At 35.9% G+C, this 57,671-nt stretch carries 44 protein-coding genes and 1 tRNA gene (2 of these 45 cut by a window edge); 3 read left to right on the top strand and 42 right to left on the bottom strand.

Features of this window, described 5'->3' with window-relative positions:
* Window positions 1–617: the 3' portion of a glycoside hydrolase family 5 protein gene (locus tag G622_RS24305; RefSeq protein ID WP_049945686.1), read on the top strand. 871 nt of this gene lie to the left of the window's left edge; 617 of the gene's 1,488 nt are visible here — the last part of the coding sequence; the start codon falls outside the window, past its left edge; the stop codon is at window positions 615–617.
* 73 nt (window positions 618–690) lie between these two features.
* Here G622_RS24305 and G622_RS0104700 read toward each other — a convergent pair whose 3' ends face one another.
* The 28 genes from G622_RS0104700 to G622_RS0104565 all read right to left on the bottom strand — a co-directional run bounded on the left by G622_RS0104700 (window position 691) and on the right by G622_RS0104565 (window position 32,149).
* On the bottom strand, window positions 691–2,184 hold the full coding sequence (locus G622_RS0104700) for a hypothetical protein (RefSeq protein ID WP_026509730.1): 1,494 nt from the start codon (window positions 2,182–2,184) through the stop codon (window positions 691–693).
* Between the two features lie 41 nt (window positions 2,185–2,225).
* Entirely contained in the window at window positions 2,226–3,773 is a 1,548-nt protein-coding gene (locus G622_RS0104695; RefSeq protein ID WP_026509729.1) for a glycosyltransferase family 39 protein, read from the bottom strand.
* Window positions 3,774–3,816: 43 nt separating this feature from the next.
* Window positions 3,817–5,331, bottom strand: a complete 1,515-nt coding sequence (locus tag G622_RS0104690; RefSeq protein WP_155831416.1) for a glycosyltransferase family 39 protein — start codon at window positions 5,329–5,331, stop codon at window positions 3,817–3,819.
* Complete coding sequence (locus tag G622_RS0104685; protein ID WP_081675178.1) at window positions 5,328–6,413, bottom strand: acyltransferase family protein; 1,086 nt, start codon at window positions 6,411–6,413, stop codon at window positions 5,328–5,330. The genes G622_RS0104690 and G622_RS0104685 overlap by 4 nt, the downstream gene beginning before the upstream one ends.
* Window positions 6,414–6,445: 32 nt before the next feature.
* The gene (locus tag G622_RS24300) at window positions 6,446–7,444 is read right to left on the bottom strand and encodes a glycosyltransferase family 2 protein (protein ID WP_196814176.1); all 999 of its coding nucleotides are present in this window, start codon (window positions 7,442–7,444) and stop codon (window positions 6,446–6,448) included.
* Between the two features lie 14 nt (window positions 7,445–7,458).
* The gene (locus G622_RS24295) at window positions 7,459–8,268 is read right to left on the bottom strand and encodes a sensor histidine kinase (RefSeq protein WP_026509726.1); all 810 of its coding nucleotides are present in this window, start codon (window positions 8,266–8,268) and stop codon (window positions 7,459–7,461) included.
* A gap of 29 nt (window positions 8,269–8,297) precedes the next feature.
* Entirely contained in the window at window positions 8,298–8,990 is a 693-nt protein-coding gene (locus tag G622_RS0104670) for a response regulator transcription factor (RefSeq protein WP_026509725.1), read from the bottom strand.
* Window positions 8,987–10,672: an ABC transporter ATP-binding protein gene (locus G622_RS0104665; protein ID WP_196814175.1), complete on the bottom strand. Its 1,686-nt coding sequence runs from the start codon at window positions 10,670–10,672 to the stop codon at window positions 8,987–8,989. Before G622_RS0104665 ends, G622_RS0104670 begins: the two co-directional genes overlap by 4 nt.
* Window positions 10,673–10,683: 11 nt before the next feature.
* On the bottom strand, window positions 10,684–11,136 hold the full coding sequence (locus tag G622_RS21630) for a lasso peptide biosynthesis B2 protein (RefSeq protein ID WP_044957115.1): 453 nt from the start codon (window positions 11,134–11,136) through the stop codon (window positions 10,684–10,686).
* A gap of 9 nt (window positions 11,137–11,145) precedes the next feature.
* Window positions 11,146–12,111 (bottom strand): glycosyltransferase family 2 protein, encoded by a 966-nt coding sequence (locus G622_RS0104655; protein WP_026509723.1) that lies wholly within the window; start codon window positions 12,109–12,111, stop codon window positions 11,146–11,148.
* Window positions 12,112–12,123: 12 nt separating this feature from the next.
* Complete coding sequence (locus tag G622_RS24290) at window positions 12,124–14,136, bottom strand: glycosyltransferase (protein ID WP_049945684.1); 2,013 nt, start codon at window positions 14,134–14,136, stop codon at window positions 12,124–12,126.
* Window positions 14,137–14,156: 20 nt separating this feature from the next.
* Window positions 14,157–15,683, bottom strand: a complete 1,527-nt coding sequence (locus G622_RS0104645) for a lipopolysaccharide biosynthesis protein (protein WP_026509722.1) — start codon at window positions 15,681–15,683, stop codon at window positions 14,157–14,159.
* A gap of 19 nt (window positions 15,684–15,702) precedes the next feature.
* Window positions 15,703–16,866, bottom strand: coding sequence for a CapA family protein (locus tag G622_RS0104640; protein ID WP_026509721.1), 1,164 nt, complete (start codon window positions 16,864–16,866; stop codon window positions 15,703–15,705).
* Entirely contained in the window at window positions 16,863–18,128 is a 1,266-nt protein-coding gene (locus G622_RS0104635) for a hypothetical protein (protein WP_026509720.1), read from the bottom strand. The genes G622_RS0104640 and G622_RS0104635 overlap by 4 nt, the downstream gene beginning before the upstream one ends.
* Before the next feature lie 54 nt (window positions 18,129–18,182).
* Entirely contained in the window at window positions 18,183–19,343 is a 1,161-nt protein-coding gene (locus G622_RS0104630; RefSeq protein WP_026509719.1) for a nucleotidyltransferase domain-containing protein, read from the bottom strand.
* Window positions 19,336–21,723, bottom strand: coding sequence for a CotH kinase family protein (locus G622_RS0104625; protein WP_026509718.1), 2,388 nt, complete (start codon window positions 21,721–21,723; stop codon window positions 19,336–19,338). Before G622_RS0104625 ends, G622_RS0104630 begins: the two co-directional genes overlap by 8 nt.
* Entirely contained in the window at window positions 21,710–22,297 is a 588-nt protein-coding gene (locus G622_RS24285; RefSeq protein ID WP_049945683.1) for a VanZ family protein, read from the bottom strand. Before G622_RS24285 ends, G622_RS0104625 begins: the two co-directional genes overlap by 14 nt.
* Window position 22,298: 1 nt before the next feature.
* Window positions 22,299–23,201, bottom strand: a complete 903-nt coding sequence (locus G622_RS24280; RefSeq protein WP_049945682.1) for a glycosyltransferase family 32 protein — start codon at window positions 23,199–23,201, stop codon at window positions 22,299–22,301.
* The gene (locus G622_RS21610; protein ID WP_049945681.1) at window positions 23,173–24,120 is read right to left on the bottom strand and encodes a capsular polysaccharide synthesis protein; all 948 of its coding nucleotides are present in this window, start codon (window positions 24,118–24,120) and stop codon (window positions 23,173–23,175) included. Before G622_RS21610 ends, G622_RS24280 begins: the two co-directional genes overlap by 29 nt.
* Entirely contained in the window at window positions 24,114–25,484 is a 1,371-nt protein-coding gene (locus G622_RS0104605; RefSeq protein ID WP_026509717.1) for a hypothetical protein, read from the bottom strand. The genes G622_RS21610 and G622_RS0104605 overlap by 7 nt, the downstream gene beginning before the upstream one ends.
* 2 nt (window positions 25,485–25,486) lie before the next feature.
* On the bottom strand, window positions 25,487–26,425 hold the full coding sequence (locus tag G622_RS21605; protein ID WP_049945680.1) for a glycosyltransferase family 2 protein: 939 nt from the start codon (window positions 26,423–26,425) through the stop codon (window positions 25,487–25,489).
* Complete coding sequence (locus G622_RS0104595; RefSeq protein WP_242832956.1) at window positions 26,422–27,405, bottom strand: glycosyltransferase family 2 protein; 984 nt, start codon at window positions 27,403–27,405, stop codon at window positions 26,422–26,424. Before G622_RS0104595 ends, G622_RS21605 begins: the two co-directional genes overlap by 4 nt.
* Entirely contained in the window at window positions 27,305–28,804 is a 1,500-nt protein-coding gene (locus tag G622_RS25175; RefSeq protein ID WP_026509715.1) for a polysaccharide biosynthesis tyrosine autokinase, read from the bottom strand. The genes G622_RS0104595 and G622_RS25175 overlap by 101 nt, the downstream gene beginning before the upstream one ends.
* 29 nt (window positions 28,805–28,833) lie before the next feature.
* Complete coding sequence (locus G622_RS0104585) at window positions 28,834–29,103, bottom strand: PqqD family protein (protein WP_044957111.1); 270 nt, start codon at window positions 29,101–29,103, stop codon at window positions 28,834–28,836.
* A 4-nt stretch (window positions 29,104–29,107) separates the two neighbouring features.
* Window positions 29,108–30,511, bottom strand: coding sequence for a sugar transferase (locus tag G622_RS0104580; RefSeq protein WP_026509713.1), 1,404 nt, complete (start codon window positions 30,509–30,511; stop codon window positions 29,108–29,110).
* Between the two features lie 5 nt (window positions 30,512–30,516).
* On the bottom strand, window positions 30,517–31,005 hold the full coding sequence (gene pssE, locus G622_RS0104575; RefSeq protein ID WP_026509712.1) for a PssE/Cps14G family polysaccharide biosynthesis glycosyltransferase: 489 nt from the start codon (window positions 31,003–31,005) through the stop codon (window positions 30,517–30,519).
* Between the two features lie 26 nt (window positions 31,006–31,031).
* Window positions 31,032–31,499, bottom strand: a complete 468-nt coding sequence (gene pssD, locus G622_RS0104570; protein WP_026509711.1) for a PssD/Cps14F family polysaccharide biosynthesis glycosyltransferase — start codon at window positions 31,497–31,499, stop codon at window positions 31,032–31,034.
* A 576-nt stretch (window positions 31,500–32,075) separates the two neighbouring features.
* Window positions 32,076–32,149: transfer RNA gene (locus tag G622_RS0104565), tRNA-Met, on the bottom strand.
* Between the two features lie 277 nt (window positions 32,150–32,426).
* On the opposite strand from G622_RS0104565, the gene G622_RS0104560 reads away from it, so the two are divergent.
* Both G622_RS0104560 and G622_RS0104555 read left to right on the top strand, forming a co-directional pair.
* A complete protein-coding gene (locus tag G622_RS0104560) occupies window positions 32,427–33,563 on the top strand; it encodes a GGDEF domain-containing protein (RefSeq protein ID WP_026509710.1) in 1,137 nt (378 codons plus the stop codon).
* Window positions 33,564–33,711: 148 nt separating this feature from the next.
* Window positions 33,712–34,749, top strand: coding sequence for a M42 family metallopeptidase (locus G622_RS0104555; RefSeq protein ID WP_026509709.1), 1,038 nt, complete (start codon window positions 33,712–33,714; stop codon window positions 34,747–34,749).
* An 87-nt stretch (window positions 34,750–34,836) separates the two neighbouring features.
* Here G622_RS0104555 and G622_RS0104550 read toward each other — a convergent pair whose 3' ends face one another.
* The 14 genes from G622_RS0104550 to G622_RS0104485 form a co-directional block, all read right to left on the bottom strand.
* Entirely contained in the window at window positions 34,837–37,911 is a 3,075-nt protein-coding gene (locus G622_RS0104550; RefSeq protein WP_026509708.1) for an AMP-binding protein, read from the bottom strand.
* Between the two features lie 19 nt (window positions 37,912–37,930).
* The gene (locus tag G622_RS0104545) at window positions 37,931–38,482 is read right to left on the bottom strand and encodes a hypothetical protein (protein WP_026509707.1); all 552 of its coding nucleotides are present in this window, start codon (window positions 38,480–38,482) and stop codon (window positions 37,931–37,933) included.
* A gap of 76 nt (window positions 38,483–38,558) precedes the next feature.
* Window positions 38,559–40,469, bottom strand: a complete 1,911-nt coding sequence (locus G622_RS0104540) for a class I adenylate-forming enzyme family protein (protein WP_026509706.1) — start codon at window positions 40,467–40,469, stop codon at window positions 38,559–38,561.
* A gap of 14 nt (window positions 40,470–40,483) precedes the next feature.
* Window positions 40,484–43,198 carry a class I adenylate-forming enzyme family protein gene (locus G622_RS0104535; protein WP_155831415.1) on the bottom strand — a complete coding sequence of 905 codons (2,715 nt, stop codon included), beginning with the start codon at window positions 43,196–43,198 and terminating at the stop codon, window positions 40,484–40,486.
* Window positions 43,199–43,433: 235 nt separating this feature from the next.
* Window positions 43,434–45,203 (bottom strand): arginine--tRNA ligase, encoded by a 1,770-nt coding sequence (argS, locus tag G622_RS0104530; RefSeq protein ID WP_026509704.1) that lies wholly within the window; start codon window positions 45,201–45,203, stop codon window positions 43,434–43,436.
* Between the two features lie 97 nt (window positions 45,204–45,300).
* Complete coding sequence (locus G622_RS0104525; protein ID WP_044957150.1) at window positions 45,301–45,987, bottom strand: epoxyqueuosine reductase QueH; 687 nt, start codon at window positions 45,985–45,987, stop codon at window positions 45,301–45,303.
* 149 nt (window positions 45,988–46,136) lie between these two features.
* Complete coding sequence (locus G622_RS0104520) at window positions 46,137–46,613, bottom strand: GNAT family N-acetyltransferase (protein ID WP_026509702.1); 477 nt, start codon at window positions 46,611–46,613, stop codon at window positions 46,137–46,139.
* Window positions 46,614–46,680: 67 nt separating this feature from the next.
* Window positions 46,681–47,211 carry an NUDIX hydrolase gene (locus tag G622_RS0104515; protein WP_026509701.1) on the bottom strand — a complete coding sequence of 177 codons (531 nt, stop codon included), beginning with the start codon at window positions 47,209–47,211 and terminating at the stop codon, window positions 46,681–46,683.
* Window positions 47,212–47,363: 152 nt separating this feature from the next.
* A complete protein-coding gene (locus tag G622_RS0104510) occupies window positions 47,364–48,557 on the bottom strand; it encodes a hypothetical protein (protein WP_155831414.1) in 1,194 nt (397 codons plus the stop codon).
* The gene (locus G622_RS0104505) at window positions 48,550–49,326 is read right to left on the bottom strand and encodes an RNA polymerase sigma factor (protein WP_242832953.1); all 777 of its coding nucleotides are present in this window, start codon (window positions 49,324–49,326) and stop codon (window positions 48,550–48,552) included. The genes G622_RS0104510 and G622_RS0104505 overlap by 8 nt, the downstream gene beginning before the upstream one ends.
* Before the next feature lie 109 nt (window positions 49,327–49,435).
* Window positions 49,436–51,256, bottom strand: a complete 1,821-nt coding sequence (locus G622_RS21600) for a vWA domain-containing protein (RefSeq protein ID WP_242832952.1) — start codon at window positions 51,254–51,256, stop codon at window positions 49,436–49,438.
* Window positions 51,257–51,356: 100 nt separating this feature from the next.
* The gene (carB, locus tag G622_RS0104495; RefSeq protein WP_026509698.1) at window positions 51,357–54,653 is read right to left on the bottom strand and encodes a carbamoyl-phosphate synthase large subunit; all 3,297 of its coding nucleotides are present in this window, start codon (window positions 54,651–54,653) and stop codon (window positions 51,357–51,359) included.
* A gap of 67 nt (window positions 54,654–54,720) precedes the next feature.
* Complete coding sequence (locus tag G622_RS0104490; RefSeq protein WP_026509697.1) at window positions 54,721–55,926, bottom strand: carbamoyl phosphate synthase small subunit; 1,206 nt, start codon at window positions 55,924–55,926, stop codon at window positions 54,721–54,723.
* 102 nt (window positions 55,927–56,028) lie between these two features.
* Window positions 56,029–57,671, bottom strand: partial view of a phosphoribosylformylglycinamidine synthase gene (locus G622_RS0104485; RefSeq protein ID WP_026509696.1) — the final stretch only. 2,233 nt of this gene lie beyond the right edge of the window; only the last 1,643 of its 3,876 coding nucleotides appear in the window; the start codon falls outside the window, past its right edge — the gene reads right to left on this strand; it ends in the stop codon at window positions 56,029–56,031.

Genomic DNA, 57,671 nt, shown 5'->3' with positions numbered 1-57,671 from the left:
TCGATGAATGGGGCTCAACAGATAGCTTCACTCCTTCTGAATATCGAGCTATACATGCTTCAAATTATGTATCACGCGCTGCTGATCATGGTATAAAATGCATATATTGGGATAATGGCAGTGATTTCGCAATTATTGACAGAAAGACATTAACTTGTAATGAGTCTATGATATCTGCCATAATGACACCTAGAGCTTATACCTCAAACGATTCTACTGTTTTATCTTCCTGGGATGATTATTCATATATGACAATCAATCAGGATACAGGTGAACTTATTTCAGATAGCAATTGGGGCACTATTGTAGTAAACAAAAACAAAAATGGTGGATACGATATACCCAAAACTAAAAAAACGATATATATTGGATTATATGCAAGATCTAATATGTCCGATCAGCGTATTCATTATATATACTTTTTTGATTCTAAAGGGAATCTACTAGAAAAAATAAATGATTGGGATGGTTTTACTGAAAAAAACTTATCAATTCCTATCGGTAGCTCATATGTTCGAATAGGTATAAATAATGCTCATGAGTCTACTTCTTTACATAAATACAAAGCAGCTATTGAATCAGGTAATTTGGCTATTATAGTTAATCTATATGAATAAATCAACAGAGCAATATGAGCTCTGTTGATTTATTCATTAATAGTCATTTTATAAAATTGCAATTATTTTTGAATCACTTTTTTACCATATAGTAGTAATTTAATCCATCATCATATAATAATTCAGCATCAATTTTTTCTATTGGATTTTCTTTGTCCTCTTCGAGGTTAAGAATCAAAATGTAATCTTCCTTTTGTGCATCTATTGTCTGCCAAAAAGTCTTCTCATCTGTAAATACATAGCTATTCGCTTTCTGAAGTATTACAAAATCATACAGAATTTTCCAGTTAAGATCAACATAAACCACTACATTTTTCTCTTCCGCCATCTTAATGGCAGCCATTTTGTTCGTATCATTATAATCCATTGGAATATAAAAATCTCTAGTTGCCAGATTAAAAAATGAAATAATACAGAATAAAGCTATTATCATATATTCAGATATCTTCGATTTAACAAAAATCTGAAGCACTTCCCTACATGCCAAAAAAGCACACATTATAAATATCCAAGAAATGGGCATTATATATCTAGTTGTAATAGCCGGGCTAATTTTACCTACTATAAGAGTATAAAATATACCGCAAAGAATAAGATATCCACAAAAGTCTATGGATAGCGTCTTATCTTTTAATTTCATGATAATGAAGATTACCCCAACAACTATAAATAATATAATAAAACCAGCAAAAGCCTCCTTATTTAGTAATCCAAGCATACCCATAAATCCTGAAATCAAGCCTCCAAAACTGGTTGCTTTCTTTATAGCTTCTTCTCCTCTATATCCGTTAAAAATATGAGCTAAAATGTGATACCAGACAATACCATATACAAATCCAGCTATAGCTATTGAAATAATATAATTCCTTATACTTATCTTATCCTTTGTTATTATGAGTCTTACTCCATATACAAGACACATAAAAAATGCAATAAACAGAAAATAATAGTGAGTTAACATACCAAAAAACAATACAACTCCAAGTTTTATCAGAAATTGTTTTTCCGGCTTTTTATCCCAGTTCTTTTTAAAAATATACATTAACAGGATTACAAAAAATGTAAACTGTGCATACATTCTGATCAACAACATAGTGTCAAGAAATACTACTGATGTGGCATAGGCTATAACAACTCCAAAGGAAGCCGGTATACTTTTTGTTATTTCTTTAGCAAGTATATAAAGAACCGATAAAATCAGAGTCATCCAAAAAATATTTAACGAAATTCCATACCATTTACTGAATGTACCTTTAAATATAGAGCATATAGTATGCATTAAAATATAATAAAATGGCGGATGAACATCCTTTGCCTGGTTCTCCCAAACGTTGGCATAATTAAATGACTCTCCCTCTAAAACCTCCGTAAAACTCTCAAATGGTCCTTTTCCTGTATAGCTCTTTCCAATTTCAAATTCAGGATTAATTCCACCAATATGATTCGAAAGTCCATAAGTCCAAATTTCATCACAATGATAATTAACCTTCCTTATTCCTAAAAATACTATCATTGCTGCTGTTATTATGATAATAAATATCAGCAAACTTTTTTCAATTCTCTTCATTTACCATTTCCTCACAAGTAACATAATTTTAACTTTTCAAATCATATGTCATTTCTTTTGTATAGCCGTATTGCTTGATAATATTCTTCATAAAAGTAATATTTTTCATCTATTAATTCATAACTGAAATTATCAAAAACTCTAACTTCTTTCTTTTCATTCTTCTCAAGCTTTTCAACAACCTCATTATACTCTGTGGTATCACATAATATATATCTGGAAATAATAAACTCAGGCTCTTTTTTATCAACATATCCGTTTTGAAGATTAATTAATTCGTCTCCACCCTGATTCAGCTGTACAAAGGCTTTCCATTTTGGCATTCCCCCATCTCCAAAATAGTATCCCTCATCTAGAACTCCATAAACAAGCATATCATAGTCATCTAATCCGTAGCTTTTCATTTCATCCGCAAATGCATATTGAGGCATATCTGACTTATTTTTAAACAAATCATGAGTATGTAGACAAAAAACATATGAAACAATGACGGCAACTACAACTATGCATAAGTTTATAACAAAATTTCCATTAAAACGTCTCTTAATTAAAAACTCAACTATAGGACAAAAACCAAACACAGTAAAAACAAAAAGCGGTAGATTTCCGTATTTTTGTACTACTCCAATATTTATCAGAACAAATGATAAAATAAACGAACCTGTTATTCCTATAAATAATTCATATTTCTTTTTTATCAGAATCCATGTATTTCCTAGTATTATCAGCATTATTGCACATATGTTTCTAGCTTTAAAAAGCAATGTAGCTGCCATCTTCATATTATCGCCAAAACCTTTATACATCGCTTCATTTTTTCTGTACAAAAAAATATTGTTATAAAAATAATTTATAAATAGATCCATTAGCGAACCATTTACAGCAAAAAACAACAAAATCGGAATAGAAATAATTATGCATCCCAAAACAAAGTATGCAATTTGTAGCCAAAAGGCTTTTGCCTCTTTTTCTTTAATAGAATGAATCAGCATAAAAATAAGTAATGCTATATATATTCCACATAAAGTATATTTCGTCCAAAAAAGTAGACCTGCACATATTCCCAGCATAATCATTTCATTAGCAGCTGGAAGTTTGTTTTTTACAACATACCTAACAGCTAAATATAGCATGTAAGAAAATAAAGCAAGTGACATTTCTTCAGGTCCACCACCATGTCTGTTAACATATGAAGAATATACAGATGCCGCAAGTAAAGCTGCTATACCAAATTCATATGTATTTACATCAAAAAAAATCTCAACAATCTTAATTGAGAAAAATAAAAAAAATGCTGCACAAATTATTTCAATCAAAAAAATACCTATAAAACTTGACTTTGACAAAAGAAGTCCTAGTGAATATACAAAAAATATTGCCGGGCCTTTTTGCTCTGCCAAGTCCCTATAAGGAACCATTCCTTCAAGAATTCCTCTGCCCTGAATGTAATAACAGCCTGCATCTCCCCAATTATTTATTGGGTATAAAAATGAACTTTTGGTACATATAGATAGAACACAAAAAGCTGCTAGGCAGCATTTAAAAAACAAAATACATTTATCATTTTTAAAGCAATTAGAAATTTTCATTGTCGTTCCCTCTCCTCATCATTTTCTTAATTATTCTTTAGCCTTAATGATTAACTAAATGATATAGAATTAGTTCACTGCCATCCTCAGTATTAATTACCGGCTCAGAATCAACAACCTCATAATAGTTATCAAGAATGTTTTTTATAACAGGTGTTTTAGAATCACTATATACTATCCAGGATGGTTTATTTTCATTATATTCCTTTAATAAGTATTCTCTAAAAGATTCACTAAATTCAGCCTGCCAATCCTGCATAACAAAAAATCTGTTAGCTGGAGTAATATCCATATCCAAATAAAACCACGGATTAGTCCCATATCCCACAACCTGATCACGCTCATTTTCAGGTATCTTTTCCACAAAATCTAAAAGTTGTTTATAAGATGCAATTGCGTCTTCTGAAGAAGATACAGAAAACCTATCATAATATTTTTTTAGTTTAATCGCTTCCTTACCTGTACGAATTAAAGCTATACTACATGTTCCAATCAAAATAATTAGCACAATATATCTAAATACTTTCCCACCACTGTAGTCATCACTTTTATCATAAGTCTTCTTTAATTCATAAATCGCTAAAGGAAGGAGCGGAAATGTTATCATTGCATAATGACCAAAATTCATAATATTCATTAATAAAAACTCTGTACCAAGTCCTAAAGCAATGTACATCAGCCCCTCGTAATATTCTTTTTTTATAATGAGAATAAAACCGGCTGCAATAATAGCATAACTGCCAATCTGTCCCATAGCTCCCTTTATAATAGTGCTTATTCCACCATTAGAATTAGAAGCATAAGATATATTGTAGAGGAGTGTTCCATACCAAAATTCATAGCTGCAGCCTTTTATTGCAAAATATAGTACAAATGGTATAGTCACTAATGCTGTTCCACATATAAAGGCTATAGCATTTTTTATCAAACTAACCCATGCACCATTTTTTACAAGATAAATGATAATAAAAAAAACAGCCATACAGACAGCTATAGAATTAGTAAGTCTGGACATAAAACAAAACCCAAACGTAATCCCATAAAAAAGAGCCCACATAGGATTGTGATCCGGTTTCTTCTTAGTCTTCTTATCTAACCATTCAGAAACAAAATAAAGACAAATTATCAGAAAAGGATTTGCATATTCCTCGCAAAGATTACCAAATTCATAATTACATGCAAAAACAATAATAACGCAAATAGACAATATTGCAGCAAACACTTCCTTAAAAGACCTTGAAAGTATTTTAAATATTGCTAAAATAGAGACAAACATGAATAGTACCTGGATTAAAAATACTCCATATCTATTCCCTGTAATTAGATATCCCAGCATTTCTATGAAGAATAATGCAGGTCCTTTTTGATCGTATAGCTGCTTATAGGGTATATACCCCTGGCTCCAACCTTTACCTATCACTTGAAACAGACCAGAATCCCAGCCTTTATAATGAGGATATAATGGACTTGTAGTTGCTGACGCACACAATATAAAGCAAAATGCAACAAATATAAAAATTATATATGTAACAACGATTCTCCATCTTTTTGTTTTCATACGAACATCTTCTTTCTTTTTGAAATCATAATCCAAGCTTTGCTCATAATAATCGCCACCAATAATTCGATTATAATTGTCACTACATTTTTAATATATTGTTCACCGAACACTATTTGAACCAATAATTGAATGTACCCAATCGCTTTCTGATGAATCAAAAACATTTCTGCACTTATACCAGCAAAAAAGTAAAAAAATCCATTACATAATAACTTAGTAAATATCCCCTTGTTAATTGCGGTTACAAAAATGATCATACATGCTGGAATAATCCATATAACCCCCGGAGTAATTCCCATTATCTTAGCAGGTTCTTTTACATATAACCACATTCCAAAAAACGAAACTAAAATTGCAATCAGCTCTAGTATTGAAAAAAATAATATATTATTTGCAGATATACTCATTCTCATGAATATATATCCCAAATTACAACCTATAATGAAATCTAGTAATCGAATAACCGGGAATATATATGAAAACCAAACAAGCGTACTGGGCTCAACAAAGTGAACATTTACAAAATATGCTGATATAAATCGCACAACAATCAGTATTATGCAAAACATCAGAGGTTCTCTATTCGTTTTATATTTTTTTATAATCTTAAATATCCATGGAAAAATGAAATAAAAGAGTAAACAATCGCTTAAATACCAGGCAACTCCATTGATTGAATAAACCACATCCAAATCAGGTACATAAGACTGAAGCAATAGCAGACACAATATTATTCTTATAATTGTGTGTGGTACAAATAGTTCATCAGGTTCAATCCTATTATTCATAATTAAGAGTGGTATAGACACTATAATCATAAAAATATGTAGTATATATAATTTTTTTATTTTTTTTAATGCAAATAAAAAATTCTGGGCAATTCCTATCTCATATATTCTATTATTATCTAAATAGGAATAAACCATTAAAAATCCCGAGAGGATAATAAATACACTAACTCCCAAACTTCCAAAACGATCAAATGCAACAATTCCAATATGGGCCAAAAAAACCCACAAGCATGCCATACCTCTTAATCCATTGAGCGAATTAATTCTATTCTTTACTGAAATATCCATTATTCTTACCAAAAATCCTATCAAACTAATTATTATCGACCTAGATAGCTGTACATAAGTAATATTCCTAATTTATTATGAGATAGAACAAGAAATTTAATTAATTTCTTTCTTCTTTCTATATCTCTGATACCAAGTGCATCTCTAAATGTTTTACTATCACAGATATCTGAAATTCTTGAGATTTTATCGCTAAATGTAAACTGCTTTCTACAGCTTATCTGTTTTAAGTTCGTCGTTACCAATTTTATATATAAATTAGTAAATTTATTTTTTTGAAATTCATTATCTGAATACTGACTACAATACGCCATAGCATCATTATAAAACCTTGTTACAGAGTCAAAATAATGCTCAGAATATGTAGACAAACCGCTTCCGGATTTTCTTATATAATATACATAATATCTATTGGGATTTATTACTATTCGCTTAGCAAACTGTAGCATATTCGCTGAAAATGTAATATCCTCATAGATTGTATATTCCGGAACAAACCTAAGATTATTTTTTCTAACAAATTCCAAATTAAATAATTTGTTCCATGGCGCATTAAAAAGCTCATGATCAATTGTTTCTGTTAGTTTTGTTATAAAAAACTCTTCATTATTCCCGGAAAAGAAACCTTCATAAGTATTTTCTGTACGTATATCTGAATCCAAATCATGATACCAGAAGCTATAAAATACAACATCTGCATCATTCTCAATAGCTAATTTAACATTATCTTCAACAAGGTTAGGAACAATGTCATCATCTACATCAATATATAGCAAATAATCTCCGGTTGCTGCATCTGTCCCAAAGTTTCTTGCCGCGCAAACACCGCTGTTTTTCTGATGAATAGACTTTATTCTGGTGTCATATTTAGAATAATAATCGCAGCGCTCAGCTGTGTTATCAACACTTCCATCATCCACTAAAATGATTTCGAAATTTGAATAGCTTTGTTTCAGCAGGTTTTTAACACAATTATCTATGTACTTTTCGCCATTATAGATTGGAACTACAATACTTACTTTTTTCATCATGCTTTTCTTCCAGTTCATTGTAATATTGGTAAATAAATCGAAAATGTACTTCCCTCGCCTAATTTACTCTTACACTCTATTCTTCCGTTATGTCTTTCAACAATGCTTTTGGCTATTGAAAGACCAAGGCCGCTGCTTATCTCCTTCTCAGGAGTTCTCGAATTTGATTCTCTGTATGTTCTGTCAAAAATGTATTGTATGGCTTTTTCTGATATGCCGCGCCCATTATCCCTGACGTAAAAACAAACTTCATTTTCGCATGGATAGGCTCCCAGTGTAATTGTGCTGCCTTTATCAGAATACTTCCTTGAATTGTTAAATAGATTATCAAGCACTCTGCTAAGTTTTGCGATATCTATTGATACCACCTGCATCATTTCATCAGGAACAGAAAGTTCAAGATTATATCCATCATATTTATCATCAATCTCTGCAGCAAAAAAATATTCTTCCAAAAACTGGGCTATAGGAATTTCTCTGAATTTAAATTCCTCACTCCCACTATCAATGCAAGTCAGATAATACAGATCCTTTACAAGCACTTCCAATGTTTTTGTTCTCATATCGAGAAGGTTTAGAAATGAGTCAAGTTCATTTTGGGAAATACTCTCAGATTCATCATTATTCTTTAATAAAAGATAATCTATTGTACTTCTGATAGCCGTAAGCGGTGCTCTTAAATCATGTGAAATATTTTCCAACATGATCTTTCGTTCATTTTCTGCACACTTGAGCTCTAGATTTGCCTCTATAAGTTTTTTGGAAAGTTCAGCGACAGTATCAGAATCGACCAAAGGCTGTTCAAACTTTTTCCTAATATCCATAGTCCCCTTATTCAAAATGCGTAATCATTTTATTTTAGCTTTACCAGCTTGTAGCCCTTCGCCCAAACTGTTTCTATTAAATTATCAATTCCGGTCTGCGACTCAATTTTCTTTCTTAATCGTGACATATTGACCATAACATTTCGCCTGTCAGATTCAATGTAGCTTCCCCAAAGTTTAAGTCCGATTTCTTCAAAGGTAATCTCTTTTCCTATATTCTGTGACAAAAAAAGAATGAGGTCATATTCTTTATTAGATAGTGCTATTTCTTCTTCTCCGTATAGAAGCTTATGATTTTCAATATCTATATAAAACGGATTAATATCAATTATCATATTTTCCTTTTTATACTGATTAGTCTTAGTATGTCTTCGAATGCTTACCTGAATTCTTGCGTATAATTCTCTGAGACTATAGGGTTTTTCTATATAGTCATCCCCACCTGCTTCAAAGCCTTCTATTTTGTCATCCTCAGACACTTTTCCTGAAAGAAATAAGACCGGCGCATCCGTAATTTTTCTAATCTCCTTACAGAGTGAAAAGCCATCCAGATCAGGCATCATAACATCTAGCAGTATACAATCAGGATTGAATGTCTTTGCAAGCTGAAGACCTTTTATTGCGAGCTCTGCTACCTCAACATGACAATTTTTTTCTTCAAAAAACTTTTTATTTATATCTAAAACTTCGATATCATCATCGATCATCAGAATCTTGATCATATTGCTTCCCTCATTTTTCTATCAACAATCTGAATCTCTCTGTCGCAGTACTGCAAAACAGATCTTCTATGCGTAATAAGAAGGCAGGTAGGAGCAGGACTCCATTTACGGATTCCTTCAAGAACACGTAACTCCGTGCTTTCATCTAGTGAAGATGTAGCTTCATCAAGAATAAGGAATGGTGCTCTTCGAACAAGTGCTCTGGCTATTGCGATTCTTTGAGCCTGTCCTTCAGAGATACCTACGCCCTTCTCACCGATCACAGTATCTATTCCATCAGGGAAATCCTTAATAAAGTCATAGGCTGCAGAACTCTTTAGTGCCTCCATTATTTCCTTTTCAGAAGCATCTTTTCTGCCCATCAGGATATTTTCCCTAATTGTTCCACTAAATAAGGTGTTACCCTGTGGAACATAAGCTATAAAGTTTCTGGCATCAGGACTGGCATCAAGCATTTCACCACTTGTATTATAAAAAGATATATTTCCCTGCATCTTCTTGGTAAATGCCATGATAAGTCTTACAAGAGTAGTCTTGCCGATTCCGGATTTACCAACAATTGCAGTAAATTCACCGGGTTTAAATTCAATACTTGCATCCTCAAAAACAAGCTCATCCGTATATCCAAAGGTTATATCTGTAACCTTAACTCCAATGCCCTCAGGCTTTATTGTTCTTCCTAAGTATTCTTCACGAGGAAGCTCCTGTAGTTCAATGATTCGGCCGGCAGAAGCCAGCATTGATATAAGCCTGGGTACTAGCTGAGCCAAGCTTACTATCGGTGCTTGAATTCTGTTTACTAGCTGTAAAAATACAGTCATGGTACCATAGGTGATTGTCTTACTTGCTATACAGATAGCCCCCCATGAAAATGCAACTATATATCCAAGCTGAAAGGATAATCCCATTGCTGCAGAAGCATACATATTTGTTCTGTTCTTTTTAAAAACCCAGTAAATTCGCTCATCTCTTAGCTGTGTAAGCCGCTCTTCCGAATAATCCTCAAGACAAAAGGATTTCTCAATCAGAATATTGGCAAGACTCTCTTGCATAAATGAACGATACTTTGATTCTGTCTGTTGTACCTTAACCGTGAGATATTTGAGTTTTCTTCCAAGCCAGAAGCTCGCAACCATAGCTATCGGCGCAACCATCAGAGCAAATAGAGCCAACCGAATATCATAATAAGCAAGTGCAAAGAAGGTTACAACTAGCTCTACAAGCAGCCTTATGATAGTTGGAATGGTAGTTGAAATACCGTCTGCGACAGCTCCAACATCACTGGTAAGTCTGGTCATTAAGTCGCCTGTATGGTACTTTGAAATGTCAAGCCAACTTGTATCAAGAATTCGTCTATATACCTTTTTTCTAATGCCAAAACCAAATTTCTCATAAACCACAACTGAAACCAGATTACTTATAATTCCCAGTGCCTGACTCCCGAAAATAACAAAGACATACATAGCAATAATAGTCCATAAATCCGATAGATTTCCACTTGTAGCTTTATCTATCATTTCTTTTCCGATTATTGCCATGCCAACAGACATTAAAGTTCCGATTAGATCAAAAAACATTAACAGACTCAATTGTGGGATATATGGCTTAGTATATCCCAATATCCACTTAAAATATTCCTTGGCATCATCTCTTTTATTCCAATAATGCTTTATTTTTGCCACTTTGCTCATCACTAAATCCTTGCCTTAAATTTCTCAACTATAGCATACCCCTCTGAAGCACCATTTCCTCCAGTTACATATGCATTTCCGCATCTTATCCAGGCATGAGCGACCATCTTACCTTTCTCATTTTCCTTGCATCCAAGATAGAGCGTTGAGTCTATTCCCTTCTCAGTAAGTAATCTTTGAGCTGTTAAAGCTCTTACTAGGCATTTACTCTCCCATCTTGTTTTATTGCACACCTGATTTACAGCATATGCTACTCTTTTTGCAAATCTATATTCATCCAACGTTGCGTCTCCTAGCGATTCCTGCCCCGCAATCCCCCATTTGTTATATAGCTTTGCAGGTTTCTCATATAGCATCTGGTATCTGAATCTGGCGGATAATATCCATGCTTTTAGGGTAAGTCTTTTATGCTCATTGTATCTAATAAATCTATAAAATCTTCTTAATATACTCATTCTTATTTCCTATTTATTTGCCAATAGATAATATACTCCAAAACAATATCTAGCTAAAAATACTTTAACTAAATTCACATTACATTCCTTCTTTATCTGTTTAATTAATCTATCAAAAGTTTCATTGTATGTTTTCCGAATTTTACATACAGATTCATTACCATATTGTTTTTTACTTTGTGCACATAAATTTGCGATCTTAACCAACGTATATAAACGTAATCTGTCATTATAGTCTTTATCTGAATTTTCCAGTACTTTTAGCGTATAAATATATGACTCGGCAGCTTCATTACTTATATCCTTTTTCCCTCTTGATGTAATACTACCATCTCTCAATCTATACGCATAAGATCTATCATCCAGCCAAACGGCTTTGTTGATATCGTGTGAAACTTCAGCATTAAAAACTATATCTTCATATATGAATTGTTTATATCTGTGTTTTTTTATGATAGATGCCTTAAATAATTTATTACAACTCCAACCTATTGGTCCTGTAAATTCATCCATAAAATGTTCAATATAGTCATTATGATTCTCAACATGTGTCTTACCATTCGGATCTATATTGAGGTTAATTTCATCTTCATTACATCCATCCTGAAATGCTCTTTCATGGCATAACGAAATGTCTGCACCTTGGTCAACTAATGCATTAAGTAATCTCTCAATAAAGAGCTCATGGATAAAATCATCTGAATCCACAAAAGCTATAAATTCACCACTGCATATTTCAATAGCTTTATTTCTGGTTCTTTGAACACCTAGATTATTATCGTTACAAATATAAATAATTCGGTCATCTTTTCCAGCTAATTCTTCACATATTTTTCCAGAATTATCCGTAGAACAGTCATTTATCAAAACTATTTCTAAATTTCTATAGCTTTGTGTTTCTATAGACTCTATACACTTATTTAGATATTTTTCAGCATTATAAACAGGGACAATCACACTAACTAATCCATTCATAAGTCATAATTCCTAATAAAATAATTTTCTAACAAGAATGTCTATGTCTTTGTCAAAAACTTTATTCTGATTATCTATTTTTAGGTTCAACATATCCTGTATTTTTTTCTCTAGCCCATCTAAAGAAGGAACAAACCTTATATATTTGCAATCGCTAAAAGTTTTATATGTTTCATAAACTTTATGATGATTATTCCCAATCACAATACATGGTGTTCCGGTAATTACCGAAAAAATCATCCCATGCAGTCTATCTGTTATAACCAATCTAGCACTTCCAAATAGTTTAATTTTCTTCTCAAGAATTTCACGTCTCATTTTTGAAGTTACTTCGTATTTAACACATGTATCAGTCACTAAAGCTTTATCTGTAATACGTTCACAAATATCAATAATATTTTTCTTGTCTTTTGCATTAAGAGCACTTTCTTTGTCTGAGCGCAAACAAACTATTATTCCATTTTTCTCCTTTTCGCAAAGATATTTTGCATCAAAGAATGAAACTACATCGTGAAGTTGTTCTACTGTACACTCAAAATACTGTTTCATTAGTTCATACGATTTCGCATCTCTTACAAAAATAGTTATATCATTACACCCTTTAATTATTTTTTTATCTGCATTCAGTTCTCGCCTTCCTTTATCATCATCAGAATAAAATACAGTCTGTGGCATAATGATAATTTTGTTGTTTCTAAATGCTTTAAGGACCTTACGTCTAAACACTTCAGCAAATTCATATAAACTACCAAAATTACCCCCTCCCTGACATACTATAACATCATTAGGAAGTATATGTTTTCTTAACGATTTTATCGCTCTATCAGTATCCCAACCATCAACAATAAATAATTGATACTCCTTAAACTCCTTACATTTTGTTTCAAGTATTTGTTCAGATACAAAAGCAATAGCATGATCACCTAGATTGTCGAAACAAGGAAGTTCAAAATATACTATTCTTTTTGTTTTCCCTGCTTGTAAAGAAAAATCGCAAAAATCACTAGTTGTAATCCTTTTTTTTATTTTTCTAATGTTCTGAATACACTTTTTATATAGCTTTTTACTTTTTATATAAAGGCTAAAGATTCTTTTGTTCATCAGATATACAGACAGTAATTTTTTGTCTTTTTCGTCAACTATTTTATTATTTAAAAAGTCATACTCATGATTTTTAATATATAATTTTGCCTCTGCTATATCAGTATTTGCCGATACGATATATCCGCTTCTTATATCTGAGTAAAGATATGGCAAGAGTTTTGCCATAGAACGTTCATATAAGTCTGTATAACCATTATCCTTAAAGTATGATGCTCTTTCCTCCTGCCCTAAGCATGTCGCATGACATCCCTTATGCCATGCAGCAGTTGAAGAATTAAACGAAATACCATCTTCTCTTATCAGATAATAATATAAATAATCAGGTATCTTAACTACTCGTTCTGCTTTGTCAAAAAGTAAATAGGTTGTAGCAATATCCTCATAATTCCTTCCATCCGGATACCTTACCCCATCAAATAGTTCTTTTTTATACAGTTTTCCCCATGCATAACTCTTTATTTCCTTATCTTCAACTAATTTCAGCAAAGCATCATGTCTATTAAATATCTGAGTTTCATCATCTATTCTTTCAGTAATTTGTAACTTGTCACCCTCTTGTTCAAAATGAGAACATATTGAAATATCCGCATTATATTGCTTAGCTGCTTCGTATAGTCTTTTAATCAAATCCTTGTGAACATAGTCATCACTATCTATACAGACTACCCATTTTCCTTTAAGATCATTAAGTGCGGCATTTCTAGCACTAGATAATCCACCATTTTTCTTATGAATTACTCGAATTCTTTTGTCTCGCTTAGCATAGTCATCACAAATCACTCCACAATTATCAGGGGACCCATCATCCACCAAAATAATATCCAACTCCGAATATGACTGCTCTAGAATTGAGTCTATACATTTATTTATATATTTTTCAACCTTATAAACCGGAACGATTACACTGATAATATCGCTCATATACTATTACTCGCTCTCTTCTATTTTCGAATTCCTCGAAAAATGTATTCCTTCAAATATCTAAATTCATCTGTATTAAATGAAACTATATAAAGACCTGTCAAAACAATCGTTGCACTAATAAATATATCTATTATCAATGTTGCTAGATCATTAAAATTTGGTACCAAAGAGCATGCAAAAAATGCGACACTGCCTATTATTATTCCTATACCCATCCTAATAATATAAGTCATATAATATTTAATAGGATTCTTAGAAAAATACTCTCTGTATAGAACCATAGGTTCTTTCCACCAGGCATATACCATTCTAGAAAACACAGTAGCAATTATGATACCAAACAATCCCCAAAGATAACCACCAATAATTGATGTAACTATGTTACAAATTGCAGTTACCATAGTAGTATATTGTGTCTGTTTAAATATTCCCGTTGTTTCTCTGTAAGCCCATAATGTCTGTCGAATATTGCTTGTATAAAAATTAAGAATTATAGCAAATACAACAATATGTGGCAATACATATTCCTCTCCAAAGCATAATTTGATAAAAGGCCCCGACAAAACAAAGATCGCTATGCTGCAACCTAAAACTAGCCAATAATTAAGCAGCTCTAAAATCTGATATAACCTATACGCATTTTCTATAGAATTCTCACTTGCAAGTTTATTGCCAATACTGGCTTTTAAATTCCCAAAGATTATTCCCAAGAAAGTAATTACCTGACTGATAATCATCACATAATTCGAATAATATCCTACTACAATGGTACCGACAAAAACAGAAATAAGAATACTGTCTGTGTTACTTTGAACTACTCCGCAAACTTTATATAAAAAAAGTGCTTTAATATCATCAAAAATAGATTTTAATTCATCTTTATCCAGCTTTAGAGGCTTAATTGTTCTAAGGAACGGATACATTTTCAAAGCTATATGATTTTGATAAAGATTATTAACCATATTTATACATACGGCTATAACCAAATAAACAAAATAGCTCTTAAATACTATTAGAGCAAACATCTGTAATATAAAAGATACTATTTTAAAAATGATATTGGATCTTACAAGTAGATAATTCTTTTGATCTGCAGATACAAGAACAGTTCTGTAAACAAACAAATACGTCATAACTGTTCCAAGCAAATTAAGTATGTAAAACGCATACAAGTGTGGAATATTATCAGGAAGGTTGATTATATACTTTAAGAATGGAATAAGTGCCATCCCACCCCCGAAAACCACTGCAGCAATCAACAGAAAGATTCTTTTAAAAAAAGCAACAAGAGCTACTATTTTAGCTTCATCATGTTCAGAAATAGGCTTGTACAATCGATACATCATTGCAGTAGACATTCCTAAATCAGCAATTGACAATACACTTATAACATTAGAGAATAATCCACTAATACCAAAATAACTGGCAGTCAAAACTCTGGCAAATACTATTCTACCTATCATTGAAATCAGCAGATTTATTATATTTTGTATTACAGCAGTTCCTATATTCCTCTTAGCTTTTTTTGTCCTTGATTCAGCCAAAACACCACTCCCCTAAAAACTAACTAATAGAATATTCAGATTTTATCTGATATTTTTTATCTTGTGTATGATATAGTCTGTTTAAAATTACACTAACATCTTTTTCAAGTTTATCTTTTTTGTTTGCTTCTATGCTGTTCCATTCATCAAATACCGGAATGCATACAATCTTACCGTTGTCTTTAAGAACTGAGTGAAACAATGAAAAAGAATAACTAATAATTTCTCTTTCTATATCAGCATTTAATGCCATGGAATATTGTGCCATCTTATCAAAAGGTTCAACTGTAACCCCATTAACAGATACTAAATTGCCCAAGCTATGCTCGCAAAAATGACCATTATAATAATCCCAACCATGAATAACATGTTCATGATTTGCTACTACAAAACTTGCACCATTTTCTATAGATAAACTGCACATCTCTTTTGTATATTCAGAAGGCTGTTCATTATATTGTCCACCTATGTGGAGCATAGAAATTACTATATCAGCTCCTTGATTTCTACATTTTTTTATCTGTTCAAAATAATATGTTAATCTTTTCTTGTTTTTCTCTCTTCGTTCATACGGTGCAACATCAAACTGTCCTTTACCGAAAGCTCTATATAATACTCTTAGTAACTTATAAGGAATTTTCCTATTATAAAGAAGATTTCTGTCAAAGCTATTAGATAGTTCCTGATTCTGCAACATATCCACATACTTATACTCTTCTTCAGTCAGATAATTATTATTTGCAAATGCATTCGTTCCGTATGTAAATGCTAAAAATCCCACATTTACATTTCCAATCTTCTTTATTACAAATGAATCACCCTGACAATTTCTGGTTCCTATATGATCAATTCCAATCATATCCAAATTGTCATTGGTTAAGAATAATCCTTCAAGTCCTCTGTCCAGACAATGGTTATTGGCTGTCGTTACCATATTAACACCGGCATCTTTAAGGGCCCTTGCAAATTCCACTGGGGTATTAAACTCATATAGTTTATTAGTGTAACCTCCTTCTGTATTATCCGCTATTGGAGTTTCCAAATTTGCAATTGTATAATCTGATTCTTGCAGATATTTACTGAGAAATTCAAAGCATTCAGCAAAATCATACCTATTCCCATCTGAGTACAGCGGTAACTGTTCAGGCTGCATCATTACATCCCCTAAAAAGGTAATTCTCATTTTTTCCCCCGTAAAGAATGTGATATTCCCCTACACCAAATCCACATTTTACTACAGCGAAGTTTTTTCATTGGATACTCATTAAACTTATCCATATCCATATTTAAAAACCATCTATATGAACTTATATTATTTATCCTATTCTCATTACTCTTCATGACGCTCTGAGAACTACGATAATATGTTTCAACGTAAAACTTTGGAAGTCTGATTTTATTCATCAAAAGATTTTTCATTCCGCTAATATTTTCATTTGACCATTTGAAGTTAAATTCATTTGGGTCTGCTCCTTCCGATACCAATTCCAGAATTGTTCGATAGCATTTCTCACATTTACAGCAATTTTCCCCAGTTTCTGTTTCCCAACATACATGCAATCGCACAGGATAATTATGCTTTTCTTTTTCGCTCACAATATAATGAATCTTTTGCTGACGATCCAATTCATAGCCATCATGAATAGTATTGCATCCGCAAAAGCACATATGATTGTCAATTATAGGATCACTCGCACATGTATATGTTCCTTTCGCATATTCAGGGTTTGATGACGATATATATGAATGCTTAAGTCCCCGCAAATATGCTATTGGTGCCATATGAGAAATAATAGCCATTCCATGCTGAAATCCATGCCACCAACCTTCATTTGTAGGTCTGACAATATCTGAAAGAGTTAATTTGGGTTCATCAATTACTTTCTTAATAGAACTTTTTATTGTAATAAATTCAAAATTATAATCATCTGCAGAAGCCTTTATTCCTCTTTCAAGAATTCTCCATCCTTCTTCGTTATCAATATCTACATCAGCTCCCCATATTGTAACCAGAAGCGGTTTCTCCTCAATATGACGATACAAAGTTGTATAAGCATCTACTCCTGCGCTGAAAAAAACTGCTGAGCCTTCGCTTGATTGTGGTCTATTTTGTTCTACATTATTTACTTTAATTGTTCCCTTAAATTCAAGAATGGGATACATTTCCATATATCCTTTTTTAAGATTTTCCAATTTATTATAAAAATCTTCATCCAAATCCGGCAAAACAGCCTCAGCATCAAACAACCAAATCATGGGTAAAAAATTAGAAAGAAATGGTACAGCCAAAACTGAATCAGGTACACCTGTTATACCAAAAGGATAAGAAATGAAAAACTGTTCATTCAAATTGAAATAATCTTTCCAATCTCCCTCAACAGCATATTCATATACAATAGTATTTCCTATCTTCTTAATGTTTTCTAATAAAATCTTATTTCTCATGTTTTTACTCTCAAATCTCATAAATAGCATCTACAAAATAAATAAAACAAACTATTATCTTCTAAATTCAAGGTTAAGTTTATGATAAATATCAAGCATTTTCTCAATATGCTTTTTATCAGCTGTCTCTAATCTTTCTTTATGCTCTATTGCTTGTTTATTAAAAACACCGGAAACTCCTCTGATTATCCATGTTGCAGGAAGCAGATATGGCATTTTATCCAGGCAAGGATATTTTTCTTTCATAAAATTTAATGAAGGAAAATAAAAGTGCAGTTTTACATTATTATTATCCATCGTTTCTTTAGCCAATTGACTCCATATACCATTTTCTGACTTTCCATATATACCGCTCTCAACCATGTACTCAAAAAGATTCTCAAAGAACTCGTCACAATTCTTTCCGTCAAGCCAGATAAAAGCAAGTTGTCTCATATTTTTCTCAAAGTCCAGAATTCCGCATAAAGCCAACTCCTTCTCAAGGTATCCCTGATTCATAACCATCCCATATTTATTTATATAGATATAAATATCAACAAGGTTTCTGATACCACATCCTGTTTCAAAGAAATGCTTTGCCATATGAGCTATCATATATACATAGAAATCTTCTATACTAAACTCATATGTGTATTCTTTTCCTTCCTTTAAAATTGCTCTGAAATTATCTTTAAAATATATATGCTGCTTTTTTCCTGCATTAGAGTCAAACAAGGTCCAATGGACTTCAACTACCAAGTCTGTTCCTTTAGTAAAAATCATATGGTGCTTTATAAGTCCATGGTTTGTAAATCCCATTCCTTCCATAACCCGAGCAGCTCTATCAAGATTATCATCATAAACAACAAGATCAATATCACTCATATCTCTCATTTCAGGAGATGGGTAGATTGTTTTAGTAATAGCACCTTTTAAAATCTGATGCCTGATTCCTTCCTTTTCAAAAGCATTTGAAATATCTTTTACTGCAACTGTTTGAAAAAAAGTTTTCATTGTACTTTTATATAAAGACTTTTTAATATAATCAAATTCCGTGCTATCTTCAGCTATCTTTAACAGCGAATTAAACATCAGATATTGCATCTGTCCTTTGCATGCAACATCAACAATATCAGAAATACTAAGCAAGTCCGGAAGTAATTGAGGTTTTCTATTCTCAAAAGTAGACATTATTAATTCTCTAGTGTATTCTCTGATAACTCTCATATCAGTCATTTGTTACATCCTCTTCCTGTGTAGTTTCTTCATTTTGCTCAGATATTATTGATGAGTCTATCGCTTCCATATATTGTTGCATGTCTACACCATTACTATTATCTTCTTCAATTGTCATTGATTCACCCTCTGTAGCTTCAGCATCTTCATTTATCGTCTCCTCCCCTTCAATATTCTGATCTAAATTAGATTCGCCATCGATATCCCCGTCTTCACCCTCCTGATTTTCTTCTGAATCACTCGTTTTCTTCTTTGCCTCAAGTTCTTCAAGAAGTTCTTTTGCATACTGAATATCACCACCATTACTCACAAACTCTTCTGTATACTTTGCCATATATACAGGACGTTCCTCTAAAAAGGCGATAATATTATCAACCAAAGCCGTATATTGTTTCTCAGATGGTCCACCATAGAATCTATTAAATGAAGCCAATGCAGGTTTTTTAATCAATTTAACAATTTTCTCGATACTTTCCTCATATTTCTCTTCTATAAAAGTATCAGAAATTAGCTTGTTCATTCTGCTTTTAAACTGGTCACAAAATTCTTCATTCATAAGTAGTGACTGAAGTAAAAGATCTGCTTTTATTCCTAATTGTAAAAAAGTATTTATTGTTGGTGTTTGCTTAGATGAAAGATACATTGTATGGGACATATCCCCACACATAAAACGCCATTTTCCAAAAGTATTTTCACTACCAGTATTATCAACTACTCGCCAAGCTGTGCCTTGATGAGAGAAAAACTCAGAATTACCAAGATAAACATTCAAACAAACATAGTCAATATAACTGTCAATGTCCAGCATAGATTTTACTGTTTCATAATTTTCAGATATTGATAAATCATTGTTTGTGACAAATGAATAAAACTCTCCAAAGTGGTCTTCATATCCTTCTACATTATGAAAATCAATTTCTTTACCTGAAATTCCATAATGGCGCTTTATATATTTTTCATCATAATATGCATTAAGACTATAAAGTCCCCAATATTCTCCATCTATAAATAAAATACAAGGCTGACAATCCATTGTACTAACATTTAGGTCTTCTGCAAAAGAACTAACAATATGATTTCTTACCTTAAGCAAATTATCATCATAATTTTGCTGAAGTTTTATCTTTCCAAAAGACGATATAAAATCAATTATTCCAGAACCATTAAAATCTGAATAATCTGCATCATTGAGATCAAATTCCAACCCTTTTTGCTTATCTATACATGAATCATCACCCAAAACACTCATTTCTACGTTAAATTCAAAGCTCTTACTTTTATTTGGTTCAAAATACTCTATTTTTGAATTCTTTTTTAATCCGGATAAATAATTAGCATTACTACTTATTTTATTTAATCCCTGTATAAGAGCATCTTCTCTTGCTTTTCCAGCTACATAAATCCCATCCTCATAGCTAAAAAGATTTTCAGGATCAGTAGTAATTGATAATACAGGCATATTTTGATAATCAGTATCTCTTATTAATCCAATAAAATATGACTGACTTGCTTCTTTCGTAACCTTACCTGAAGAATCTACAGCAATTGCTCTTACTATCATTCCCGCATCTATTGTTCTTGGCGCATACCATCCGCTTAATCTGTTATATACCGCTTCTTTAGCATATACATAATTTGTCCCTGATTTATTACTTATCTTTATTTCAGTATCATAAATTTCAGATTCTAAAGTAGGTCTGGTTCCATCAGTTGTATAATAAATAGTTTCACCATCATCTGCAGCAAGCTGTAAAGCAAAACTATCGTTATAGAATCCCCCCGGTGCAGAAAATGATATTCCATCATATTGAACCAATTGAAGATTTTTGGAGCTATTTTTTTTCCCTTTCGAAGGTGAAAAATATCCCCACTTATTAGTTTCCTCATCAACAATTCCATAACTTTGTTCATCAGAAAGTTTAGGAATTAACAGTGATTTTATCTGTTTGCCATTTTTATTTTTTAAAGATAATAAATTTGAATTGCGATTACCTGGATTAATATTAGTATCAATTACTGCATAGGCATCTTTTTTAAGCTTTACATCATCTTCTACCTTTCCGACGCTATTACCTGATACTAATATCTCCAATCCTGATAAATCGATTGTTTCTGTACCTATATTATGTATTTCAACCCACTTTTCTCCACTAACTTCTGTAATTTCCAAAAATTCATCTGCTTCACTGTTTTTATCAGCAATCAAGTCGTCAGCGGTAACATCTCTGTTTTTTTGAAGTGTCTCCGATAGAGCTCTATCATGGTTTCTTGAAATAACAATAATAAGTAATAATAATATCAGAGAAAATGAACTGATTATAATTATTATCAAATCTTTCTTATCTAGTTTTCTATTATTGTTTTCTTTATTTTGACCCATTTCTGTTTTCTCTCTTTTTTAAAATAACTACAAATATATATCCTATTATTGCACCTATAAAAGTTCCAAATGAATTCATTAACAAATCAGTTACTTCAAATACACCTGTCCGGCTCAGATGTTGTATTATCTCTATTAAAAAGCTAAACAAAAATCCGGTAATTGTAGTCATAATCACTACTCTTAGAAATTGTTCATTTTTTCTATATAAACTAAGGAGCACCCCCCATGGAATAAAAAGCAACACATTAAAAAAACAATAAACTACTTGATTGGGGGAATAAATTGCCCTTCTAGAAACCCCCAAATATAAATGTGTAAGAATTCTTCCCGATCTTGATCCTGGTTCTCTTCTAAAAATCGTGAATACAAGCATTATGCAAGCAAAAACCACAGTAAAATAAATAAGAATTATTTTTCGATATGTTATCATTTTCTTAATATATAAAACATAGCCTGGAACCAATATAATTAACGCACAGGCAAAAAAAATGATTAAAAAATCACTAATATAAATTCCCGATATCTGCTCCACAAAAAGCCAACTCATCCTACGAATCATTTCTTCAAACATTTCATAGCTCCGGTAATGGTGTGCCATTTTTTTGAGCTATTGAATACTCATAAAATGGTATATTTTTCTTCAATTTGTTATATCTATTTCTTCTAATCAAAATCTGAATGAAGTCAAATAGTTTTGGTTTTTGTTTTAGTGCTTTCTTAATTTTGTTTTTTATGCTATTCGAATCATCATCCTTGATTCTCCACTCACCAGCACACAGATGAACTGCGTAATGTTTTCCAAGCAAAGAGCCGATTTCAAAATATTCTTTTGGGTAAATAACAAAATCTCTCAATTCCTGATACTGATTATTAAGAATAAACTCAGGATAATGTTTCAAAATATAATATGTATAATAATAATTACTAGTAGCATAACCATGAACAAAAAGCTTATCATCTCTCCACTCAAATACTTTTTTGTTATCTACAGGTTTGTCCTTAACTATAACTGTCTTGTCATACATATCTAACAGCCCTTTAATAAGTGGATTTCCCTTTGCTCCTCCAATAATAGCCGAGCCAACCGAACAATCGAAAATAAAGTTCAAAAACATCTTATGTTTTAGGAGCTCGTCAAAACTCTTATTAACCTTTACATCTGTATCAAGATATATACCACCATATTCAAAAACTGCTTTAAGTCTGTAATAATCCCCAATAAATCCAAGCTGCTTGTCACTAAACGTATTTCTGACAAAGTCATTTTCATCAAAGCTACAATTGGATTCATCCCATCGCATTATAGTATAACCCTCTAGTTTTTCCCAGGAAGCAATGCAATTCTTCAAATCCTCAGGAAGTGGTTTACCGCCAAACCAACAATAATGAATTATTTTAGGAATACTATTCCCATTTTCCGGCTTTATTCTTTTTATGATATTGATATCAGTAGTTTCCCTGATTGATAACGACATCGTAAAAGGTTCCTTTCTTACTCAATTTATCCTGTTCAAATTTTATACTCAGTTTATGTATTCCTGTCTTTCTTATTAACATTTTATATTTATACGGATCATATTTATCATAAATATATGTCGCCAAAATATGTGAATCCACTTGGCTTACTATAGGCATAGCTTCACATTCTTTCCTATAATAATCGTTAGCTATGCTTCCTAATATATGTAAAAGATAGTAATTTGATATATAATTATGATCCTTCCAATACTCATACATTAGTTGTTGTAACAGACATAGCAGATTATTATTTGATGTACTATGCATAAACCAACTATTATATTCCATAATCTCCGGATTAAAACCAAAATAATAAAAGCTAAACATGAATAATGGAAGATTATCTATTTCCTTTACTAATTCCCCATCGGTCATAAATACCGTTGCATCTATCCAATATCCTCCATACTTGTTAAGTAGCTCTAACCGAACCAAATCAGAAAACATAGCATTCGTAATAACGCCTGCTTTTCTTTTTTGAATTATGTAATTCGGTAATGATATATAGTTATCTATATTATTTTCATCTATAATAATAAATTGTTTTTGTGGCATTGCTCTTTTTTGGCTCTCAATACACTTCTTTACTATATCAGGAGCATCACTAATTCCCTGTAACCACATAACCCAAACAGTATTATTATTCTGTTTTTTTTCCTTTTCTTCCCATGTTTTCCTCTTAATACATTTATTTAGATATTTGTTTTTATACCGCTTATATAAAAGCATGCGATGCTTTTGGCCAACCATAACACTATATAAAAAATGTGTTTTCTCATCATTGTACTTAATTTTCAACATTAGTTGATCATATATCGTTCCTAGGAGCATACCATCTTTTATTCTGTTTATAAACTTACTAGAATTCATTACCATAATATAAATTTCCTATTTTTATGATATTTACCTTTTTCAGGTGGTATATAAGTTGTTTTTTCACAACAAACATAAATAGCAAATAATATATATAAGTATTTAAGCGTTTGTAATGAATCTGCTATAGTCAGATGGTAACAATAAGCTACTGCGCCAATAAATGCAGCCCTTACTATTGCTGAACGAGTCATAAATATATCCTTTAACATCCTTATTCCCATATAGGCCAAATATAATAAATATGAATACATACCGGGATATGCATATCTAACATATTCAGCCACATAGAAATCATCAATAGACTCAACAACTCTTCCATCAACCAGACTTGTAAAGGCCCTTTTTCTGCCTATTCCAAGAATTGGATTTAACCAATCAACTTTATAAATACTTTTCAAAAGCTCTCTATAAGCTTTACTCTGAATAAGCTGTTGGTAATCTGCCCCATATTTAACTGAATATTGTGTATCAAAGACGGAATCTACTAAACTTGTCAGCTGAAGCAAAATATATTTTCCCAAAGGCGTTGATTGAGCAACAAATGTAACAGCAAAAAAAACTATCACCGAAATTGTTGTTATTAGTAAGTTGTTTTTTAAGTACTTAAAATCTGATAAAAAAAGCATAAGTGCCAGCTCAACAAACATAACTCCAAGGCTTGATCTTGACCCAGTATTAAAAATGTTAACTATTATTCCAACAAGCAATAATGGACGCCTAAATATATTAAATTCTTTTTTCTCTACATCATATCCAGCAAATGGCATTGCAGTCATAAGCAAAAGCCCATAACCAAGTGAATGCACACAATTACTCATAACCCGATAATGTCCACCTCTGATATATCGTCCTGTATAAATTCCTTTTATTGTTTCTAAATATGCAAAAGGTGTTACCTTCATAAAAGTTTCGACAAAACCAAGAATTATAAGCAGATAAATGAAAGCGATAATAAGCTTTACTGTTCTATCTACCCCCAGTGAATCCTTAATTACATAAATCAATAAATACATTTCGAGTATCTCAATGAACGGATTAAATAATGCATTTAAATCTGCCCTAAGAACCATCGTATAAAATATAACAATTATATATGGTATCAATATTACCGACATTTTTTCAGTCCGTATTAAATTTACAAATCCATGTAATCTATCAAAATCAAATATTATAAAGACAAGTAATGAAATGATACTGATTCTTACAATCGTCAAGTCAAACATCGGAATCGAAATTCCAAAGTACTGTGGCATCACATAAAGATTAAAAAGATAAAGAATAGCACATCTATAAAAAATAACTCTCTCTCTTGGAGCCTTCACATATTTACTTGAATATTCTAATTCCATGTTCCTTGAAGTCATTACTAGTCCTTATTTAACGCCATTATCAGTTCTACCGGGATTGATCTTTTTTTGTGATAGCAATCCGCATATCCTAATAAAGTAAAAGTATTGAATACTCTTCTTCCCTGAATCAAATCTATCCTTAAATCTGTAGCTTTTATATGCTTTCTTAAAAGTCGAACTTTATTATTTTCAATTCCATATTTATCTATAATAAATCGTGTTGTCTGTTCGTGACTCTTTTTAAGTTCTGTAAGATATTTTAATCTCTGCTGTCTTTTATGTTCCTTATGTAGAGTTACATTAGTTGAGTGCAATCTTCTTTTTAAGGTAACTTTATGCAAAAAATAAAGGCCATCAAGTGATAGCGCCATCTTCCAGACAAATTCATCATGAGCCCATCCTTCATACCAGTACTTATCAATTTTCTCTAAAAAGCTTCTCCGTAGAGCCATTGTGCAGCCCTGACAGCCTATAAAAATATTTTCAGAATTGAAATTAAGTTTTTCCAAGCTTCCATCATTTTTAAATTTCGCCAGCTCCCACTTTGGTACATCAGGAGCATCCTCTGAACATTTAAAAGGTTCGAATTCCGATCCTATCATTAGTGCTTCAGGTGTTTTTTCCAAAACCTCTACCATTTTTTCCACCCGATCATTTATCCAGATGTCATCCTGATCACAGAAAAAAATGTATTCTCCCTTTGTTTCCCTAAGTGCTCCTACAAAATTGGAAGCATAACCGAGGTTCTTATCATTAATCTTAAAATCTATTATTTTTTCAAGATTATAATCTTTAATGAATTGTTTAATAACCTCATCTGTTTTATCTGATGAAATGTCATCCCTGATAATAATTTCATCTACCTGCAGACTTTGGTTAATGATGGATTTTAACTGTTCCTCTATGTATTTTTCGCCATTATAAGTAGCCATAGCTACTGAAATTCTTGGATTCAACCTACCATTACCCTGGATAAAATCTTTGCATATAAATCACAATCAAATCTATTGACTGACTTTATATAAAATCCTATCTTTCCTTTAAAATACTTATTCTTCTTATAATCCGGAAAGAACTTTTCAACAAACCGAAATGTCTTATCATGCATTTCACGTCTCAGAAATGCATTATCTACACGACCAATTCTGCTCAAATTGCTGCAAAAAGCTATCTTTACGCAAAAGTATTCAAGTTCATCCCTATACTTATTAAAAAATCCATTTTGCTTGTAAAATGAAATTATGTCATCAAAGACTTTAAATATATCTCCGACTTTAATATTTAGATTTGAAGTCATTGTTGAATTTTGTCTTACGCTGTAATAAACCAATCTTTCATCTAAGTAAGCATGCTTTTTTATAAATGGAAGCGTTTTTATATAAAAAGAAGTATCTTCATATATCATTCCTTCAGGAAATAACACTTTACCTTTTATAAGGACTTCTCTTTTATAAAGCTTATTCCATGGAGAAACCTGCGGATCAAGAAATAGTTCTCTTACATCCTCATGCGATGTAATCTTCCCTCTGGTTCCGATTTCCTTGTATACAGAATTCCCATTTTTATCCTTATCTTTCAGTTCCAGCATGCTGTGATAATGGCATTCTACCAGATCTGCATCTTCTCTTTGCGCAAGTCTGAGCATTTTCTCAAACATAGTCCTGTCAACATAATCATCTGAATCAGCAAACCCAATATATTCACCGGAAGCTTTCATTATGCCAAGATTTCTTGCCGTAGCCTGACCACCGTTTTCTTTGCTAAATATCTTTATTAGATCTGGATATTTTTCCTTATATTCCTCGAGAATTCTTAAGGAGTTATCTGTAGAGCCGTCATTTACTGCTATTATTTCCATCTCCGTCTTTGACAGTGTTTGATTTGTCAGCGCTTCCAGACTTCTTCTTAAATAATTTTCTGTGTTGTACACGGGCATCACTACGCTTAGCATAATCTCCACCATTCACATAATCTTTGTGATTATAATCCTCTGATTCGACTGATATTCCGTTATAAACAAAACCACAAATATCAGCATCTACTGCTTCAAGTCTCCTGATTATGAGTTCTTCTCTCTCAAATCTGGTTGACCTTTCTCTTATTACAACAACAAATGCAGTAGCTACATTCACAAGTTCAAGACCATCTGACACAATTCCTATTGATGGAGTATCAATAATAATTACTTCATATTTTTTCTTGAATTCTGCAATTAAATTCTTCCATTTTTCCCCAATAAGAAGGTCAGTTGGATTAGGCGGATAAGCACCGGTTGTAATTACATCGAGCTTATCTACTGTATCATTTTTAATTGAAATATCTTTTATTCCGGCTAAATATTCACTAAGACCGCTTTCAGCTGAAATCTTTAATTCATTTGCAATATTTCCATTTCGCAAATCAGCATCAATAAGAAGCGTCTTTTTGCCCATCATTGCAAATTCCTTAGCAATGTTTATGCTGGTTGTTGTTTTTCCCTCATCATAATCAGCCCCTGTAATTGCATAAACAGGACATTTTTCACCTTTTCCGAGGAACAACAAATTTGCCCGCAAATCATTGTAAGCCTCTTTTAGTACAAAAGGACTATCTTGTTTTAATAGTACATCAGGTTCACCAGCATCATTTTTATCTTCTATTTCAGGAACCACACCAATAATAGGAATAGTAAACATATCCTGAACTTCATATAATCGTCGATAACGTGTATCCAAAAAACCTCTTATTAGGAAAAACATCAATGAAAGAAATCCACCTGCAAACACCCCTATAGCAACAAACACAATTATCTTCGTAGATTCATAGGGATATGTTGGTAAAGTAGCTTCGTCAAGAATTTCAATTCCTCCCGACTTAACTATGCTAATTATTTTTTGTGGAGCAAGTTTTCCTATAGTATTAGCAATAAGCATTGCATTATATGGATCACTATCAACAACATATACTTTAAATACCGCTGTTCCTCCTACCGCAGCAGAAGATATCTCATCTCTAAGTACTGCTTCATCATAAAGCCTTGGATCAAGTTCCGCTTCCTCCACAACACTTTTCAAAAAACTATCACTCTTCAATATCTGCATGTAACTATTAAGAAGTCCACTTGCCGAAGATATATCTGCTGTAGAAAGATTTATACCATTATCTGTAATATAATCAGGACTTGAATATACATACATAGAAATCTGAGCCATATAAGTTTCTTTCTTAACCATAAGCCCTACTACACCTGCTATAACCCCACAGATAAGTCCTACAAGTATCATAAACTTCAGTTTTGTTTTCACTATCCAGAAAACTTTTTCCAAATGAAAGTTCTGAATTATAATCTTGAACACTATTTTTCCTCCATAATCAGCTTCATCATTTAAATAAATTCAAATTCCTTCAGCTTCCCCAAAAACTCGTCAACAGACTTCTCACATTCCTCTTCAGATACCTCATATTCAGAAAGAAGCTTTTTAATAATCTCATCAACGGTAATCTCGTCCTGAATCATATCCCAGATATCATTTCCGGAGCCCTTGATCATGAAGTACTTTCCTGATTCAAAATCTATCATTACTTTTTCCCCGGAAAGATCGGTGACGTTCAGTTTCTTCTTTAATACAACGCGCTCATTTCTATCGATTTTCATAACCTCAATATGCTCCCTTTCTTGTAACTAAAACCCTTATAGTCTTCAAAATTATTTTTAAATCCAATAACAAACTCCAGTTGTCGATGTAGTTAAGGTCAAACTCCACTACTTTATCAAAGCTTGTTATGTCATTTCTCCCATTAACCTGCCACATACCGGTTATTCCCGGCTTTATGCTGATACGTCTCCATTGCGATCTTCTGTATTGTGATACTTCATCGACAGTCGGAGGTCTTGTGCCGACTATACTCATTTCTCCTTTAAGGACATTGAAGAACTGTGGAAGTTCATCGATGCTTGTCTTGCGGATAAATTTACCGACTCTGGTAACTCTTGGATCGTCCCTTAAAACGAACATTACTCCATCCATTTCATTCTTATCCAAAAGATCTTTTTTCATGCTTTCAGCATTTTCACACATACTTCTGAATTTGTAGATATCAAAGCTTCTGCCGTTCTGTCCAACCCTTTGCTGCTTAAAAAGAACAGGTCCTGGTGAATCAAGTTTTATTGCTATTGCAGTAACGATCATAATCGGCGATGTAATTATGATTCCTACAAGACTTATGAATATATCAACCGCCCGCTTTACAAACTGCTCATAAACATTGAGCGTAACCGTATGATATGTAATGAGCGGATAGGTTCCAACAGAACTCACATAACTGTTTGGTCGACTCATGAGGCGTCCGCCCCTGACATCCATAATCACCTTGACGGTAACTCCCATCTCAAGACATATATCTATATATTGCTGAATACTTTCAAGATTATCGTTTTCATGTAGCATGAAGTATATGTTATCAAGCTCATACTTGCGGATTATGTTTTCCAGATCCGAAAGATTTCCAAGTACATTGAATACCTTCTGTTCAAGAGTTCCTCTCTTAAGAATGTATCCTACATTATCAAGCTTCATACTGGTTTTGTTCAAATAGTAATTGAACCTCTCATACTCCTCAAAAACGCCTACAAAGGCAGATCTTGGAGCCTGCTTGTCTGATGTCGACATCTGCGCAAATCTGCTGACAAGCATATTCAGACAGATAGCCACATACATCATCAGAAGAAAATGCAAATGAAATCTCCTTGCACCGAGGCCCGGATTATATAAATACATAAAAACGATAGTTGTAATTGACGCTATAAGCCAAGATTTACTAAGAAGTTTCCAAAAACGATCCAAGTAAAAGAAAAGTGTTACATTGTATATTCTGGCTTCTTTATTTGCCAGAATATATACCACTCCAAAAACAATAACAAGTGCAAAGCACTTAAGGTAAGTTGTTTCCCTTAGATAATTCCCATATAAAGCCTTTTCAATAGCATAGACAACATACACGAGTAGGATGTCTACTATCATTTGGGCAACATTCGTATTAGCCCCTCTGTTACTACGATTCATTACCTTTAACCTTTATCAAACATCTCCATGAAGTGAAGAATCTTCTCCTCCACATTTCCACCCTTAACTTCGTAAGGTTGGAAATTATAAGACCTTGCTTTTTCTATATAATTTGCCAGTTCATCTATATCAGTACAGCTAAGTACCGATCCCTTATTAGAGAAAGCCTCAGCTATCTGAGTCTGATGATCATCAACATGTTCCCCGAACTTTGCAAGTCTCGGAACAACTATTACCGGTTTATCTGCTTTAATACCTGTTATTATTGTCCCAACTCCTGCATGAGTTATCAGCATGCTGCAATTCTTAATGTTATCATCATACTCATTGGTATCCATGAATTCTGAATACCTGCAGTTCTTAGGCTTATAAGTTGATGAGCCAATCTGAAGATAAAATTCCTCCTTCACTGCTCTACTGCCTGCAAGCTCATCAACGGCCTTCACTAATCTGTTCATCTGAAATTTTTGCGTTCCAAGTGTTACAAAAATCAAGATCTTTGCCTCCTAGATGCAATCTATCAGAACATTTCGCCTCCAAGCATTGATTTAGGATAGCTCTCAAGCATATCTTCCCACTGAACCATAAAAAGATCCGCCATATTGTAAACAAGCCTTCCTGTCAATGATGGATTATTCACTCTTGCAAAGGATTCTATGTAGATAACCTTGATCCCCATCAGCTTACCTATAACACAGAACGGATATGCAATCAGTGCCCCGGTTGTTATAACAAAATCAGGTTTCTCCTTAAGCAGTATCTGTGTTGCTCTTATAAACAACCAGATAAACTTTGGAAAGAAAAGTACTTGCTTCCTGTCCATTTTGGGCAGCAGGTATTTCTTTTCACAGAAATTCTTAAGCTCAAAATCACTTTTCTCAGTGATCAGAAAGCTGTCATACTTTTTTTCAATACCCTTAAGCTTGGATATCTCTTCGAGATGTCCGCCTGAAGATGCAACAAACGCTACTTTGTTCTTGCCATTCATTTAGTTTTTCCCCCTCATATTGCATGAATTATTTATAGTTTCTTTATGGTAAATTTATAATTCTAACAATATTGTTACAAATATACACCTTCCACAATAAAAAAATCTATCAAATTAGTAAGAAATAATTTTTTTCGACTTTTTAGACAAATCTCAGACCGTAGATTTTAGATGAATTAGTGCAATTTGTATAGTAATTTGTAAATAACAAAAAGCCGGAAAACGCAATATTTCAAAATGTTTTCCGACTTCAAAGTGAATTAAAATTCTTATGTTGATATCGATATGTAGGTGGTGCCGAACATTACATTTCTTAAATAAATCTTAATAAATAGATTCTATCATCAAGTTTATTTAATTAAAATTGGCAATTCTATCAAATTTGAAATATTTTTTTCTATGATTTTGTCAGTTATGTAATTAAATTTCACGCAAAGGGTCACTTATCCCCCGGAAACTACTTACCAGCTGTTTAGTATTATATTTTGCTTTGTCCAACAAATGTCCAACACAAACTCTAAAGAAATATATAAAAAAATAAAGCATAGGTCATTAACCTATGCTTTATTTTTTTAGTAGCGAGAGGGGGATTCGAACCCTCGACACCGCGGGTATGAACCGCGTGCTCTAGCCAACTGAGCTATCTCGCCATATTATGATGTTTATTTGTTTCGGTCTCTCGCCGGCCGACTTGATTAGTATATATCGACATGCATTTTATGTCAACAACTTTTTTAAATTTTTTTTCAAAATTTTTTTAGAAAATTTTTAATGTTTTTTTCCTATAGTTTTTTATCTTTTTGTATGCAATTTATTGACATGTAATGATTGTAATTTTACCATTAAATAGAACACAAATCATTGATTAATCGTTGGGAAATGCTTTAATACACAGATTTCTAAGCAAACTGTAAGGATATACTAACTATGGTAAATGTCGCTTCAGTTCTATCCTCAAATATAGTCGGTTTCCTACTTATGACGGTACTTCTTTTTAGCAGGGGCTGGCGTATACAGACCAAGAATTCCGAGAGTTTGATTATATTGATAATGATTCTCTCTGTTATCGTGGGTTGTTTCGTAGATCCGATAGCATTCTATTCTGATGGTAAGCCTGGGAAACTCTCATATTTCCTGGTTCATGGTTCAAATACTATTCTTTTTAGCTTAAATGTGATAATCGGTCCTGCATACATCATACTGATAGTGCGTCACATTCATGAAAAATTAAGCCAAAAGCAGGTGCTATTGGTTGCCACTCTCTGCATCTCAGAGTCAATTATTCTGATAACTAATATATTCACACCTATTATTTATTATGTCGATGAGAATAATGTATATCACAGATTGTTCTTATATTGGTTCTATGTGGTGGTTGAGTTGTTCTTCTTATTATATGGTCTTTTTGTATATGTTTCTGCGAGAAGAAAAGGCCATTATTTAAGATTTTTTCCTGCATGGCAGTTTATTTTCCCGATTCTGGCCGGAATGTTTATCCAATCATTTTGTTACGGTACATCTCTAATATGGCCCTGTGTAGGTGTTGCAATTTGCTGCATTACAGTTTCACTGCAAAATGAAAGCATATATTGTGATAAGCTGACCGGAGCCTTTAACCGTTTTTATATACCCGAATTGGAAAAATCCATGTCGAAAGGCGATGGCAGATTTGGCGCTTTGATGCTTGATATGAATGGTTTCAAACAGATAAACGACCAATACTCTCACTCAGACGGTGACAGAGCCCTTATAGCCATGGCAGAAATACTGGCCGGTGTAGTCGGTGACGACGGCGTTATAATTCGTTTTGCCGGTGATGAATTTATAATTATCCTGGATGCCTATTCACTGGAATATGTTCAAACAATAAAAGAATCTATTCTTAAGGCAATCGATGATTTCAATGCTTCAAAAAAGCTCCCCTTTGAAATCTCAGCCTCCATTGGTGGCTCCATTTTCAATGCAAAAAATGACACTGAGGAATCATTTATTCGCAAGATTGATGAGCTGATGTATGAGGATAAAGCAAAATACTACGCCAATCATAATCGCAGAACCCATTAAGCCATTTCAATATTTCACTCTACCACCTGATAAATCTTGCTTTTAACACACAATATCATTATGATAAAAATTGAGCCAAAAGGTCATATGTGATCATTTATCACAGGGCTTTTCGGCTTTACTATTTTATAAGGCGAGGAATATTACTATGAGCTATGAATTAAATGAAAAAAGATTTCTTGATGAACTTGAAAAGGAGCTGGCAATTGATTCCGTAACAGGTCAGTATCATGAACTTCAGGATTATCTTGTTAAAGAGATTGAGGATCTTGGATTCAAAACTACCACCCTGCATAAAGGTGGCATAATTGCTGACATCGGAGGCGAAGGCAATCCGCTTCTCATCACTGCACACGGTGATACCATAGGCATGATGGTCCGCCATATAAATGGCGATGGAACTATCAAAGTATGCAAGGTTGGTGGTCTTTATGCATACCATACTGAGCGTGAAAATGTCCGCGTCCACACCCGCAGCGGCAAGGTTTTCACAGGTTGCGTGCAAAGAAAAAACGCTTCAGTACATGTAACCGAAAATGAACTCAATGAAGAAGTAGCAAATTTTGATACAAATTCTTTTGTGGTACTCGATGAAGACGTTTCATCTGCTGATGATGTAAGAAAGCTCGGAATTGATATTGGCGACTATGTAGCAATTGAACCCAGATTTACATATTCAAACGGTTACATTAAATCTCATTATATTGATGACAAAGCTCTGGTAGCACTTCTTATGGAATTACTTGCAGACGTTAAAGAAGGGAAAATAAAGCTCAATCGTAAAGTATATCTCTATATCTCATTCTATGAAGAAATCGGTCACGGCGGATCCTTCATTCCTGATGATGTAAAAGATTTCCTTGCAATAGACATTGCCTGCATCGGTCCTGAGCAGACAAGCTCAGAGCACAAGGTTTCTGTATTCTGCAAGGACAGCCGTTTTCCTTATAATCTTGATATGACCAGAGAACTTGAGGAGGCAGGAAAAAAAGCAGGTGCTGACTATGTGCCCGACATCTTCACTCCTCACTATGGAACCGATGCTGATCCCGCACTTGTAGCAGGTTATGATATCAGACATGCTGCCATAGGCCCCGGCACAAGAGCAAGCCATGGTTACGAGAGAACTCACATTGATGGAATCAAAAACACATATAAACTTCTGGCTCAATATGTAAGTGAGTAATTCATTGATTCAAAATACTAATTTTAAACAGACTCGACCAGGTTCGAAAGAGCCTCGTCGAGTCTGTTCAAACATATTATTATTTCTTCACTCTTCAAAATCATGATCTATCCATTTTCTTCCATTGGAAAGACCCGAAATTCGGTTGCCATATTTTAGTACATCCTTCTTGACACTTTCCGGAATTTCAACCGACTTAAAGATATCTTTCATATTGATATCAGGCATGAACATTTTCCAGGGTTTGAACGGATCAAAGCCATTAAAGAAGTTGTTACCTGATGCTGTATCCTTTTTATCCGATGTCGAATCCGCATTAAATATATCAAAAATATTATAGGCCGAATTATTCTCCATCCCGGCAGGAATTGTGCCTGCTGTAAAGCTGTTTGTCTTTTCAACATGCTCGCACTTTATGTCGATAAGCTTTTTCCCATCTAAGACAGGAACCAGATTGTATGCATCACCTGCAAGTCTCTCGCGGGTAATGCGGTAGATATCAAGTTTTCCATTGGCATTTATCGGAATATCATCAACTATCATAAATTGTGTTGGCAGATTTTTAGGCTCAATCTTCTTATCTTTCACATAGACATCCTTGAAAGCTTTAAGTATGTTACTAACAGCATCTTCTCCCTTCTTTGCAGGAACTACATATAATACCGGCACGGTGTCATGAATTCTCTTATCCATAACCGGAACTACTGCGCATCTGTCAATTGCTTTGTGCTCAGCCATATTCATATCCACTAAGCCCGAATCGAACTCTTTTCCGCTATTATTGACAAAGTACTTATCTACTCTTCCGGCAAAGGAAATGCTACCGTCCTCATTTACCCGAACAAGATCATGCGTACATAAAAAGTCCTTGCCATCAATCTTTGTATACTCAAATAGCTTAACATTATCGAGTTCATTTTCACAATGCCCCTGTGAAAGCATATACAGCACTCCAGTACGTGGACCATCCTCGACTTTATAAAACTCTCCGTCTTTTTCATCTTTTATACGTACTTCTTCACTGTTTTCAACATATCCCAGAATATCTTCTTTATTCTCTTTCGGAGCAAAGATCTGCTTTCCTCCGGTCTCAGAAGTACCATATGCTGATGTAATACTGTATTTAAATCCATGTTTCCTGAAAAATTCAGTATACTTTTCCATCTTTTCAGGAGAGATATATCCTCCTGACATTCCAACTACCTTCAGTGACGAGAAATCCACATCATCGATATCCGTTCGGTCAAGCCACTTATCAACCATGAATCCCGTTGTCATAAGGACGCTTACATTGTAATAGTCTATAGCTCGTATAAACTTAGGATGCATGAATCCGAAGTATGTAACAATAATCCTTTCACCTGCTGCAAAGCCTGAACATAGCTGCGCGGAAAGAGCCATTACAGAACTAAAATCAAACAGTTGAAGAATAGTAATGGGCTTTCCATCATCTTTTCCCTCGATAAACGAACGAAAGCCCTTAGGTATCACAGACACGCCTTCATTAAAGGCCTTATCAGTAAATGGTAATGGTTTTCTTGTTCCCATGGTTGTACCGGAGGTATGCGCAATAAATGCCACTCTGTCCCCTTCAGACTCATCAAGCTTTATATTCTCATCCTGATACTTCTCCAAAAGGTCATTCATGAAAACTGCACCATTTGTGCGCCTTAGCATATGATAATTAAGCTCATTGTAGGTCAGTTCTGCAGGCCCTACTGTAGGTCCGCCCATTAGAGAATGCATATAGATCACATTACGGATTCCTAATTTTTCTTTTATCTTTTCAATTTCCTCTCTGATTTCCGGAGTCACCATGATATCAGCTATTATAATATCTGTGATTTTTTCTTTCTCGATCATGGTTTTCCACATTCCCCCGGGCAGGAAATCAGGATATGAAAAAAGCGAAACCTCAGCACCTGTCATATTAAGGCCAAACAATGCAAAAACAGTTTCAGCAGAAATCACACCGCAAAGTGCTGCTCTTGAATTGTTTTCCGCGCAGATATCCAGTGCAGAGTATACCCTTGCATAGTTCTCCCATTCCTCAAACATCTGCTCATAGGTGTATTCTCTGGTACAGTCCACTAAAGCAGTACGCAAAAGTATCTTCTCATCATATGCAGTCCTCTCTTTGATACTTTTCCATACCTTCATGTTATTGAATTCGCCGGATGCTATCCGTTTAATGTTTTCTGCTCTCTTATTATCCATTGCCGAATCATTTTTTCGGCTGTCACGTCTTATATCAGCCTGCTGTTCAAACCATGCAAGCATCTTATCAGTCACTTCAAGACTCCTTGGATGCTCAGGGTTTGTAATAGGAAAAATATGCTGAAGCTCTTCATTTCCCAAATAAACAAGCTTTGAAGTTCTACCGCGCTTCTTCAATGCCTGATTAAATTTAATGGAGTAGTTATTAAATGTATCTCCGCAGCTCGTTATAAGAAATGCAGGCGGAAGATTCTGAATTATTTCAGGATGCTCAATATTCATGTATTTGAGGAATTTCTCATCATTACGCCTATCCCCATATATCAACTCCTGAAGAGTCTTATTGGTATAAAACATTCCGGATATATAGCCAACAGCAGCATATACCATTCTTGAAGGCTTATGTCCAATGGCATTTTGCAGTTTTTCAGAGCCATGCATCGCAGTGACATACGCCGCAAGATAAGCACCTGCACTGTCAGCCACCATGAAAATTCTGCTAAAATCCACATCATAATCAACCAGCATTTGGCCGACTCTATCGAGTCCTGCACATACATCATCAAGCTGCTCACAGAGAATAGCCTTTGGTACAAGTCTGTATTCCAGTGAAAACACGAGGTATCCCTTATGCGCAAGCAACCGGCAATAAGGTCTTTCAAGGCTTCTGTCACCCATAAAAAGGCCGCCTCCGTGAATTGCAATAATAACGGGAAGCTCTTTGCCACCATCATCCTTTGGTTTGAAAATATCCATAGCAAGAGCAACTTCATCCCTGTTTACATATGCCACGTTAAGAGTTTCCTCAACATCATCATATATAACAGGTTCTTTTGCCCCGAACATAGCCATGCTCTTTTGCAGGTCCATACTCTGTAAGCGTTCGAGCATTGCTCTGGTAATTTCTCTTTTCACTTTTCTTCCGAAACTATCATTTTTATTCATAGAGAGCCCTCCTGGAAAATCATTTCTTCTGTTCAGGTATGGAACCCAGAACAAAATCAAGCACCTTCTGAAGTTTTTCAAGATTCTCAGGAGACATATCCATCTGCATCAGCTTTTTTAAAAGTTCAGGAGGGATAGTAATGCTTCCAAGCTTAAACCCTTCCTGCTGCCCCGCAGCCACTTCGGAAGCTTCCTGCACACCACCTGTATTAGCCTCACCATTCATTTTCATCACGTTCATTAAGCCCTGTAAAAACTGCATCTGCATCATAGACATATTCTGCATAAACTGCATTTGCATCATAAAGGACTGCTGTATTCCCTTCATGGGATTCATCATATTCATGGGGTTCATCATGTTCGTGGGATTCATCATGTTCATGGGATTCATCATGTTCATGGGATTCATAAAATTCATGGGATTCATCATGTTCATAGGATTTGCCATGTTCATGGAATTCATCATGTTCATGGGATTTGCCATATTCATACCTGATGAATTTGCTCCGGTATCATTTACTTCCATGAAACAGTTTTTACCATTTTGATCATTGCCAAAGAAATCAAACATGCTATTTTCTCCTTGTCTAAAATGTACCGACACGATTAGTTCGTAATCCTGCCCGGTCTAAAATAATCGATGTCACTTATCCGTTAAACAGCTCGTACAGGTTAAATGCTGATCTTCCCTCCATTCCCTCCGGAAGTGTACCTGCTGTTATGCTTATCGCTTTTGGATCATGCTTTGTCTCAATATCAATCAGCTTATCACCATCTCTTACAGGAACTATGTCATAGGCATCTCCCTTAAGTCTTTCCCGAGTAATCCTGTAAATATCTATTTTTCCATTAGCATTACAGGGTATATCATCTACCAGGATAAACTGAGTCGGTAATACACTTTTCTTAATCAGGTCTTCCTCGATAAAAGCATGCATCAGAGCTTTTCTTACCATTCCTGCTGCGTTCCTGCAGTTCTTTTCCGGAACAATATATAAAACCGGAACAGTATCATGTATGCGCTTGTCAAGCACCGGTACAATGGCGCTCATCTCAACACCTTTGAACTTTGAAATTGCAATCTCAACGATACCTGCATCAAAATGAACTCCGTCATTGTTTACAAAAAATCTGTCCGCACGACCTGCATAGGATACACTGCCATTTTCATTGACCCTGACAAGATCGTTTGAACACAAGAAGTTTCTGCCATCTATCACCGTATATTTAAAAAGTTCCACACCATCCAGAACATTCATACAAAGGGAATCTGAAGCAATGTACATCACCCCTGTCCTTACCCCATCATCTACAGTGTAGAATTTATTATCATCCACATCCTTGAACCTGAAATTCTCTTTCGGCTTTGGAAATCCCAATATATCTTCCATAGAGCCCTCTGGTACCGAAAGCTGAGCGCCACCGGTTTCCGACATACCGTATCCTCTCGCGATATTGCCGTAGTAGCCATGCTTTCTCAAAAACTTATAATATTTCTTCAGCTTATCTACTGGCAGATAGGATCCACCACATGAAAAAATTCTAAGGGATGAAAAAGCATTATTCTTCAGATCAGGTTGTCTTATCCAGTTATCTACCATAAAGCCTGACGTAAATAGCACATTGATCTTGTAATAATCAACAGCTCTTACAAACTTGGGATGCATGAAACCAAAAAATGTCAGCACTATACAATCAGCGGCCGCAAAGGTTGAGTTGACGACTCCACACATGCACAGATATGAGCTGAAATCAAAACTGGGAATTAGTCTGTACTGTTCGATACTCTTAGTATCTCCTCCCATCACATGAAAGCCCATCCCGAAATTCGATGAAGTTATATTCACGGATTTTTCGGTATAAGGAAGTGGTTTCCTTGTTCCCTTGGTTGTACCGGAGGTGTGTGTAATAATAGCTAAATGATCCGGATTCCCTGTTCCATACTTAATCGGATTTAACGGATAACTCTTAAGTAGATCCTCCATGAATACAGTACCGGGAGTTCTCTTTAGCCTGTGATAATTGACTTCGTTATAAGTAAGCTCAGCCGGTCCGACACAAGGTCCTCCAAGTTTTGAATGCAGTAATATAATATTTCTTACACCCATCTCATCCTTAACGGCTTCTATCTCAGGCCACATTTCCGGTGAAATCATGATATCTGAAAGTATCAGATCTGTGATCTTTTCTTTTTCCACCATGGTTTTCCACTGTCCATGCGGCAGAAAATCGGGATATGAAAGCATCGATACGCTGGCTCCCGTCATATTAAGTCCATAAAATGCAAAGAGCGGTTCAGCTGATATCGTCCCTGCAATGCCCACACGAGAAGCATTTTCCTCTGTAATATCGAGAGCGGAAAAAACTCTTGCATATCTTTCCCACTCTGCAAACATCTGCTTATATGTGTACTTTCTCGTGCAGTCTATAATAGCCGTCCTAAGAAGCAGTTCAGGATTCCATGAAACTTTCTCTATCAGGTAACTGTATATACTCTGCTCATTTATGCTTCCATCTTCTATTCTTTTATTTATTTGCTTAAGCCTATCTTCGCTCATTCTAAAACCTTATGTTACTCACCTTTTTTATTAGTTTTCGCGGTAGAAGTTTTTGTAGTTTTTGCTCTCGTTGATGTTTTAACCGGAGTCTTCTTTGTTTTAGTCTCTTTCTTTGCCTCCTCTTTGGGTATTTCCGAATCATCTGATGTTGTCACACTATCAGAGACATCAACCTTATCTTCTTTAGCTTCTGTCTCCTTCTCCTGCGATGCATCATCAGAGTTATCCGCAGAATATGTGCCTTCAGTCATATTCTTCATTGCCTCATAGAACCGGTTTGTCATCTTTAAATTTTCTTCGTACATTTTCTGCATTGCATCAATGGAAATCTGATTCATTCTTGTCATGTATCCCATCATCTCTTCCATCTGCTTTAGCATCATAGGTCCCATATTCTGAGTCATATTCATTGTTTTACCCTGGAAAAATGGCATCATGTTCAGATATCCCTGCATCATATTTTGAAAAGCAGGCATCATATTCTGACACCCGGGCATCATGCTCTGGAATCCCTGCATCATGTTCTGCCAATTCGACATCATATTTTGGAAATTCGGCATCATGTTCTGGAAATTCGGCATCATGTTCTGGAAATTCGGCATCATGTTCTGGAAATTCGGCATCATGTTCTGTGCTCCCGGCATCATGTTTTGGAAGCCTTGCATCATGTTTTGGAAGTCAGGCATCATTCCCGGGAAAAATGGCATAACGCACTGCGAACCTCCCATCTTACCCATCATGTTATTCATCATCTGCATTCCCATCCGATTCATGCTGTTAAAACTTTCAAATGCTTTTTTTGCTGAACTCATATTGGTATTTTCCTGCCTTTCTTCATTTTCATTGAACGATACTTTACTAAACGGGATAGAACTCTTCATTTCTTTCGAGATATTATCAAATACTTCTTTTATCATGTCCGCTTTGCCTTCTTTATAAGGCTTTAACTTAAAATCAGTGATATGCTTAAATTTTTTCACATTGTCGACTGTGAAAACTTCACCCTCTACTTCGCCTCTCCCAATTTTATATAAATCTATCTTTCCATTTCCGTTTCTTGGAAGGCTCTCAGTGATCATAACCCTGAAGGGGATGTAGTCTTCGGGAAGCGTCTTTTCAACCACAAAGACCTGCCTCAAAGCATTTTTGATAGTATCTTTTGCATCCATCTCTCCCCTAAGGGTTTGCACACAAAGCATTGGCATATTGTCATGTAGCGTCTTGACATATATCGGAACCACGCAGCAGTTTTCAATGCCGGACTGCCTTGCTATCTCTGTTTCCACTCGCCCGGATTCATATTTTCTTCCCTCATCATTTATAAAGTACCGGTTGGCTCTCCCAAGAAAAGTTACTTTTCCATCATCGTCAATCCTCACAAAATCGTTTGTACAAATATACGGTCTGTCATCTATATACTCTGCTTTAAGTATCTCTTTATCATTGATCCTGGTTGTTGCAACAAACGGTGCCCAAAGGTACATCACGCCCTCTGAAGATCTGCTCTCTTCCGGAAGGAACCGGTCTTTTTCCTCATCATAGAGCCTTACGCTTACACCCGGAAGCGGATATCCTATAGACTCATCATCAAGATCCGGTAACGAGAGACAGCACGCTCCACAAAGCTCTGAGATTCCATATCCGTTTAGAATTGTGATATCTCCAGCACCATGCTCCTGTAAAAATTTGTAAAACCTTTTCTTGTCGGCCGCTGATACTGATGATCCACCAATAGCCACAAACTCTAGACTTGAGAAATCAAGCCCCTTACTTTCAGGCATTTTCATCCATCTCTCAAACATCGCACTTATCGTAAACAGAAAAGATATCTTATACTTGGGAATAGCTTTATAGAACCATGGATTCAGAACTCCACAGGGCACCATAACAACAGCAGCTCCCATGGCAAAAGGAAGATGAACCTGATCCACTATCCCATATGCATTGCTAAGATCCACTATGACAGCCGTAACCAGATCTTCCTCGGGAAGCTTTAGATTTTCCATCTCAAAGAAACTTGATACAGCAGCGTTAAAAGCAAAGTCTGAAAGAACGATTGGCTTACCCACACCGTTTGTGGTCCCCGATGTGTGCAGAATAAAAGCCTCATTATCACTGTCTTCCAAGTCATAGCTAACAGGTGTGTTTCCATAAGCCGCAAGAAGCTCATCCATGCAGATAGGAGCAAAACCTCCCTTTATCTGCATATATTTCATTTCCTGTGCAACAGATATAAAAGAATTGACCGTAACTCCACTTATAGGAGTATGCAGTATGATTACATTATTTATTCCAAGTTCATTCCTATGGATCAAAAGATCATTTATGAGATTGACCTGAGCTAAATCATCTGTGATTATGAAGTCAGTAAGCATCTCACTTTTTATGGTGTCCATTATCTTATGTGGGAAGAAAGCATTATAAGATGGCACAATTGAAACAGCTGCCCCTGTCATATCAAGGCCATATACAGCAAAAATTACTTCCGCACTTGTTGTTCCCAAAATGCCAACTCTTGATTTATTGGCTTTAGTCATACCCAGATGAGAAAACACTGCAGCATAACGCTCCCACTCTCTGAACATCTGTCCATACGTATACGTTAAATCTCCATCATATATCGCCACAGTGCTCAGATTCTTAAGCGAAATCCCATTCACATCCCGGATAAATTTCCAGGCTTTCTGATTTCTGTTTACTCCGCGCCTCGCTTCAATTGATGAATTCATATATGCCTCGCTCAACTCTCTATCCCCCACATAAATTAAAATTATACCTACTGTAATTTTATTACACGAGTTAATCAAATTGTGTTAACATGCAAATATTTAATATATTTTTAATTATTATCATGAATTGTATTTGAGAACTAAAAAGATAAAATCCAACGGAATTTCTATATGACAAAAATGAGCCCGGAAATAATTGCTATTTCCGGGCTCATAACTATTAAATTATCAAATTTTACATTCTGTCAGGTGCACTGAATCCAAGAAGATCAATACCTGTCTCAAGGACTTTAAGTGTCACATTGAGAAGTGCAATATATCCACTCTTCTTCTCTTCGTCAGGCTCAGACAAAATCTTTGTTGAGTGATAGAAGCTGTTAAGCGCATTTGAAAGCTCATAAATATATGCACAGATTCTGTTTGGCATAAGGTCTCTTGCTGCGCTTTCAACTGCATCTGCAAATCTTGTCAGAAGAAGCATAAGATTCTTTTCATCTGCAGATTCAGCATTTCTCAAAAGTGCTTCCTTAACATTTCCGCCTTCCTTCTCATATTTTGAAAGAATAGACTTGATACGTACCATTGTGTAAAGAATGTACGGACCTGTATCTCCCTCGAAGGAAGTGAATTTATCGATATCAAAAATATAATCTTTTGAAGGCTGGTTTGAAAGGTCGCCATACTTGATTGCAGCAAGTGCAACTTTGTGCGCTGTATCCTTTGCTTCAGCATCATCAATATCCTGATTGCCTTCTTTAATACGGTTATACATCTGCTCATCAATTTCAGCAATGAGCTTTTCAAGACGCATTACTCCACCCTCTCTTGTCTTAAAGGGCTTTCCGTCCTTGCCGTTCATGGTTCCAAAGCCTACGAAATGAAGCTCTGTCTCAGGAAGAACAAGCTTGGTCTTTCTTGCGCAGCGGAATACCTGTGTGAAGTAAAGCTCCTGACGCTTATCAACCACATATATAAGTCCTTCAGGCTTAAACTCTTCCATTCTCTGCTGAATTGTAGCAAGGTCAGTTGTGTTATAAAGAGAAGCTCCGTCTGACTTAAGTATCATGCAGGGAGGAATCTCCTTGGTATCAGTTTCCTCTGCAACATCTACTACAAGTGCTCCCTGGCTCTCATGGGCATATCCGTGCTGCTTCATGTACTCAACCATTCCGGGTATCACATCATGAACATCAGATTCACCTCTCCAGAGATCGAAATTGACATTAAGGTTCTTATAATTTTTCTTAAGGTCATTAACAGATACGTTAAGGATGTGGTTCCAAAGTGCACGATAACCCTTATCTCCATCCTGAAGAAGCTTAGTTGCTTCCATTGCCTCAGCCTTAAATGCCTCATCTTCTTTAGACTTAGCGCTGGCTGCAGGATAGATTTCTTCGAGCTCACTTATTGTAAAAGGTGCTTCCTTCGGATACTGTCCCTTATGGTCTTTATCAAAATATGGAAGATCAGGCTTACGTCTCTTAAGCTCAGTAATAATAAGCCCCATCTGAAGTCCCCAGTCACCAAGGTGGATATCTCCTGTTACCTTGTAGCCTGCATACTTAAGAATTCTCTTAAGGCTCTCTCCGATAACTGCTGAACGAAGATGTCCAACATGAAGAGGCTTCGCAACATTCGGTCCGCCATAATCGATCATGAAATTAGGCGCATGTAAAGGCATCTGAACACCAAAGTGATGCTCGTGAAGCATTTTTACAATATAGCTTCTCACAAACTCTTCACTTACTTTAAGATTCAAAAAGCCGGGCTTAACTGATTCTACTGATGAAAAGATATCACTTCCCTGAAGCTTCTCCGCAACAGCATCAGCAATCATGAAAGGAGCCTTACCATACTTCTTCGCTCCTGCCATAGCTCCGTTGCACTGATATTCACAAAGGTCAGGTCTGTTTGAAAGTGTTACCTTTCCCAGTTCAGCGTCATAACCTGCTGCCTCAAACGCAGCGGAAACTTCTTTTGATATAACTTCTAAGATTTTTTCCAAAGTCGTAGTCCTTCCCATTTACTGTATTATTTAAACAAACAATTAATCACATAGCATTCTAACACATTTCTAAAATATATGTTACTAAATTTATAATTTAACTACCCTGCTCTAACTTTTCGCGTTCTCTCTGCTGCCTCGAGAACTCACAACCGCAGAAATCCTGCCTGTAAAGTCCGAATTTGTGCGACAGCTCGATGGACCGCTTATATCCTTCTTTTTTCTTAAAATCAGATGGCAAAAAGCTAACACCATATTTTTCACTCATGCTCTGTCCGATTCTGTTTAATCTGTCAGCATCCTTAAGAGGCGAGATTGTGAGGGTTGTTGTAAAGAACTCAAATTTTTCCTTCAAAGCTATTTTTGCAGTCTCCTCAAGTCTAAGCTCAAAGCATTTTGTGCATCTGTCTCCACCTTCAGGACAATCCTCCAGCCCTTTAACCGCCTCAAGAAAATCACTGACTATATAATCACCTTCGATTATTTCTATTTTCCCTGCTCTCTCGTCCGATTTCATTCCTTCGAAGGTCTGCTCATCGACCTGTCTGTTGTACTCTGCTATCAGACGCTTTTCCTCATCCACACGCTTTCTATATTCCGCAGCATTCATTATGTTGGGATTATAGAAAAAAACCGTAACATCAAAATACTGCCTAAGATACTCAAGGCAGTAGGATGAACAGGGAGCGCAGCAGGCGTGAAGTAGAATCCTTGGACGCCGCCCCTCTTTCTCAAATTCCTTTATTTTCTTTTCAAGTTCTTTTGCATAATTAACTTTATTCATTATTTTAAATCCATTAATCGAATTACATCTTATTCCGACACATATAATAAAGTTTGCTCTATTGCAGACAAACTTCATCTATTTAGACAACCCACTAGTCATATCCAGCATTTTTTCAAAAAGAATCTTCTCTATTTCTTCTGTCACATTTATTCAGAAAGGATCTGCTCCATGCCTATCTTATATGGTGTCATCCCAACAGATTCATAGAATTTCATGGCACTTTCATTGCAGGTCCATACATTTAAAGTCACATTGTAATACCCCTGTTCCATTGCCCAATTAATCACATACTCGTAGAGGCTCTTGCCAACATGCTGGCCACGGGCATTCTCATCAACACAAAGGTCATCAATGTAAAGCGTCTTTATAGGTGTCAGAAGGTTATCATCTTCCGGGTGCTCCTGATGTACACAAAAAGCATATCCAAGCATCGTATCCGTGTCATCTACAGCTGCAAATATCGGTCTGCTATCATCCTTTAAAATACCGGCTATTTCCTCATCTGTATATTTATTTGCTTTCTTAAAAAGATCAGGCCTTCCAATATGATGCACCAGATTAACCTGTCGTAAAAGTTCATGAATCTGTGGTATGTCTTTTTCATTAGCGCGTCTAAAGTTCATAATAAAGTCTCCCATTGTTAAACCAGCTTACATCATTAAACATTCTTCTTATGTTAATAGTGTGCCGTTAGTCTATATCAAGAATTTTCCCATCAAGAACAGCCTCTGTCAGTTCGCCGCCCTCATAGGTAAGTTTTAATGAAAAGAAGGGCTGATCCGGATTTTTTATCAGATCAAGGAAAATCAAATCTCCTTTCCAAAGATTAATATCTAAAAGCGAATCCTTTGATATCCATTCAAGCGTGCCCTCATCACAATCAATCAGCTCTCCATCGAAATCATCAGACGTAAAAAGGCACATGTAGTCTGTGATGTCTTTTGTAAATGCTTCATTCACATTACCGTCTGCGGCAACTTCCAACTCCTTTGCTGGCTTAGAGATAAAGGTCACAATGCCTCTAAATCTTGCTGAATTCAATGTAAGACCTGTTTCTTCAAGCACTTCACGTCTTACGCAGTCATCCGGACTTTCTCCGTTTTCGAGGTGCCCTCCTGGAGCGATCCATTTTCCTTCGTTGATATCATTCTTTTTCTTTATCCTGTGGAGCATGAGATATTTATTATCTTTTTCTATATAGCATAAAGTTGTTATTTCCATAAGCTTTTCCTTGTGAAGTATTTCCTTACTAAATTGGTAATTCCAGGTATATCAAAAGAATAGTTATATCAGTTTATGAATGTCATCGATAGCATATTCTTTGATATTTTATTCACCTATAATTTATCCCTTGATAATATATCTTCTCTACTTTATTCCTTGATGATTTCTTCCAGGTCATTTACATCCAAATCCGGATACAGTTTAATTCCATACCAAAGATCTTCATCCTGCCAGATAGCCATTTTGCGATTATAGTAATCAGCATAAACCGCTATAGTTTTACCATCTACTACTATGCCATCTTCCTCAGTAAAGCTATCAGTTCCCAGTAGTTTATTCTGTATTGCAGCTTCATTATCAGAAATATAATAATACACCGAATTATCTTCAAGAGTATACTGTATCTCCCCGAGATCTTCATAATATGAATAGTAAATGTGATCTGCCTTACTATCAAGATTCGTCAGTGTCTTAAAATCATAGCCCAAAGCTTTAGCAAGTTCCTCTTCTGAATCTACAGAAGTTCCAAAATCCTCAGACTTGATATTCTTATCTGGAGTCCCAACAGTTTGTTCTGCTGCCTGATCTGAATCTGCATCGTCTTCATAGGTATTCCCTTCAATGCTGTCTGCATCTTCAGTACTTTCCATAGCAGCCTCAGCTAAAGCACTCTCTTCAGCATCTTGCACCGGACTTGACTCTTCCCGAGTACCTGCAAAAGCTTCTGATTCAGCAGAACTATTATCTATATTAAGACCTGCTGCCTCCTTTTTATCATCAGAGGAATACTCAGCAGCTTCTTCCTCAATTAAGGAATTATCTTCCGTTTCATATTCATTAACCGAATTGTCTGCTGCCTCTTCCGTTGCCTCATACGCATAGTCAGCACTTTCCGTTGTCTCAGCAGCATACTCAGATGAGCTGGTTGCAGACTCGGAATTGTTGTTAAGAAGTCCCATTCTTATAACTCCATAAGATCCGGCTATAATCAAAGCAAAAATTGCAACTTTAGATCCATAAGAGCGTATAAATCTAATGATCTTAGCAGAAGTATTTACCCTCTGATCATTTTTGCCTAAGTTACTTGATTCTATATGATTTGCACCTGGATCATTTATTCCAGAATTACTTGATTCTGTATTAGAGCTTTGCTCATTTGAGTCTGAATTATCAGCTCCAGACTCATTTGAGTCTATTTCCATTATTTCCGTACTATTCTCATTAATTCTGTCTTCACCTGCCGAGCCATTGTCATCAAGCTTCTTTTCAACATTTTGAAGGATTCGGCTTCTCATTTCTTCGGAGACAGTAATCTTTTCCATAACTTCATTATATTTACTCAAAGTCATACGCCTCCTTCAAAATATTTTTTAACTGCTGCCGTCCACGATTCAAGTCGGATCTGATGGTAGACTCATTTCTGTTAAGAATTTTTGCTATTTCTTTAGTTGAATATCCCTCCTGATAAAAAAGGTGAATAACCTCTCTGAATTTTTCAGGAAGCTGTTTAACAGCATCCCAAACAAAGGCAAGGTCCTCTTTGTTTTCAGCTACCAGCTCTTCTGAAAGCTCATCAGTTTTCCTGATTCCAAGATATTCAAGCTTGTTCTTGCTTAAATTAGCAGCCACAGTAAGGAGCCAGGCTTTTTCATGCTTTTCATTTTCGAATACAGGCGCATTTTTTATGTACTTTATCAGAGTATCCTGAAGAATGTCCTCAGCATCACTCATGTTATGCAAATAGGAGTATGCAACTCTCAGTATTGAATTACCATACTGATCAAGGATTTTCCCTGCTTTTATTACAGTATTATCATCCGGCTGAACGGATTCGGATTCTGCCTTAATTGCAGCATTATCAGCTGCATATACAGTACGATTCTCTGCCTCTCTTGCAGTATTATCATCTGATAGCATAATCAATGTTTTTGCCATTCTAACAGATGAAGATAGTGATTCTGAATATGTCTGATGTTTTTTCCCAAACATCAGATTCAGTCCGGATATTATTCTGTTTTTCCCAAATGCTTTTCCCATCTCAGATATTATTGTTTTAAGCCTATCAGGCAGATCATAAAATATCTGAGTTCTATGCAGTGTTATGACGTTCATAGTTTCCCCTAACATTTTTTCATCCTAACACTGCATAGTATAACACAGATTATTATTTTTCCTCAGAAAAATAATAATCGTAGGTGAGCAGGTCCTCGCGTAGCTGTTTTTATCTTTTTGCTACCATTCTAACAAGCTGATTGAATTCATCTTTATACTCATCTCTGTTCTTTACTGTCTTATACATATCCATGATGTCTTCTAATGATGCGGTTCCTTTATACTCACTATTTCCAAGTATCATTGCAAATTCAGCTACCATCCCTGCAAATCGTATATTTTCACTTCCCTGATCACTAAAGTTTCTGTCATCAACAACTACTGAGAAAAGCTGTGACTTATCAGCTCCGGGCTCTTTGTAACGAACACTTACTGTTGCATATTCAGAAGCATATTCCTGATCAGAATTGTCGTTATCTGCCTCTTTATTATCCTGATACTTAAGCTTTATTGCGCTCTTGCTGTCTTCAGGTACGATTTCATACAGTGCAACTACGCTATGACCTGCGCCTATTTCGCCGCCATCCTTTGTATCATCGTTAAAATCGGCATCGTTCATGATTCTGTTCTCATAGCCTATAAGCCTGTAAGAATTAACCCTCTGCGGATTAAACTCAACCTGGAGCTTAACATCCTTTGCCACAGTTACAAGTGTCTGTCCCATCTCGTCAACAAAAACCTTTTTGCCCTCAAATAAGGAATCAATGTATGAGTAGTTACCATTTCCGCAGTCAGCAAGTCTTTCGAGATTGTCATCCTTATAGTTACCATCACCAAATCCCATAATTGATAAAAAGATTCCATCATCCTTTTTATTGGTAATAAACTTCTCAAGATCGTCAGGGCTTGATATTCCTACATTTAGATCTCCGTCAGTAGCAAGGATTACTCTGTTTATTCCTCCCTTTATGTAATTCTTCTTTGCAATTTCATAAGCCTTCTGTATTCCTGCCTCTCCATTTGTGCAGCCATTTGCTTCAAGTGAATCAATAGCGCTTATGATCTTTGCTTTTTTCTTCATGCTTACACCTGAGAGCACCACCTTCTCTTCCCCTGAGTAGGTAACTATGGAAATAACTCCTCTATCCGGTAGTTCATCCACAAGCGCCTTAAATGTCTTTTGTAAAAGAGGGAGCTTGTTATCTTCATCCATTGATCCCGATACGTCTATAAGAAAAACAAGATTGCTCTCAGGAGCCTCACTAAAATCTATATCCTGTGTCTTCATGCCCACAAACATCAGCTGATGATCCTCATTCCAGGGGCAGCTGGCAATTTCTGTGGTTATTCCGAACTTGTCTCTTCCCTCAGGTTTATTCAGGTTATATGAAAAATAGTTGATAAACTCTTCGGGGCGCACTGCATCAGGATTGATTTCAGAAAGTGTATAACCATCCTCTATCATTCTCCTTACGTTTGAATAAGAAGCGGTATCTACATCAGCAGCAAAGGTTGATAACGGTTTTGACAAAGTGATGTTGTATCCGTTTTCCTCATCCTTTTCATAGGACTCTGTATTATTCTCTAATGCTTTACCTGAATATGGATCTTCATAAAAAGGAACATCACAGCCCTCATCTCCAAGCATCTGTGGCATATAAGCATCATTGCTCTCACCCTCATAATAGCCGTCTTCCTCATATTCTGCGGCCTCCGTAGTATCATAAGACGCCACCTCTGCCTCAGCAATTTCTTTTTTGTTACCGGTTGCCTCATAACCTTTATCTACTGCAGTATTTGTTTGGGCATCATAATTCCTGTTTTCTGCAGCAGATGAATTATTACTTGTAGTTTCGGAATAAGTTGGTTCCTCAGAATAAGTCTGCTCACTTGTAGCAACTGTTTCGCTGCTTTGTCCGCATCCGCTGACAGAACTTGCCAAAATTGCTCCGCTTAATATCATTGATATTGCATTCATTTTTCTTCTCATAATAATATCCTCCAAATGTATATAGTGTTTTTGCTGTTCTAACCTATATACAGATGGAGGATATAAAATGTTGCACTTATTCTAAAAAAATTTTAAAAATTTAAATTTTGGCAATATCAACCAGTTCAAGTGTATCTTCCTTGTAAGCATCCTCAAGGCTTGTTACCAGGGCTCTTGCTGTATCAAGAGCTGTAATTACGTTAACGCCTGTCTCGATGGCAGTTCTTCTGATAAGGAATCCGTCACGGCTCTTATCACGTCCCTGAGTAGGTGTATCAATAACAAGGTCAATTCTGTGGCCTAAAATAAGGTCAATGACTGTAGGTGATTCCTGATTGATTCTGTTGACCTTTCTTGCCTTAACACCGTTTTCATTTAAGGTATCAGCAGTTGAGCGGGTTGCATAGATTATATATCCAAGCTTTTCAAAACGTCTTGCTATATCTATAACTTCGCCCTTGTCTGAATCCTTAACTGTGATGATCATCTGCTTGTGCTTAGGCAGTCTGATACCGGATCCAAGGAATGCTTTATACAAAGCCTCACTGTAGGATTTGCTTATTCCAAGGCATTCACCTGTACTCTTCATCTCAGGTCCAAGGCTTATCTCTGCTCCTCTTATCTTTTCAAAGGAGAACACAGGCATCTTAATTGCTATATGCTCTGCCTCAGGCTGAAGTCCGGGCTTGTATCCAAGGTCAGTGAGCTTTTTACCCATCATAACCTGTGCAGCAAGATCAACAATCGGAATTCCTGTAACCTTACTGATGTAAGGAACAGTTCTAGAGGATCTGGGGTTAGCTTCAATGATATAAACCTCATCACCTACTGCTATGAACTGTACATTTATAAGTCCGACTACGTGAAGTGCTTTTGCAAGTCTCTCAGTGTAATCTGCAATTGTCTGCTTAACCTTATCTGACAGTGACTGTGCAGGATATACTGAAATTGAATCTCCGGAGTGAATACCTGATCTCTCAATGTGTTCCATTATTCCGGGGATTACTATGTTCTCACCGTCACATACTGCATCAACTTCTGTCTCAATTCCCTGCAGATACTTATCAACAAGTATGGGATGATCCTGAGCAATTCTGTTAATGATATTTATGAACTCTTCTATTTCACGGTCAGAAAGTGCAATCTGCATGCCCTGTCCGCCAAGTACATAAGAAGGTCTTACAAGTACAGGATAACCTAATCTGTTTGCTACTTCCTTAGCTTCTTCGGCTGTATAAACGGTAGCACCTTCAGCACGCTTAATACCTGTCTCTTCAAGGATTCTGTCAAAGATTTCTCTATCCTCGGCAGCATCCACATCCTCTGCCTTGGTTCCGTAAATCTTAACACCCATTTTCATAAGATCCTGAGTAAGCTTGATTGCTGTTTGTCCACCAAACTGAACTACTGCTCCGTCAGGCTTTTCAAGTCTTACGATGTTTTCTACATCTTCAGGTGTGAGAGGCTCAAAATAGAGCTTATCAGCTATATCAAAGTCTGTAGAAACAGTCTCAGGATTGTTGTTTATGATAATTGTTTCATATCCGGCCTTTTCAAAAGCCCAGGTAGCGTGTACTGAGCAATAGTCAAACTCAATACCCTGACCGATTCTTATCGGTCCTGATCCAAGAACAAGAATCTTCTTTTTCTTTTCAGCAGATTCACCACTGCTATCAAGAGCTTCGTTCTCCTCATCCTGATCGCTGTAAACTGAGTAGTAATAAGGAGTCTCTGCAGCAAACTCGGCAGCACAGGTATCAACAAGCTTGTATGCAGCTTTTATGCCATAAAAATCTCTCAATGCTTTAATAGTATCAACTGAGAATCTTGTAAGTCTGCTTATTACCTTATCAGGATATTCAAGCTTCTTTGCCTTAAGAAGTGTATCATAGCTGATGATTTTCTTAGCTTCTTCAAGCTCAGGTACATTTTCCTCAGATACCTTGTGTCTAGCTATAGTGCTCTTTTCACCCACTCTGAGGAGCTTTAATTCCATCTTGACTAAAGTGTGGATCTTATCAATAAACCACAGATCGATCATGGTTATATCATGTATCTCATTATGACTCATGCCGCGTCTTAACGCCTCTGCGATAACCCATATTCTCTGGTCATCAACAACAGTAAGGCGGTTTTTAAGCTCTTCATCATCAAGCTCTGAAAAATCATAGCTTGTAAGGCAGTCCACATGCTGTTCAAGAGAACGGATAGCCTTCATCATTGCACCTTCAAAATTGGTGCAGATGCTCATGACTTCACCTGTAGCCTTCATCTGGGTTGTAAGTGTACGTTTTGCCGTAATAAACTTATCGAATGGAAGTCTGGGGAATTTAACTACGCAGTAATCAAGCGCAGGCTCAAAGCTTGCGTAGGTCTTTCCAGTAATGGCATTCTTAATCTCATCCAGTGTGTATCCAAGTGCTATCTTTGCAGCTACTTTTGCAATCGGATATCCTGTAGCCTTACTTGCAAGTGCTGATGAACGGCTAACTCTGGGGTTAACCTCGATAACGCAATATTCAAAGCTTGTGGGATGAAGCGCGAACTGTACATTACATCCACCTGTGATCTGAAGCTCATCAATAATGTTGAGTGCAGCACTTCTGAGCATCTGATACTCTTTATCGGTAAGTGTCTGAGAAGGTGCAACTACTATACTGTCACCTGTATGAACACCTACAGGATCAATGTTTTCCATATTGCAGACTGTTATGCAGTTACCTGCACTGTCACGGATTACTTCGTACTCGATTTCCTTCCAGCCTGCTATGCAGCGCTCAACCAGAACCTCGTTTGCTCTTGAAAGACGAAGTCCATTCTCCAGTATCTCTTCACATTCAACTCTGTTGTGAGCGATACCGCCGCCGCTTCCGCCAAGGGTAAATGCAGGGCGAAGCACAACCGGGTATCCGATTTTTTCAGCAAAGGCAACACCGTCATCTACATTGTGTACGACAAGTGATGCAGCACAGGGTTCGCCGATTTTTTCCATTGTATCTTTGAATTCCTGACGATCCTCAGCCTTCTTAATTGTCTCTGCAGTTGTTCCAAGGAGCTTAACATTATGAGCTGCAAGAAATCCTGATTCAGCAAGTTCCATACCAAGGTTAAGTCCTGCCTGACCTCCAAGGGTGGGAAGCACGCTGTCCGGCTTTTCTTTTTCTATAATCTGTTCAAGAACCTTTACAGTGAGGGGTTCAATGTAAACCTCATCTGCAATGTCCTTATCTGTCATAATCGTAGCAGGGTTAGAGTTTACAAGAATTACCTCTATTCCCTCTTCTTTAAGTGAGCGACAAGCCTGTGTGCCGGCGTAATCAAACTCAGCAGCCTGACCGATTACTATCGGTCCTGAGCCTATGACCAAAACTTTTTTCACATCTTTATTTTTAGGCATTCTATCTTCCTTCCTATGCTTTACTTCGTTTTTTTCCTGATGCTTTAAAATCTGACGAACGCATGGCTTATTGCTTCGCACACATCATACCTATAAAGCGGTCAAAGAGGTATCCGCTGTCCTGTGGACCACAGCATGCCTCAGGATGAAACTGCACTGTGAATATGTTTTTGCCCACATATTTAAGGCCTTCATTTGTTCCATCATTTACATTAACAAATGCAGGAACCGCAACCTGCGGATCAAGCTTATCGGTATCTACCACATAGCCGTGGTTCTGAGAAGAAATATAAACTCTTCCGGTCTCCAGATCCTTAACCGGATGATTACCACCGCGGTGACCATATTTCATCTTGTAAGTATCAGCGCCTGTTGCAAGGGCCATCAGCTGATGTCCGAGACATATAGCAAAAATCGGCACATCTGATGCATAGAGCTTCTTGATCTCCTCAATAACCCCTGTACATTCCTTTGGATCCCCGGGGCCATTACTCAGCATTATGCCGTCCGGATTACCCTCAAGTATCTCCTCTGCTGTTGTATTGTAAGGATAAACCGTAACATCACAACCTCTTGCTGCAAGAGATGCTGCAATATTATCCTTTGCTCCAACATCCAAAAGGGCAACCTTTAACCCTTTGCCATTTAATTCCTTAACGAGGCTGGGACGCTTTTCTCTCTTTGAGAGGTCTCCTTTGAGGGAAGCCTCAAAATCATCTTTATTAAATACTGCACTTCCGGAAAGAGGTCCATTTTCAGCAAGATCCTTACTACCTGTTATTTCCTTCTTTTCCTTGCAGGAAACTTTTTCAACAACCTTGCCTGTAGTATATGCCTTGAGCTTTGGTATTATCTCATCAACATTGTAATTCTCATTAGTTGTGATCATACCGTTCATGGTTCCCTTTTCGCGAAGAATACGAACGAGCTTACGGGTATCTATTCCTTCTATTCCGGGGATCTCATATTCCTCAAGAAATTCCTGGATTGTCATGTCGCAACGGAAATTTGATGCCACATCTGACAGCTCTCTGACAATCACACCATCAAGCCATATGCGCTCGGACTCCATATCGTCCCTGCACACTCCGTAATTACCGATCAGTGGATATGTCATGCAAACTGCCTGTCCAGCATAAGATGGATCCGTAAACACCTCGGTATACCCCGCCATGGAAGTATTAAAAACTATCTCGCTAATCACTTCCTTTTTGGCGCCTATGGCATTTCCCTTGAAAACGGTGCCATCCTCCAAAATCAAAAATGCTTTCATTCGCTCCTCCTGAAAATAATAGATAAATGTATGTTGCCTTTCCATTTGCAAGCTCTCCTTTGCATGCAAGCATGCATTCGAGCTTGCGCATGGAAATGCTTATTATTCAAAGTACTTCACACCACTTTCAAATATCTTCATATCCTGCTCACCGAAGATATTTACAGCAACGCCATCGCCTCTTCTCTCTGAATGGCACATTTTTCCAAGACATCTGCCATCGGGTGATGTGATACCCTCAACTGCCATGTAAGAACCATTTATGTTCCAGAGATTGTCAAGATGTACCTCTCCGTCAGGATCGCAATACTGTGTAGCAATCTGGCCGTTCTCAAATAAGTTCTTAAGTACATCTGTGGGTGCTACAAATCTTCCTTCACCGTGAGAAGCAGGATTTACATATGTTCCTCCAAGCTGTGCGCCCTGCATCCAGGGTGACTTGTTACTTACAACCTTAAGGTATGCCATTGTTGAAATATGACGGCCAATAGTGTTGAAAGTAAGTGTCGGACTCTCAGGTGTCTGACCTGTGATTTCTCCGTTAGGAACAAGTCCGAGCTTGATCATAGCCTGGAAACCGTTACAAATACCAAGTGCAAGACCATCTCTCTTCTGGAGAAGTTCATTTACAGCTTCCTTGATGCTCTCATTCTGGAAAGCTGTTGCAAAGAACTTCGCACTACCATCAGGTTCATCACCGGCTGAAAATCCACCGGGGAACATGATAATCTGTGCCTGTTCGATAGACTTTTTGAATTCAGCAACTGACTCAACAATGTCCTGTGCATTTCTGTTTCTGAATATCTTAACGATTGTGTTTGCGCCTGCTCTCTCAAAAGCCTGTGCTGAATCGTACTCACAGTTACTTCCGGGGAATACAGGAATAAATACTGTAGGCTTTGCTGTCTTATTCTTGCAAACATAAATCTCTGAAGCCTTATATTCTTTTGTCAGAGCGCCATCTTCAAAGATGCTCTTCTTATCTGCGCTCTCTGTATCTTCTTCTGAAACAGGTGCTACTGAAGGGAATACCTTCTCAAGCTTGCTCTTCCAGTTTTCAAGAGCCTCTGCCTCGTCTATAACTACATCGCCGACTGTGAACTTACCATCGTCAGTAACACATCCGATCTCTCTTGCTTCTCTAAGTGCAAGTACATCTCCGGCCTTGTCAGCAGGAACCTCAAGAAGGATATTGCCGATTCTGTTTGTGAAAAGATCTTCATGCTTTACGCAGCCTGCGATCTTAACGCCAAATCCGTTACCGAATGCCATGCGGCTGATAGCTGCAGCAACACCATAGCAGTCAATAGCATAAGCTGCCTTCACATAACCCTTCTGCATAAGGTCATGAATTTCATCATAACGGGCCATTACCTTTTCATAATCAGGAAGGTCATACTCATCCTTGTCGATAGGAAGCTCAATGAGGTAATCTCCGGCTGCCTTAAGCTCAGGTGTGATAACATCCTTGCCCTCAGCTACATCAACTGCAAAGGAAACAAGTGTCGGAGGTACATTGATCTCGCCTGATGCTCTCTTTTCATCACCCTCGTAGAAGAATGAACCGGACATTGAATCCTTACCGCCGATTGAAGCGATACCATACCTCATCTGTGCCTCAAAGGAACCAAGAAGTGCTGTGAAAGGCTGACTCCATCTGGTCTTATCAGATGTCATTCTCTGGAAGTACTCCTGGAATGTGAGGTGAAGCTTTTTATAATCACCACCTGTTGCAACTATTCTTG

The organism is Butyrivibrio sp. LC3010 (assembly GCF_000424385.1).
Taxonomy (GTDB): domain Bacteria; phylum Bacillota; class Clostridia; order Lachnospirales; family Lachnospiraceae; genus Butyrivibrio.
Note: the sequence above shows the minus strand (reverse complement) of the source record. Positions and strands in the feature narration are given on the sequence as shown.

What these genes read in the sequence shown, in the direction of transcription:
- G622_RS0104580 (WP_026509713.1), bottom strand. Translation starts at nt 30,511, where the DNA reads ATGAATCGTAGTAACAGAGGGGCTAATACGAATGTTGCCCAAATGATA.
- G622_RS0104635 (WP_026509720.1), bottom strand. Translation starts at nt 18,128, where the DNA reads ATGAGAAATAAGATTTTATTAGAAAACATTAAGAAGATAGGAAATACT.
- G622_RS0104505 (WP_242832953.1), bottom strand. Translation starts at nt 49,326, where the DNA reads ATGAACGTCATAACACTGCATAGAACTCAGATATTTTATGATCTGCCT.
- G622_RS0104605 (WP_026509717.1), bottom strand. Translation starts at nt 25,484, where the DNA reads ATGACTTCAAGGAACATGGAATTAGAATATTCAAGTAAATATGTGAAG.
- G622_RS21600 (WP_242832952.1), bottom strand. Translation starts at nt 51,256, where the DNA reads ATGAGAAGAAAAATGAATGCAATATCAATGATATTAAGCGGAGCAATT.
- G622_RS0104625 (WP_026509718.1), bottom strand. Translation starts at nt 21,723, where the DNA reads ATGGGTCAAAATAAAGAAAACAATAATAGAAAACTAGATAAGAAAGAT.
- G622_RS24300 (WP_196814176.1), bottom strand. Translation starts at nt 7,444, where the DNA reads ATGATGAAAAAAGTAAGTATTGTAGTTCCAATCTATAATGGCGAAAAG.
- G622_RS0104585 (WP_044957111.1), bottom strand. Translation starts at nt 29,103, where the DNA reads ATGAAAATCGATAGAAATGAGCGCGTTGTATTAAAGAAGAAACTGAAC.
- G622_RS0104595 (WP_242832956.1), bottom strand. Translation starts at nt 27,405, where the DNA reads ATGCCCGTGTACAACACAGAAAATTATTTAAGAAGAAGTCTGGAAGCG.
- G622_RS0104520 (WP_026509702.1), bottom strand. Translation starts at nt 46,613, where the DNA reads ATGAACTTTAGACGCGCTAATGAAAAAGACATACCACAGATTCATGAA.
- G622_RS0104515 (WP_026509701.1), bottom strand. Translation starts at nt 47,211, where the DNA reads ATGGAAATAACAACTTTATGCTATATAGAAAAAGATAATAAATATCTC.
- G622_RS0104535 (WP_155831415.1), bottom strand. Translation starts at nt 43,198, where the DNA reads ATGAATTCATCAATTGAAGCGAGGCGCGGAGTAAACAGAAATCAGAAA.
- G622_RS0104630 (WP_026509719.1), bottom strand. Translation starts at nt 19,343, where the DNA reads ATGACTGATATGAGAGTTATCAGAGAATACACTAGAGAATTAATAATG.
- G622_RS0104560 (WP_026509710.1), top strand. Translation starts at nt 32,427, where the DNA reads ATGGTAAATGTCGCTTCAGTTCTATCCTCAAATATAGTCGGTTTCCTA.
- G622_RS24295 (WP_026509726.1), bottom strand. Translation starts at nt 8,268, where the DNA reads ATGGATATTAGGAAAAAGTTTGAACAGCCTTTGGTCGATTCTGATACT.
- G622_RS0104555 (WP_026509709.1), top strand. Translation starts at nt 33,712, where the DNA reads ATGAGCTATGAATTAAATGAAAAAAGATTTCTTGATGAACTTGAAAAG.
- carB (WP_026509698.1), bottom strand. Translation starts at nt 54,653, where the DNA reads ATGCCTAAAAATAAAGATGTGAAAAAAGTTTTGGTCATAGGCTCAGGA.
- G622_RS0104700 (WP_026509730.1), bottom strand. Translation starts at nt 2,184, where the DNA reads ATGAAGAGAATTGAAAAAAGTTTGCTGATATTTATTATCATAATAACA.
- G622_RS0104685 (WP_081675178.1), bottom strand. Translation starts at nt 6,413, where the DNA reads ATGGATATTTCAGTAAAGAATAGAATTAATTCGCTCAATGGATTAAGA.
- G622_RS24285 (WP_049945683.1), bottom strand. Translation starts at nt 22,297, where the DNA reads ATGTTTGAAGAAATGATTCGTAGGATGAGTTGGCTTTTTGTGGAGCAG.
- G622_RS0104640 (WP_026509721.1), bottom strand. Translation starts at nt 16,866, where the DNA reads ATGAGAATTACCTTTTTAGGGGATGTAATGATGCAGCCTGAACAGTTA.
- G622_RS0104525 (WP_044957150.1), bottom strand. Translation starts at nt 45,987, where the DNA reads ATGAATAAAGTTAATTATGCAAAAGAACTTGAAAAGAAAATAAAGGAA.
- G622_RS21610 (WP_049945681.1), bottom strand. Translation starts at nt 24,120, where the DNA reads ATGGTAATGAATTCTAGTAAGTTTATAAACAGAATAAAAGATGGTATG.
- G622_RS0104690 (WP_155831416.1), bottom strand. Translation starts at nt 5,331, where the DNA reads ATGAAAACAAAAAGATGGAGAATCGTTGTTACATATATAATTTTTATA.
- G622_RS0104545 (WP_026509707.1), bottom strand. Translation starts at nt 38,482, where the DNA reads ATGTTTGATTTCTTTGGCAATGATCAAAATGGTAAAAACTGTTTCATG.
- G622_RS0104695 (WP_026509729.1), bottom strand. Translation starts at nt 3,773, where the DNA reads ATGAAAATTTCTAATTGCTTTAAAAATGATAAATGTATTTTGTTTTTT.
- G622_RS0104550 (WP_026509708.1), bottom strand. Translation starts at nt 37,911, where the DNA reads ATGAATAAAAATGATAGTTTCGGAAGAAAAGTGAAAAGAGAAATTACC.
- G622_RS0104490 (WP_026509697.1), bottom strand. Translation starts at nt 55,926, where the DNA reads ATGAAAGCATTTTTGATTTTGGAGGATGGCACCGTTTTCAAGGGAAAT.
- G622_RS24280 (WP_049945682.1), bottom strand. Translation starts at nt 23,201, where the DNA reads ATGTCGTTATCAATCAGGGAAACTACTGATATCAATATCATAAAAAGA.
- G622_RS0104670 (WP_026509725.1), bottom strand. Translation starts at nt 8,990, where the DNA reads ATGATCAAGATTCTGATGATCGATGATGATATCGAAGTTTTAGATATA.
- G622_RS0104540 (WP_026509706.1), bottom strand. Translation starts at nt 40,469, where the DNA reads ATGAGCGAAGATAGGCTTAAGCAAATAAATAAAAGAATAGAAGATGGA.
- G622_RS0104655 (WP_026509723.1), bottom strand. Translation starts at nt 12,111, where the DNA reads ATGAATGGATTAGTTAGTGTGATTGTCCCTGTTTATAATGCTGAAAAA.
- pssD (WP_026509711.1), bottom strand. Translation starts at nt 31,499, where the DNA reads ATGAATGGCAAGAACAAAGTAGCGTTTGTTGCATCTTCAGGCGGACAT.
- G622_RS21630 (WP_044957115.1), bottom strand. Translation starts at nt 11,136, where the DNA reads ATGAGTATATTAAGAAGATTTTATAGATTTATTAGATACAATGAGCAT.
- G622_RS24290 (WP_049945684.1), bottom strand. Translation starts at nt 14,136, where the DNA reads ATGAGCGATATTATCAGTGTAATCGTTCCGGTTTATAAGGTTGAAAAA.